We start from the raw sequence: 42,755 nt of genomic DNA, 5'->3' as shown, positions 1-42,755 counted from the left end.
CGCTCCGCCCACGTGGTGGAGCAGCCGCGGAGACTCCGGATTGCTCAGGTCCACCACCGCGACGCCCGCTTCGCCCACCGCCACGTACGCGAGGCTGCCCACCATCCGCACGTCGGACGCGAAGCCTCCCAGCACGGCCTTGCTGACCTTGCCCGGCAACACCTGGAGCGAGTCCAGCCCCACCATCCGCACCAGCACGAGCCCCTCGTCACCGGCCGCCACCACCGCCAGGTCACGGAACAGCCGCACCCGCTGGACGCTGACCGCCACGGAGGCCTTCGCCACCGGCGCCTGCTGCACGTCCACCAGATGCAGCTGGCCCTGCGTGAAGACATGCCCCGGCTGCCACACGCCGGTGCCCATCACCGCCCTGCCCTGCTCCACCGCCAACGCCATCGCCTGCGTGGACAGCGGATCCGAGGACGGGAAGTCCTTGAGCGTGTGCAGGAGGAACGGCGCGTGCGAGATGTCGTAGCCCCGCAGGCCGTCCGCGCCCATCGCGCCCAGCATCCGGTCGTCGCGCGCGTCCAGAGCGAAGGCCGCCGCCCCACCCGCGCGGGTGGAGTTCACCTCGAACGGGCGGGCCGGATTGGAGATGTCCAGCTCCACCACGGTGGCGCTGACGTACTTGCCCGACTTGTCACGCTGACCACCGCCGACGAAGAGCCGGTCCCCACCCTCCGGGGGATACGACACGGACAGCAGCTCCAGGCCCCCGGAGCTCCACTGACCGAGGATGCGGTCGTCCACGCGATCCTTGTCCTCGTCGATGAGCTCCGTGCGGCGCTCGGGCGGGATGGGCGTCCCCGCCAGCAACCCGCGCGTGTAGAGGTTGGACAGGTCCACCACGCTCAGGCCGCCAGCGCCCACCGTGTAGAGCGCGTCACCGATGACGACCAGGTCGCGGATCTCTCCCCCGAAGGCCACCGCGGAATCCGTGGGCTGGTCGTAGGTGAAGGCACCCGACTTCGTGGCGAAGGTGCCCGGCTGATCCGACCGCACCACCTTCACGTTCACCGGGCCGCGAGGTCCGTTGGGCGTATAGGCCTCCAGGCGGCCCATGCCGAGCGTGCGCACCCGCAGGGCGCGCTGGTCTCCGAAGTAGACCTCCATGGGGCGGTCCGTGGAGAAGCCCGTGCCCTGCAGCACCACGCGCGTACCGCCCGACGTGGGACCGCGATCCGGCGTGACGGAGGCCAGGGACAGCGCTTCCGTGTAGAGGAACGCGCCCACCCGCGTGAGCGTGCCGCCGGAGGGATTGCGCACTTCGAGCGTCGCCGCGCCCGCCGCGCCCTTCGGCGTCGTCAGGGTCACCTCCGTCCGGTCGAGGGACACGACGACGTCCGTCGCCGGCGTGCCCGAGAAGCGGACCTCCAGCCCGGTTTTGAAGCCGGTGCCCTTCAGCTTGACCACGGTGCCGCCATGGACGGAGCCCTCGCGCGGGCTGATGCAGTCGGTTCCCTCCGCGCCCGGCGCCAGGCAGGCGAGCGTCACCGGCACCTGGGCCTCGGGCGAGCCGGTCTCGAACTCGGCCACGAAGCGGCCTGGCATCACCGCGTCGTTCGCCGCGACGAGGCCCTGGGCCACCACGCGGTAGGACGTCCTCCCCTTCAGGAGGCCCGTCGGCTGGAGGGTGATGAGCTGGCCCGCCCTGTCCACGCACCACTTCGCCTGCACGAGCGACCCTTCGGCGGATCCGTCCAGCTCCATCAGCCGGACCGACGCGTTCGGGGACGCCTTCAAGGGCGTGCTCAACGACAGCTCGATGGACGTCGTGACGAGCACGCCGGTGTCACCTGCGCGCGGCTGGCTCTTCACCACGACAGGGAACGGCACCTCGATGAGTGCCAGGCCATCCAACGCCTTGGAATACGGCCGCACCGCGTCGATGGAGGCGGCGATGACGGAGCCTTCGACCGCCACGTCGGCGATGGAGGTGCCAGGGTGCAGGTCCACCGCGTCCACCGGGAACGGCGCGGTCAGGTCCGACACGAGGCCGAGCTGCACCAGCCCTCCGCCCGCGCTGACACCCAGGTGGGGCCCCAGGTCCGCGAGCGTCTGCGGCACCGGCACCAGCGAGGGCACCGTCGCCAGCACGCGCGGCTGGGTCGGCCGGGCGAGCGAAACCGTCCTCACCCCGCTCGCGCCAGCGGCCAGCGCGGACACACCGGAGATGCCCAGGTCGCCAAAGCCCGGGGACACCTCGCCCACCACCGGGAAGCCCGGCCGGGCCAGGTCCACCACGAGCGTCGCCACGCTGCTGTTGCGCAGCGCGGAGAGGACGGCATGGCGTCCCAGCACGCGCACCCGGGTGATGGAGGAAGGCGCCTGCACGCCGCCCTGGAGGAAGGAGCGCACGGAGTCGAGCAGCATCGGCTTGAGGGGGTCCCTCAGGGAGAAGACGGCCAGGCCGCCCTCGCCGGCCGCCACCAGCGCCAGGTCATCCACCACGTCCACGCCCAGCGCCGTGCCCTCGAAGGGCAGCGCGTACGCGAAGCGGGGCTCGGTGGGCACCGTCGCATCCACCACCAGGAGTGACGGTCCTCCCTCGCCCTGCAGCTCCACCCCGTCCAGCTCCTGCGCGTCGGCGACGACGTACGCCGTCGTCCCCCGCACCGCGAGCGCTCGCGGCAGATACGGCGGCGGGAACGACACGCCGCCCGTCACGCTCGCCTGCTTTGGAACGCGGACGTCCACCAGCGACAGCGCGCCCTGGACGCTCTTCTTCAACACCTCCACCGCCGTCGCGCCCGACGCCACGGTGGCCCGGGACAGCATCCACACCCGCTGGTCGGACATCACCAGCGCTCCGGGCATGCCCTGCGGCAGGCTGTTGTTCGGCCGTCCCGTGCCGTCCCCCAACTGCGGGTCGTAGCGGTTCAGCACCATCGCCGTGTCCAGGTCGCTGTACAGGAAGGCCCCGGGCGCCTCCGCGCGCTGGCCATCCGGGTTCTCCACCAGGAGATCCGCCGGGCCGAAGTCCCCGCGGGGCGTCTTCAGGCTGATGCGCCCGGGTGACAGCACCCGGACCTCCGTCGCGGCGCGCACCGTCGCCACGCCCCGGAACGACACGGTGGCCCCCACCTGGAAGCCCGCGCCGGACAGCTCCACGACGTCGCCACCCGCGAGCTTGCCGGTGGCCGGGCTCACGGTGGTGACCTGCAACGTGGGCAGGTACACGAAGCCACCCAGCAGGCTGGACTGGAGGCCCTCCGGGTTCACCACCTGGACGCGCACCGGGCCCCGGGACTGGGGCGGCGTCAGGGCGGTCAGGAAGCTTCCCGTGGGATCGAGCCCGACCTCGGTGGCCTCCTCGCTGGAGAAGAACACGCGCGCGCCAGCACGCAGCCCGGTGCCGTGGATGCGCACCCGCGTGCCGCCCTGCTCCGGGCCGCTCGGGGGTTCCACGCGCACGATCGCGGGCGGGACACCCGCGGAGGAGCGCGTGCGGAAGCGCGACGAGAAGCCGCTTTCGAGTACGGCGCCGTCCTCGGACTTCAGCGCATCCGCCGGGGCCGAGGAAATGACGACGTGGATGTCGGTGTTGAGCGGCAGGCTCGGGCTGCTGCCCGTCAACGTGAAGACGAGCTGGCGGGGGTTGCGCTGATTCACATCGGCGATGTCCGGATCCCCGACGGTGACCGTCGCGGGAATCACCGCGCCATCCATCTGTCGGCCCGCGCGCAGCACCGCCGTGGTGGGCAGGATGGACGTGGCATCGATGGGCGATGTGAACGTCACCACGACCTTCGGATCGCGTCCCGACGGCGCGACCTGATCCGCGCCGTCCGCGGGCAGCACGTCCGTGACGAGGAAGCGCGGCAGGTTGAAGTCCACCACGCCCTGGTCTCCGAAGAGCGCGAAGGGGCGGCTGTCGTGCAGGGCCACGTCCCGGGCCGCCGGCAGGTTGGCGCGCACGAACGTCTTCGCGAAGCCATCCGGCGGAATCACGGAGGCCGACAACATGCCCTTCTGCGGCTCGGAGGACGGGTTCACGAGCTGCACGGTGGACACGGCCAGTCCCCCGGTGACGGCCAGCGAGCGCTGCCCCGTGGCCAGCAGATCCTGCCGGGCGGGTGCGTGCGACAGGACCGACTGCAACCGGGGCGGGCTGACGCCCACGTCCACCACCGCCAGCGCGGCCATCGGGCCCTGGCAGCCCACCAGCGCCCGCGCTCCCACCACGGACACCTGCTCCGCGCCCCCGGGCACCGGGACGAAGCCCTGCTCCCCGAGCGACGGATCCAACAGATCATGCACGCGCAGGCCCCCGGCCCCCGCGGCCACCAGGAGGCGGTCCCCCGCGACGGACACGTCGCGCGCGTCGCCGGCCACCGGCACCACCGTCAGCCGCTGCGGCTGGGACGGCTCCTTCAGGTCCACCACCACGACACCGGACTCACCGTTGGCCACGAAGGCCAGGTGCCCCTCCGTCGTCACCGCGTGGGCCCGGGGGCCCGCCAGGTCGACGGAGCCCAGCACCTTCGGCATGGACAGGTTCGTCACGTCGAGGACCACCAGCTCGGGCAGGCGCCCGGACACGAGGTCCCCCGTCACCACCACCAGCGCCAGGTTCCCGTGGAAGACGGACGCCAGGGGCGCGGCCTGCAGGGGCACCTTGGCGGCGAGCACCACGCCCTCCGCGCCCAGGGTGAAGAAGTGGACGCCGTGGCGCGCATCATCCGGCAGCGCGCCCCGCGGCAGGTTGGTGCCGCCCACCATGCCGCGCGAGGTCCGCGAATCCAGCGCGAACGCCGACAACAGCGCGTTGCTCGCGGTCCCCACGCCGAAGAACGGGGCGGGTGCATGGCCCGGCCTCATGCCGACCTCCACCTCGACCGTCTGGGAGATGGCCTCCAGCGACGACAGATCGCGGGCCCGGGCGTCCAGGGTGCGCATCTGGCCCGCGGCGGAGTTGGGCACCAGCCACGTGAAGGGGTACAGCGGACGGCCCGCGCGCCCTTCCACGGGCACCACCGACGTGCCCACCTTCACACCGTCCACGTAGAACGAGACGCTGTCGACGACGCCGTTGTCCTCCGCGGCCGCTGCCAGCACGAGCGGCTCCGCCTCCGTGACGACGTCGAACGCGGGCGGATCCACCAGCTCCACCTGGGGCGCCACCGAGTCCGGGATGACGCTGACGGTGTGCTCCTCGGACACCACCTCCTGCCCCGCCGAGTCCACGCCCACCGCCATGAAGTGCAGCGAGGCGGGGCCGTTCACCGGCACGGTGTAGCTGGCCACGTAGGCATTGGGACGACCGGGGATGCCGGCCGCAGCGGTGCTCGTGGCCACCTTGCGGCCGTCCACGAAGAACGTCACCGACGCGAGCGCGCCCTCGGCGTCCTCGACGTTCGCCTCCATGCGGACCCGGCTGCCCTCCAGCAGGGTGGCGCCGTCCACGGGCTTGAGCATCTTCACGGACGGAGGCAGGTCCTCCACCACCGGGAAGGACACCTTGCGGGACGCGGTCTCCTGGCCCGCGCTGTCCACCACCTTCGCCTGCATCCACAGCGTCTGGCCCACCTGTTCGGGCAGCGCGACGTAGCGGAAGTCGTAGGGCAACAGGAAGCGCCGGCCCACCTCCACCAGCGCGTCCTCGCTCGGGCCCACCAGGAAGGTGACGTGGGCCACGGCCACGTCGTCGCTCGCCGTCGCGGAAAGCAGGGCGGGCTGTCCCACCACGGCCCGCGCGGGCGCCACCACGTCCACGGAAGGCTTCGCGTCCGCGATGGCCTCCACGCGCACCTGGGCGGTGCTCCGGTTGTCGCTGGAGTCGATGGCCTGCGCCGTGAACACCAGCGGCACCGGCCCCTGCGTCGCGAGCCCCTTCGGGATGGCGTACGAGAAGCGGAACGGCGGCGCGGGCAGCCGGGCCACCTCCACCTCGTCGGCGTTCCCCACCTTCACCCGGATGACGACGGCCGCGACGCTGACGTTGTCCTCGGCGCGGGCCTCCACGTCCAGGCGAAGGCCCTCCACCCGGCGGGAGTTGTTCACCGGCGACGCGAAGGAGACGGTGGGCGGCGTCTTGTCCTGCACGACCCGCACGCGGGCCTCCGGCGCGGAGACCTCATGGCGCGCCGAGTCCCAGGCCTTCGCGCGGATCACCAGCTCGCGGCCCGCGGAGCCGTAGGGCAGCGGAACGCGGAAGGAATACGGGCGCGCCGTGCCCACGAAGTGCAGCGTCCCATCCACCGTCCCCTCGACGGAGACCTCCACCGAGTCCACCCGCACGTCATCCTGCGCCGCCACCAGCACGGCGAAGTCCTGCCCCTCCACCACGTCCGCGCCGTTGCGCGGCTGGGCGAGCGCCACCGTCGGCACCGCGTCCCCCTTCACCACCACCTTCAACGTCTGCGACCACACCGCGTGGTCGAAGCCGAAGCTGTCGATGGCCTTGCCCCGCAGGGCGATTTCCGTGCCCGGCAGCGTTCCGGCCGGCGGCACGTAGGCGAAGACATACGGCGGCTGGTGGAGCACCGGCCCCACCGGCTCATTGTCCGCGAAGAGCTGCACGCTGGTGACGCCGACGTCATCCTCCGCCGCCATCACCACCGTCACGGGGTTGCCCACCACCACGGGTGTCGCGTCCGCGGGTGACACGATGGCGAGCGCGGGTTCGCGGTCGCGCACGATGTCGATCTGCTGGAACTCCAGGTCCCCCCAGTTGCCGGACACGTCGCGGGCCCGGACCGCCACGAAGTACGGCACCGTGTCCAGGCCGCCCAGCGCCGCGAGCTTCGGGACGATGTGCTGGAAGGTGATGAAGGGCGAGTAGACGGCGAAGTCGGAGCCCGGGACCGCGTTCTCCGGCGGGAAGTCGCCCGCGGTGTGGATGAGCTGCAGCGCACCCGCGCTGGGGCCCGCGTACAGCTCCACCCGGTCCACGAAGGCGTTGTCGGAGGCCTGCGCCTGGATGAGGACCGGCGTCCCTTCGACCAGGTCCTGGCCGAGCGTGGGACGCAGGAAGCTGGCCATGGGCAGCCCCGTGTCCTGCACGACGCGCACGCGCCGCTCCACGGACGCGCGGTGACCTTCCAGGTCCACCGCGTCCACCCGCACCTGGAGGAAGGCCTCCGTGCGGTTCGGATCCAGCTTCACGAACCCCGGGGGCAGCGACAGCTTCGTGCGGTACGTGCGGAAGCGGTCGTAGTCCTCCGGCGCCGTCCGCAGGGTCGCCAGCGCCAGGCGCACCGAGGCATCCGACGCGATGGGCACCCCGTCGTCGTCGCGGAAGGTCTCGATGGGGCGGCCCACGCTCTCCGCCTGGTCGATAGCGCGGTTGCCGTTGATCCACCACTCCACGTGGTGGATGCGCGTGTCGTCTCCCGCGAGCGCGCCCAACTGGAGCTGGATGCTGCCCTCCACCAGGGCAGCGTCCGTGGCGGGCGCCAGCATGGCCAGGTCCGGCGCACGGGGCGCGCGCGGTTCAATGATGAGCCGGCTCTGGGTCTCCACGTCCCGGTCATCCCGGACGGTGATGGTCAGCACCGAAGGGGCACCGTTGGGCCCCGCTGGGGGCCGGAAGGTGACGTTGACGGCGCGGCCGGACTGTCCAACGGGAGTCCAACCCGTGGGCAACCCCGAAACGGGATCCAGGCCGCCCGGGCCTTCGCAGGCGCTGGCGGCGAACCCGATGCAGTACTCCTTCACGAGCACGTCGTCGGAGAGTTCGAAGCGCAGCTCCGCGTTGGCGCCCTGGATGAGGCGGACGAAGCCGCTGCGCAGCTCCGTGCGCGTCAGCGACTCCCCGGCCGACGTCAGGCCCAGCAGCTCCACTGCCGGGGGAGCATCCGGCCGCACCTGCACGAACACGGGGTTGGACGTGGCGGACTGGCCCGCCCGATCCTCCACCGTCGCGGACAGCTCCACCGTGCCCGCGGTGACGAGCGCCGAGGGAACGGTGAAGTCCACCACCTGGCCCACGCCCGCCAGCAACTGCTCCCCCACCTCCACGCCCCGCGCGGACAGCCGCACCTTCGCGAGGCCCGCGTTGTCCGACACGGTCACCTGGGCCTGGAACCCGCGGCCCGCGACCGCGGTGTTGTTCCTGCCGGCGGAGGTGATGGCGACGCGCGGAAGCTGCACGTCCGTCTGGCGCGAGAAGCCGCGCTCCGCCCGGGTCACCACGCCGCGCGTGTCCACGGCGACCGCCGTGGCCGAAACGAGGCTCGCGCCCCAGTTCGCCGGCAGGCGGAGCTTCACCGGACGGGGGGTGACCTGACCCGCGACCAGCGTCGCATCGAGCCACTCCACCGCTGCCTTCACGCCCGAGGCCTCCACGCGCAACTGGGGCGGCGACGAGGGCTCGCCGACCTGGTAGCGCAGGCCCAGGCGCGACACGAGGGGCGAGCTGCCCGCCGCGTCCGCCTCCAGTTCAACGACGACCTCCTCCAGGTCCATCAGGGCCGAGGGGAAGTCGAGCTGGGCGATGCGCTGGCCGGCGGACTCGACGAGCGTCACCGGGGTCGCGACACCGCTCGGGTGCGCCAGGAAGAAGGGGTCGTCCGTGGTGTTCTTCCGGCGGTACACATACTTCACCTTCGCGAGCGCCCCCGGTCCCGAGTTCCAGGAGGGGACTTCGAGCCGCAGCGCACCGGGCTGTCGGTTGCCACGCGGCCGCACGGGCGGGGTGAGCATGAGCGCGTCCTGCGACACGGTGGCGGTGAAGCGCGACCCCGCGTGGGGTGCCTCGGTGTCCTCACCGAACACGAGCGTCGCGGCGGGCACGGGGCGGGTCCCCGGCACGAGCTCCGTCTCGAAGGGGATTTGGAGCGTGGTGGCGGTCGCGGCCGTCACCTTGCGGGAGGACAGCGCGAGCCACAGGGCCTTCAGCCCTACGTCCTCGCGCAGCTCCAGGGAGCCGGGGGTGAGCTGCTCCTCGACGAGCACCGACGAGGCGTCGGGCGTCACCCACGCCACGAAGGGCGCGGTGTCCGCCACCAGCTCGCAGGAGAGGGTCGCCAGCGTGACGCGGTGAGCGGAGTCCTCCGCCCTCGCCTCCAGGACCACGGTGCGCGGGCCCGACGCATCCAGCGCGGGCATGGGCAGGGGGCCGGCGATCTGGACGCTGGCACCGCCGCGCGTCAGGACGAGTCCGGCGCCAAGACGGGGATCGCCGGGAGTCACCTCCTCGCCATCGACGTAGAGTTTGAGCGGCTCGAGCGGGTCGAGCGGGTCGAACGGAATGTCGTCCGTCGCTTGCACCAACAGCACGGGCTCCGAGCCCGCGACGCACGTGCGCGCATCCGGGGTGCCCGCCAGCGAGATGCGCACCACCGGGGGCAGCTTGTCCTGCCGCGCGACAATCTCGAAGGGCACCGCGGGCTCGCTCAACCGGCGGTGCCCGGCGGCGTCATAGCCCACGACCTGGAGGGTGTGGGCACCGGGCCCCAGCCGCGAATCCGCCGAGGGGAACGCCACCGTGCCGGCCCAACTGCCGACGTAGCGACGGCTGAGCAGGATGTCGCCCGGGCCCTGCGGGTTGGGCGTACGCACCTCCTCGAAGTCCTCGCGTGAGACGCGCAGCCGCGCGTCACCGGCCACCTCCGCCAGCTCGTAGGTGCCATCCACCACCACGCCCATGCGCGTGACGCGAACGTCGTCGGACACCTCCGCGCGCAGGCCCAGGCTTCCCCCCACCGCGACCTCCAGCGTGCCTTCACGCGGAGGCAGCGGCGAGGCCAGCAGCACGGTGGGCGCTTCGAGATCCGGCGCCACGTCCAACACCACGTCGGTGAAGCTGCCCGCGTCGTGCGCATCCACGACGGCGATGCCCACCGTGGGCGGCAATCCAGCGTCGCCGCTGATGACCGGCGCGCGCACCACCACCCGCTGCAACTTCGACAGGTCCTGCGTCGCCGGAATCGGCGGGAAGGCGCCCGGCACGCCGCCGGAGCGGCCCGTCCACGACACCGGTCCGTCGTCATTGGCCACCGTGAAGGTGATGGCGATGTCCTCGCCCTCCTTCACCGGGGTGCGCGCGGCGGGCGTGTACAGCGTCACCTGGGGCGGGGCGTTGGCCACCACCGGCAACTCGATGGAGCGCTCGGCCTTGTTGTGGGCGGCGTCCTCCACCTTCGCGAGCAGCGTCATCGCGGTGCCGGTCGCGGCCGCCTGGGCGTGCGGCACGCGGAAGAGGAACACCCGGTACAGGCCCCCGTCCGTGCCACCGACGGGCTGCGCGGAGAGCGGATGGGCCGCGTCTCCGTTGACGATGAGCGTGGCCTGCGTGACGGCCACGTTGTCCGCGGCCACCACCTCCACGTCGACCGGGTCTCCCGTGAAGAGGCGGCTGCCCTCCAGGGGCTTGCGGAAGGCCACCATGGGCCGCTCCGTGTCCTCGACGACGTTCACGGAGAGCACCGGCTCCACCACGGCATGCGTCCCCGAGGAGTCCCGGACCGTCGCCCGCAGCGTCATCCGCCCGGGGGTGCCCGGCACCTCCACCAGGAAGCGGTAGGGCGGCGAGGTGAGCTCGGTCTGGGGCACACCATTGACGCTGAGCCCGACCCCCGCGACCGCGATGTCGTCCTGGGCCTTGAGCAGCACCTGGAGCGTGGACCCCACGGTGACGGTGTCCTCAGGCGACGGGGAGACGAACTCCACGGTCGGCGGCTGATCGGAGCCCAGAACCATCTTGTACTCGGCCGTGCCGGGCACGCCGGTGGCGTCGAAGGCCTCCACGAAGAGCTTCCAGCCGTCGATCACCTGGGCGGCCGGCACCACCACGTGGGTGATGAACGAGCCTCGGATGCCGTTGTTCTCCAGGGGGGACAGGTCCTCGTGGATCAGCTCCGGAGCGCCGTAGACGGTGGGGCCGTCCGGGCCATCGTTCTTCATGATGGAGAGCCGCACCCGCGTCGTGTCGACGTTGTCGGTGCCCACCACCGTGACGAGCAGTGGCTGGCCTGGAGCCACCTTCGCTCCCGGCCTCGGAGCAAGGAACGCGGCCGTGGGCTTCTGGGTGTCCGGCTCGACATGCACCGTGACGCCGCCGTCGGGCGAATGTCCGACCTGGCCGCGCGAGTCGCGCGCGAGGGCCGTCACCGACAGCGTCCCGCCCTCCCCCGGCGTCACGTAGCGCACGAGGAACGGAGGCGTGGCGGACTGGCCCACGCCCGCGTCGTTGACGTACCAGGAGACGCTGACCGGGTCCGCCTTGTCGTCAATCACCTTCGCCGTGAGCTGGAGGGTGGAGCCCGCCACCACGTTGGCGTTGTGGGTGGGGGTCTGGATGGCGATCTGCGGCGCCGCGTCCTTCAGCACCGCCAGGTCGAAGCCGGTGCGGCGCTCCAGCCCCGCGTTGTCGATGGCCTGCACCTCGATGCGGTGCCGCCGGTCCACGCTGGTCGCCGGAGGCGTCCAGGTGAAGGCGTAGTCCTTGGACGAGGTGGAGGAGCCCGCGAGTCCGTCCGCGGTGAGCGTGGTGGTGGCCACCGCGTTGCCATCCACCAGCAGCGCGGTCCTCACGCCGAACGACAGCGCGTCGTCAGCCACGATGCCACTGATGGTGAGCGGCAGCTCGGCGCGCGCCTCCACCAGCGTGCCCAGCGGCTGACGGATGGACACCAGCGGCGGAGCATTCTTCACGATGCTGACGAGCAGCGTGGGACCCTGCGCCAGCGCGCCTCCCGAATCCACGCCCACGGCACGCAGCGCCGCGCTGCTGCCCGCGCTGCCGGGAGGCGGCACGTAGGTCACCTCCCAGAGCGGGACGGCCACGTGCTTCACGGGCTTCGAGTCGGGAACGGCGCGGATCTCCACGCGCGGTGTCTGGGCGACGCCCAGGGGGGCGCCGTCCACGGTGAAGCGCACGGACTGGAAGTCCAGCACGGACAGCGCGCCGCCCGTCCAGTCGCCGCTCGTCACCCGGAGGACCTGGGGCTGTCCCTCGATGAGGTTCGCCCCCGTGGAGGGCGTTTCGTACACGAGCGTCCTGGTGCTGGGGCCCGCCACCGGAACGACCTTCACCTCCACGGGCGCGGCCTCGACCGTGATGCCGCTCAGGTCCGTCACCTCCGCGTGGATGATCAGCGTCGTCCCCGCCACGGGGGGCGCCTGGACCTGGAGCACGTAGGGCGCTTCCAGGTCCGTGGCCACGGGAACCCGGTCCCGTCCCAGCTTGAACTGGACCTTCAGGATGCCGTGGTCATCGCTGGCGAGCGCCTTCACCTCGAAGGAGGTGCCCGCCGTCACCGAACCCGGGGCCGCGAGGCGGATCTCCGGCTTGTAATTGACTGCACGGACGCTGCGGGAGGGGGCGGACAGGCTCCCGCCCGGGCAGTCGCCACACACATAGGTGGCTTCGATGCTGGCGCTGCCCGGCCGCAAGGAGGTCACGCGCCCATCGGTCACCTTGAGGACGCCCTCATCGGAGGAGCGCCAGGTGATGCGGTCCTTGAAGACCGTCAGGTCCACCTTCCGTGCGTCCGGCGTGTCCAGGACGCCCATCAGCCTGAGCTGGAGGGTGGCGCCCACCCGGGGGACGGCAGGATCCGTCAGCTCCGGGGAGATCACCACGCTGTCGATGTGCGCGGTGTCCGTGACGCTGACGGGCACCGTCTTTGTCTGGTTGCCGTACGTGACCCGCAGCGTGGTCTCGCCATGCGAAAGCGCCGTGGCCCGGCCCTCCCGGGTCACGAAGACGATGTCGGGGTTGTCGGAGGCATAGGAGACACCGTGGCGCGCGCCCGACAGGTCCACGTCGCCAGCGACGGCGAAACGGCCGGTGACCTGGAGGTTCGCGAAATCGCCTACGGACCGCAGCAGCAGGAAGTCCGGCGCGACCGGCAGGTCCAACAGCGGATCAAAGGTGGTGGTGCTGGTGAACTCGACCGCGGAGGTGTGGACGCTGCGGCCGAAGGCGTCCCGGAGCACCACGTCCGCGATGATCACCCCGTCCGGGGGAAGGGTTCCCCCCACCGTGGGGATGGAGAAGCTGACGCGGCCAGGAGCGCTGGCCCGGGGCCTGGCGGACACGCCGCGCGCGAGCGCGAAGGCCTTGGGCTCCACGTCGGACAGGTCGCCGTGGACGGTGCGCAGCGCGAGCGCGGACGCGCCCAGCACGGACACCTCCGCCGAGCTCACGCTCCCCTTGTAGTTCACCTCCAGCACGATGCGCCCGGAGTCCGGCGTCGCCTGCACGGTCATCGGCGTGGGCCCGAAGGCCGGCGCGCCCGCGAGGGCGTCGAACTTCGTGGCCAGCGGCGTGCCCGAGGCCCCCTCCAGGTTCACCGGCGTGGCGGTGACCGTGAGGAAGCCGTCCTCCGGGAAGGCGGCCTTCAGCGGCACGAGCAGGTGGAAGGGCACCGCCCCCGCGAAGTCGCGCTCCACCACCACATCGGTCAGCGCGGGGACCGGCGTCTGCCCCGGGGAGCCCACGGCGACGGACACCTTCAGGCGGGACACCTGCCCGGCGATGTCGAACCCCAGCTCCGCGCGCACCGCGCCCGGGCGCAGCGGCGAGAGCGGATAGGTCGCGGAGACCTCCGGCGAGGAGGCCCCTGACTGGGCACCCGCGGAGAGGGCGAAGCCCAGGCAGAGAGCCACGAGCACCATACGCCCGACGGATGACACGGACCTGTTCACAGCCCCCTCCAGACCACTGATGACGCCCAGCCCCGTCAGGGATGGGGTTGAACGTCGACCTCGACCGATGCCGCCTGCCGCAACCGCGTGAGCAGGTCCTCGAAATGCTTGCGCTTGCGTCCCGGAAGCATCCGCGTCTCCACCTCGCCGCGGATTTCTTCGTAGGGAGGCACGCGCGCGGGCCGGCGCTCCAGCAACTGGAGCACGCTGAAGCCACCCGGCTCCGCCACCACGGGACTGACCTCGCCCGGCTTCGACAGGGCGAAGGCCGCCCGCTCCACGGCCGGCTCACCCCGCCACTGCCCCCGTGCCAGCACCGGCAGCTCCCCGCCTTGCGCCCGCTCGGGACCGTCCCCCTGGGCCGCCACCTTCGCCAGCGGGGCTCCCGCCTGGAGCTGCTTCGCGAGCCGCTCCACCCGAGACCGGGCCTGGGTGCGCTGGGCCGGCGTGGCGCCCGGAGGCACCGCCGCGAACACCCGCCCCAGGCGCAGGCGCTCGGGCTGCGCGAAGTCCGCCTTGTGCCCTTCGTACCAGGCGCGCTGCTCGGTCTCCGTGGAAGCGGGAGCGCCACGCTCCTCGGCCGCCAGGAGCGCCTGGATGATCAACCGCTCCTCCAGCGCCTGGACCTGCCGCTGGATTTCCGGGGTCCCATCGAGTCCCCGGCGGCGTGCCTCCTGGGCGAGCAACCGCTTGTCGATCATCGAGCGGACGAACTCGCGCTGTCCGGCGGGGCTCTCGAACTGCTCGCGCAGGGGGGAGACCAGCTTGGAGGACTCATCCCGGAGTTCCTCCTCGGTGATGACGCCCCCGTCATAGCGACCCACCACCCGGCCCCCATCAACGGCGGCGTGGGAATCCTGCGCGGGCGTCCCGGAAGGGGACCGCGAGCAGGCAACCATCACGGACATGAGGAGGGCGGAGAAGAGGACTCTGAAGGGCGGCATGGCTCGCGGCGTACGGACGGGTCCTGCGATGGGCCGGCCACCCGATGTTGGGTTTTACACTTTCATCGATCTCTTGCGTATAGTGCAAGGGCTCCTTTCAATCCGTTGCGCCCCACTCCCACCTCAATCACTGACAGACAGGGTTGACCCAGACCCAAGGGCAGGAATTGCCCGAGGCGCCGGGTTCCCGCCGCACCGTTCACGCCATGAGCAAGCCTCTTCCGTCCCTGCGTCCCCTGCTGTTGACCGCCCTTCTCGCCGTGGGGTGTTCGGGAGGAAGCCGCGCTCCAGAAGGACAGGGCGTGAAGAAGGCGGGGCCGGTGGTGGCCCAGGTGAATGGCCAGCCGGTGACGGCGCCAGAGCTGGAGGCACGGCTCAATGAGCAACCTCCCTTCGTTCGCGCCCGGTACGCCTCCCCGGAAAAGAAGCGCGAGTTCCTGGACAACCTCATCCGCTTCGAGCTGCTGGCGCAGGAAGCGAAGAAGCGGGGCCTGGAGCAGGATCCGGAAATCCAGACAACCTTGCAGAAGGTGATGGTGCAGAAGCTGCTGCGCCAGCAACAGGATGCAACAGGCACGTTGTCTGAATCCGAGCTGCGCAAGTACTACGACGAGCACGTGACGGAGTTCGTCCGGCCCGAACGGGTGCGGCTGGGGCATCTGTTCCTGGCGGCCCCGAAGGAGAACGTGGGCAAACGCAATCAGGTCCGGGCCGCGGCCACGAAGCTGCTGGCGGAGGTGAAGGCGCAGTCGGCGGGGGCGAACAAGAGTGCCTTCGAGCTGAAGGCAGCGGAGCAGTCCGCGGACACGGCCACCCGGAGCGCCGGAGGCGATCTGGGCTTCCTCACCCGTGAGGAATTGACGAAGGCGTGGGGAGCGCCGCTGGCGGAGGCGGCCTTCGCGCTGGCGAACGCGTCCGACCTGGGGCCGGTGGTGGAGACGGACCAGGGCTTCCATCTGGTGAAGCTCCTGGGACGTCAGGTCGGGACGAACCAGGAGTTCGAGGCGGTCAAGTCGCGCATCGAGGGGCGGCTGATGGCGGAGCGCCGGGCCAAGGCGCTGGAGGACTTCATCACCAGCCTGAAGGCGCAGGCGAAGATTGAAGTCCACGCCGACGTCCTGGAGAAGGTCAAGGTGGACATCGAAGGGACCCCTGCCCTCCCTCCCACCACGGGCACGCCGACGCCCTGAGACGTCACCTGGGGCCTGGGCCTACAGTCTGAACGCGTGGCTCGCCAGCAGCACCGTCGGCCTCTTCGAGCCGGACACCGGAGAGATCATGCTCTGGAGGGGACTCCAAGCGGCCGTCAATCAATCCCTGTCGCAGGTGAGCGGCGGACAGGCCTCGCTCGACAACCTCGACGCCCTGCCCGCCGATTGGGAGTTCGCCCGTCCGTATTGCGAAGAGGCGGAGTTCTTCGAGGACTACCTCGTCAAGCTGGCCGGGCTGGAGGTGTACTTCCGCCAGAATGACCACCTGGGGACGCCGTTCCCGGCGGAGGTGTGGAGCACGTGGATTGAACTGTATGCGTCACCCAACGTGCTCCACTTCCCGGGGCTCCCGAACAACACCCTCACGGACATGCTGCTGGCGGGCCGCGACTACCGGTTGGAGATCCTGGAGGTCGTTCTTCCGGGAGATGACAACGCCGTGAAGGCGGCCTGCGCGGAGAACGCACGCATCCTCGGCGCGTCCCTCACGGGACCGTGACCGCTTCGCTACTCCGCCAGCCGCGACAGGTCATCGAACAACGGGTCGTCGATGCGGTGGATGTCCATGTTGGGAGGCTCGGCCCGCAGGCCGGGCCAGGCGCCCACCGACTGCTGGGGCATGAGCCAGACCGAGCGGGTCGTGGGGTCCAGGCGAAGCCCGCCCACCAGGCCGCCCTTGCTCAACTTCAGGTTCACGCGCGCCACCCGCAGCGTCCCCTGGGAGCGTGACCCCAGCAGCGCTCCCGCGGGGTCGCGCAGGGTCAATTCGTGCTCGAAGCGCTCGATGCGCACCACCGGCACCTTGCAGTAGGTGGAGCCGCGCGCATCCACCTTCAAGACCAGGGGAAGCAGTGCGGCCAGGGCCACGAAGAACCCGATCCCAAGAAACGCACCCTTGAAGACGGCGAAGCTGAAGCCGGGCCAGGCCGTCCACGCGGTCACCCCCGCCGAGGCCACGAGGGTCAGCGGCACGGTCATCTTCACCAGCGCCATCAGGAACTGCTCGTGACTCAGCTTCCACAGGGTGACGTCCGCCAGGAGCCGGCCCCTCTCGTCGTCCGCCGGTTCCGGGATGCGCGCGTGCGTTGAGTCCATGCCGCCACGATAGACGAACTGCCTCGTCACCCCGTCACTCCGCGAGTCGCAACAACGCATCGAACTGGGAGTTATCGAGGATGTGGAGCGTCTCGTGGAAGGACTCGGCCTGCAGGCCCGACCACGCGCCCACCTGCGGGAGCGGGCTGAGCCAGAACGAGCGCTTCGCATGATCCAGTCGAAGCGCGCCCACCAGCCCGCGCTTTCCCTGATTCACGTTCACGCGCAGCACCCGCAGGGTGCCCCGCGAGACCTCCCCCAACAGCGTTCCGGACGCATCCCGCGCGATCAAGTCGTGCGCGGAAAGCTCCAGGTGCACCGCGGGATCCTTGCAATAGGTCGACCCCCGAGCATCCACCTTGAAGACCAGGTAGAGCGTTCCAAACATCGAAAAGAAGAGGCCGAACACAAACAACAAGCCCGCGAGCCCCCCCATGCTGAAGCTCGGCCAGGAGCTCCACGCCTCGACGCCCACGGAGCACACGAGGGTCAGCGGAACGATGATCTTGAAGAGCGCCATGGCGAAGCGCGTGCCGTTCAACTCCCACAGGGTGAAGCTCTCCAGGGGGCGGCCCTTGCCCCGGCCCGTGCGGTCCGCGAGGCGCTCGTGCGTGGATTCCATACCGCTACGATGAATGAATTCCGGCCCTGGGCGAAGCATCAATGGGCCCGTGGCCGGTGCGGGGCCCTGGGGGTCTTCCTCGTGGAGGCGCTGCTCCCTGGGAAGGGGGCGTCGCTTCCGCTTCATTCCCCCTGGAGGATGCCCATGCGAAAGATCCCTGCTGCGTCACCCGTGGTGTGGCTGGCCCTGTGCACACTGCTGGCCGCCGGGTGTGGCGGCACCGAGAAGTCCGACCCCACGCTCAACACGGGAGGCGACAACCTGGGCGCGGACACGACGGACCCTTCCGAGCCGGACGCGGCTGCAGGCGGCACCGGGAAGATCACCCTCTGTCACATTCCCCCTGGCAACCCCGCCAATGCCCACACCGTGACCGTGGGGCTTCCCGCCATGTCGGCCCACCTGCGCCACGGCGACACGCTGGGCGCCTGCGGCAACGACGGTGGCACCCCCAGTGACGGTGGCACGTGTGAATCGGATGGCGGCAGCGCGGACGCGGGCACCGGAGGCGATGTGGATGCCGGTCCTGTCTGCAGCCCCGAAGGCGCGGATTGCTCCGTCGAGGGACCGGACTCCTGCTGCACCGGCCTGTCGTGTCTCGAAGGCCGGTGCTGGACCGACATCGGCTGAGTGTTCCGTCCTGGAGTCCGCGATGGGGGAGGGCCCGGGAGCAGGCCGTCCCTCCCCCACCGCGTTCAACCTCAGGGAGACGAGGGCACGCCGGCGCCGAGGTAGCCCCAGCACCGGGCAAGGCCCCGGCTCGTCAACGCGCAGGTGTGGTTCGCCCCGGCGGTGACCTGGGTGAACTCCTCCCCCCAGGGCGGGCGGGCCTGGTAGGAGTTGTCATCCCCCCAGCACTCGATGCCAGGGCCGCCGCTGACGATGGCGCAAACGTGGGCGGCGCCCGCGCTCACCTGGAGGAACTGGATGGGCAGTCCCACGGGAGGCGACGACTGCCCAGCGTAGTTGGAACCCCAGCAGGACACGTTGCCCGCCGCCGTCACGACACACGCATGGGAGTTGCCCATGGTGAGTTGGGTGAACACCCCCGTGGGGGGCGTGGACGAACCGGCGAAGTCACGGCCCCAGCAGGACACGCTGCCATCCGTCCGCAGGCCACACGTGGACCCGCTCCCCGCCCCCACCTGGGTGAAGGTACCCGTCGGAGGTGAGGACTCCCCATGCGTGTTGTCGCCCCAGCAGGCCACCGTGCCGTCGGCCCGGATGCCGCATGAATGCCACTCACCCAGGCCGAGCGCGGTGAAGGCGCCGGTGGGCGGCGTGGACTGTCCAAGGTGGTCGAGCCCCCAGCACGCCACGCTGCCGTCCAACTGGAGCCCACAGGAGTGCACGACGCCCAGCTCCAGCAGGGTGAAGGTGCCCGGGGGCGGCGAGGCCTGGTTGTACGAGTCGTCCCCGAAGCACGCGACGGTGCCGTCGAAGTGCAGGCCACACGTGTGTGAATAGCCTGCCGCGAGCGCCCGGAAGCGCCGGGGGGGCGAGGACTCCCCGGCGAAATCACTCCCCCAGCAGGAGAAGTCGCCGGCCATGGTCACCGCGCACGTGTTCGCCCCGCCCGCGCTGACCTGCCGGAAGGTGCCCGTGGGAGGCGAGCTTTGTCCGACGGAGTCGTCCCCCCAGCACGACAAGGTGCCCACGGCGGTGAGGGCGCAGGCGTGAGAGTAACCCACGCTCACCTGCGTGAAGGAGCCGGTGGGCGGCGAGTTCATCCCATAGGAGTCTTCCCCCCAGCACGTCAGGGTGCCCGTGTCGGTGATGGCGCAGGAGTGATCTCCCGCCGCGCTGACCTGGGTGAAGCTGCCCGTGGGGGGCGTGGATTGGCCGTAGGAGTCTTCGCCCCAGCACGCCAGCGCGCCCGAGGTGGTGACGGCGCAGGCATGGAAGTGCCCCGCGTCGAGCCGGGTGAAGCTGCCCGTGGGGGGCGTGGCCTGTCCCCGGTCGTTGTTGCCCCAGCACTCCAGGCTCGCGTCCGCCTTGAGGCCGCAACTGAAGCGCTCGCCCACGCTGACCTCGGTGAAGGTGCCCGTGGGAGGCGTGGACTGGCCATGGCTGTCGAGCCCCCAGCACGCCACGCCGCCGTCCGGACGGAGGCCGCAGACGTGGTGCAGGCCGACACTGAGCTGGGTGAAGGCGCCCTCGGGGGGCGTGGCCTTGCCATCGTCGTTGTTGCCCCAGCAGATGGCCAGGCCGCTGTCGGTCAGCCCGCAGCCATGGACAACACCGGCGCTGACGGACGGCGGTGATTGCAGGAGTGTCTGTGATGCGATTGAGAAGTCCTTGTCCTTGCTGGCGGAGGCCTCGGGCGGCTCCGCCCCGGTGCACCCGAACAAAGGCAGTGCGGCGAGGAGCGCCCAGGCCCATTGGACCCGGGAGGTGCTGGTGTGAGAGGAACGGCGCGGTGGATGGGAACGTCGACGTTGCGTCATGCGGTACCTGTTGTCGATGAGGAACCGGACCGGCCCAGACTCATCCGGATTCCTCTCCCAGACGTGATGGGGCATCGCCGGACCGACGCGGCTGCGTCGTTGCGCTGCAATGACTTGCAAGCGCGTGCCTGGAATGCCCTCACCGTCGGGTAGCGCTCCTGACGGCGGGGCCGAGGGGATATTCAGCACCTCTACAATCTTCTCCCGGGGCACTGACGGGCGGAGACCCGGGCGGTGGTAGCCTTCGGCCCGTGACTGGTCCGACCCTTCCGCTCGCTTCCGCGTTTCGCGAGCACACCTCGGAAGCCGTTCCCGAGCTGGAGCGACTCGAAGCGCTCCTCGCCAGGGCCCTTGAGCACGCGCGCGGCCGGTGGCCCGGCGTCACGGTGGATCCGGTGCCGTTCGTCCGGTTCATCGCGGAGCGGCTTCCAGCCGGTGCCTCCGGAGGGGCGGCACTGGAAAGCACCTCCGTCACCGATGAGCTGTATCTGGCCTTCGGGTGTCTGCGGCATCACCCCGTCGCGCTGCGACTGTTCGAGCACACCTACCTGCGGGAGGTCGGCGCGTTCGTGTCCGGCGTGGATCGCTCGCCCGCGTTCGTGGACGAGGTGCGGCAGCACCTGCGCGAGAAGCTGTTCACGGGCTCCGAGCCGAAGATCGCGGAGTTCACGGGCAGCGGCGCGCTGGGCGGATGGGTGCGGGTGGCGGCGCTGCGGATCGCCCTCAACCTCAAGCGCTCCGAGGCCCGCGCGGAGTCCACCGCCCGCGAGCCCATCGAGTCCGCGATGGGCGACGACCTGGGGCCGGAGCTGAACCACCTCCGCTCGCGCTACCGGGAGGCCTTCGCGGAGGCCGTGCGCGCGGCCCTGGGACAGCTCACGGACCGGGACCGCACCCTGCTGCGTCTGTACCACGTGGAGTCACTGTCGCTGGACGCCATCGCGGCGCTCTACCGCGTGCACCTGTCCACCGTCTCGCGCTGGCTCAGCCGCGCCCGCGAGCAGGTGGCGGAGTCCACCACCCGGCACCTGTGCGAACGCCTGGGCGTCGGCGCGTCGTCGGTGGACAGCATCGCCGCCCTGGTGGTGAGCCAGGTCGATCTCAGCCTGACGCGCCTGCTCGGAACCGGGGGCTGAACTTTCGCTGCAAAGGTTTTTCCGGCCGGTGTCAGTGCGTCGGGAGCCCCGTTCCGGGTCCCTCCCCCAACGCCGCACCGAGGAGAACCCCATGCGCCCCACCCGATGGCTGTCCCTGCTCACGCTCGCCACCACCGTCACCGCGTGCGAACCCCTTCCGCGGGACGCCGACCCCGGGCAGACGGAGGTCCAGTTGCCCGGCGAGGACTTCTATCCCGAGGGCCTCGCGGCCGCGTCCGACGGCACCCTCTACGCCGGAAGCCTGGGCACGGGGGCCATCGCCCGTGCACGGCCGGGGGAGCTGGGGGCCCACGTCTTCGTGCCGGGGCGTGCCGCGTTCGGCGTCTACGGCCTCGCGGTGGACGAAGCGCATGGCACGCTCTGGGCCTGCACCTACGATGACACCCTGCCCCCCGCGCAGCCGGCGCACCTCGCCGCGTATGCGCTGGCCACCGGGGAGCTGCTGGCGAGCCATCCCCTCCCCGGCCCCAGCGGCTTCTGCAACGACGTCACGCTCGATACCGCAGGCAACGTGTACGCGACCGACTCCTTCGCGAACGCCATTGTCCGACTGGCGTTGGGCGGCAAGGAGCTCACCACGTGGGCCACGGATGAGGCGTTCGACCCTGTCACCCCGGGCGACATCACCCTCAACGGCATCGCCTACGACGGGGCCGGCGGGCTCCATGTCGTGAAGAGCGACACGGGGACGCTGTTCTCCATCGCGATCCAGGCGGACGGCAGTGCCGGGGTCCCAGTGGCGATCCCCGTGACGCCGGCCATCGAATCACCGGATGGGTTGGAGTGGCTGGATGCGCAGCGGCTGCTGGTGGTGGAGAACGCGCCCGGCCGGGCGTCCATCGTGACGCTCAGCGGGGGCACCGCGACGAAGGCGGTCCTGGCCAACGGCTTCGTGGAGCCGACCGCCGCCGCGCTCACGGAGGGCGGCGCCTGGGTGCTGGAGGGACAGCTCGGGTTCCTCTTCGGCAGTCCGGGCGTCCCGTCCCTGCCGTTCCGCGTGCACCGGCTCGTGGTGCCTCCGGCGGCGCCCCTTCTGCCCTGAGCGGGCCCACCGCTAGAGTCCTGGCCCGACCATGACGGGATGCCCCACCGAGGAAACGATTCTCGCCTTCGTGGAGGGACGGCTCCAGCCCCCGCAGCGCGCCCTCATCGAGGCCCACGTCTCCCGGTGCGACGCCTGTGGCGAGCTGCTGGCCGCGGTCGCCAGGACCTGGCACGCGGAGGGCCGGCTTCAGCCCGTGGAGCCAGCGCCACCGCGTCCGTTCAGCGATGGCGAACAGGTGGGCCCGTACACGGTCGTCGGACACGCCGCCAGCGGCGCGATGGGCGACGTGTACCGGGCGCATGATGGACGGCTCGGGCGCGACGTGGCGCTCAAGGTGCTTCCGGCGCGGTTCGTCCAGGACCCCGAGCGACTGGCCCGCTTCCACCAGGAGGCACGCGCGGCGGGAGCCCTGTCCCACCCGCACCTGCTCACGCTGTTCGACGTGGGGACCCATGAGGGCCTGCCCTATCTGGTCACCGAGTGGCTGGAGGGCGTCACGCTGCGAGAGCGATTGCTACGGGGCCCACTGCAGCGGGAGCACGTCCTGCGGCTGGGCATCCAGTACTCGCGCGGGCTCGCGGCCGCGCACGCTCGCGGAATCATCCATCGCGACCTCAAGCCGGCGAACCTCTTCATCGGTCCGGATGGCAACGGCCGGATCCTCGACTTCGGGCTCGCGCGACTCACCGAAAACCTCCAGGACGCCGCGTTGACCCAGAGCGGCGCGGTGATGGGCACCGCCGGCTACATGGCGCCGGAACAGATTCGCGCACAGCCCGTGGACGCGCGCGCGGACATCTTCGCGCTGGGCGCGGTGCTCCATGAGGCCGTGAGCGGACAGCTCCCCTTCGGCGGTGACAGTCCGGTGGAGCGGATGAGCGCCGCGCTCCGCGATGATCCGCCGACGCTGCCGGGCGAGCTGGGGACGGTCATCGCACGGTGTCTGGCGAAGTCGCCGGGGGACCGGTTCCAGTCCGCGCAGGACCTGGCGTTCGCGTTGGAGTCCATCGCCGCGCGCGCACCCAAGCATCGGGCTCCGCTTGCGCGCCCTGCCCTGCTCCCGGTCGCGGGGGTCGCGCTGCTGCTGGGCGCGCTCGGGGGCGTGTTTGCTTTCAGCCGCGCGTGGGAGACACCCGCTCCGGTGCGGGAGGTGGTGGATTTGAACTACCGCCCGGTCACCTTCCGCCGGGGACATGTGCTCAACGCGCGGTTCTCCGCGGATGGGCACACGTTGTTCTACGGCGCGGCGTGGGAGGGCGGACGCGCGGAGCTCTACAGCGCACGCACCGAGCGGCCCCTGTCGCAGGCCCTGGGACACCCCGCCGACGTGCTCGCCGCCTCGCCCCAGGGCGAGCTGGCGGTGTTGCTCGAACCCCGGTTCTTCGACGCCGACCATGGCAGTGGGACGCTCGGGTTGATGCCGCTGTCGGGGGGCGCTCCTCGCGCCGTGCTCGATGGGGTGCTGGAGGCAGACTGGGGACGCAGGGACGGGCCGCTCATGGTGGTGCGGCGGGTCGGGGAGAAGTTCCGCCTGGAACAGCCTCCGGGGACGGTGCGGTTCGAATCCCAGGGGTGGATCAGCAACGCCCGGGTGTCTCCCGACGGTGCGCGGATCGCCTTCCTGTTCCATGAACATCCCAAGGATGACCGTGGCGGGGTGTGGGTGCTGGAGAAGGAGGGAGCCCCCCGGCAGCTCTCCGGTGAGTGGGGAAGCATCCGGGGGCTGGCGTGGGCACCGGACGGTTCCGAGGTGTGGTTCACCGCCTCGCGCACGGATGCCGACTCCGCGCTGTTCGCCGTGGACCTGGGTGGGAAGACGCGGCTCGTGGATCGGATCGCCGGGCGGATGGTGCTTCACGACATCGCGAGCAATGGCTTGGTGCTCGTCGACCATCCGGTCATCCGGACCGGCCTCGCCTTCGGTCGTGCGGGGGAAGAGCGGGACCTGACGTGGTCGGACTCCTCGTTCATGACGGACCTGTCGCGCGACGGTCGGACGGTGCTCTTCGCGGAAGGTGGGCAGGTCGAGGGACCGACCTATGGCGCCTACCTGCGGACCACCGACGGCGCGCCTCCCATCCGGCTGGGAGACGGCCTGCCCATGGCGCTCTCTCCAGATGGGAAGTGGGTGCTGACGGCGAAGTATGGGGAGCGGACCGGGTTCGTCCTCTTGCCCACGGGCGCGGGAGAGTCCCGCACGCTCGACCTCGCTCCCGTCGCCGTGGTGCTGGGCGCGCGCTGGTTCCCGGATGGAAAGCGATTGCTCCTTCGCGGCAGCGAGGCTGGCAGGCCTGCCCGGCTGTGGGTATTTGAACCAGGTGCGGGTGCGCCCCGGGCCATGACCGGGGAAGGCATGGGCTTCGAAGCGACCATCGCTTCCGATGGCAAGCGCCTCGCGGCGGTCGATGCGACCACCGGAAGCCTCCGCGTGTTCTCCGACACGGGTGAAACTGTCAGCACCGTGCCCGGCACGTTCGCCGGACAGTCGGTGGTCGGCTGGCACGTCAACGGTGACGCCCTCTATCTGCGGAGCGTCTCGCTGCCCGTCCAGGTTTCACGGGTCGACGTGCGCACGGGCGCAAGCGTGCCGCACCTGACCGTGCCGGCCCGGGGAACGCCTCCGGGACTCGTCTCCATCATGACGCTGGCCCTCTCCGAGGACGGCAGCGCCCACACGTACAGCTACAGCGAGGCGCTCTCCCGGCTGTTCCTCCTGGAGCGGGAGCGGTGACAGCCCCTGGTCAGAACCAGCTGTAGTCCAGCGGGTAGGGCGGCAGCTTCTCCTTATCCACCTTGAGGTCCCCCGGACTCCGGGGAATCAGCCGCACCTGGTTGTACTGGCCATGGGCGTCGTCACGAAGCGCCGCGGGCACTTCCTTCTGGGAGTGCACGTTGTAGTGCGGAAAGAGCTTCCGTTTCACCTCGATCGCGAAGGCATCGCTCTGGACGTGAAGGCTCATCTCCCCGTCATACTCCATGCTGCGATGGCCAAAGTTCGCGCTGCCCACGATGACGTGGCGCGAGTCGATGAGCATCAGCTTGGAATGGACATAGATCTTGATGCTGTCACCATATTGGTCGCTGTCCGCCGGGAACCGCACGGGGCAGTAGAACTGGACACGGGGCGTCTCGCCGTCCACCAGGTCCACACCTTCAATCAACTCCAGGGCCACCTCCAGCGGCTTGCTCGCGGTCTTCTGGCCCTCCACCGGGGCGGGACGCTTCTGGAGTTTCGCGCCTTCCATCCAGCTCTTCGGCGTCTTCGCGCCGAGGACCTTGTAATACACGCCGTTCTCGTGGTTCACCGGCTCGAGGACATCGTTGATCCGCAGGCCGCGCAGGGCGTCATCAAGCTTCCCCTTGGTCCCCTGTTTGTCCTTGAAGCTCGCCACCAACATCCGCGTGTACGCGATGCGTGACAACTGGGTGTTCGCCTGTGCCGGGTCGCAGGCCTGATCCGGAATCACCACACAGACGTGGAACTGCTTCTGCGTCTTCAGCTTCCGGCAGATCTCCGAGACGATTTCCGGTTCGAAGAACTGGTAGTTCTCCGCATAGACATACGAGGTAGCGCCCTTGAGCAGCGCCTTGATTTCATCCCGGATGCTGTGTTCGGTGCTGAAGGCGGAAACACCCGTTGTCAGCACGGAGATCGCCAGATCGCCGGTCTGGGGCTGGTCCTTCAGGAGCCCCTTGATGGCACCCCGGACCTTGTAGCGCGGTGGCCCGTTCCAGATCATGAACGAGTCGGACGAGACCTGTCGGTCCCAGCGGCGCAGCCACTCCGCCTCGACATCCAACGTCACGGGCCCCTTCACCAGCAGCGCGGTGTCGTGGAGGGTGTGGACTTTGTCGGAAGGCGTGATGGGATGCTTCCCGGTGTGAAAGGGCGTGTCCCAGTACTCCGCCTCCATGTTGAAGCCACCCACCAGCGCCTTGAGCCGCCCCCGCACGGAGAAGAGGGACATCTTCTGGTGCAACCCCAGGCCCACGCCCTTCAGCCGGGCCGGATGGCTCTCCAGATAGACAAGGATCTTGTCCTTGTAGCCGTGCAGGACCTTCGCCACCAACTGGTTCCCGTGGGCCACCTTCGCCGCGAAGTTCCCTTCGCCAGTGTAGTTCCCCGACACGACGTCCGGATCCCACAGGATGATCTCCACGTGGACGCCCAGGTCCGCCAGCGCCTTCAGCTCCACCTCGAGTGTTTGCGAGGGCTTGTCCTTGCGCAGGGGGACGCCCAGCTCCATCGCCCAGTAGGCCAGCCGGACGTAGGTGTTCGCGGGCACGGACTCGGGGACGTTCGACGTGTCCTCCGGCTTCGACAGGACATCCGCCCCGTCGGTGACGCTGCGCTTCACCTCGTCCAGACACTTGACGAAGGTGGCGAAGAATTCTTCGCCATCCATCAGGAACTTCGCGCTGTTGTTGACGCTCTCCCGCTTGCTCATTAACGGACACTACAGGAGCCCTCCAGGATTTCGACCACCCGACAGGTTGCTCCTTCCGCGGAGAACCGCGCCACACCGGACCGTGCCGACCGGGCCGCGCGGTTCTCTTCAACGGTTGAGCTAGCGGTCGCCCTTGAAGATTTCCGTGCCCTTGAGGTTCTGGGTCACGAAGTCCCAGTTCACCAGGCTCGTGAGGAACGTCTCGATGTACTTGGGGCGCAGGTTCCGGTAGTCGATGTAGTAGGCGTGCTCCCAGACGTCGATGGTGAGCAGCGCCTTCTGGCCGTGCTTCATCGGCAGGTCCGCGTTGCCCGTCTTCGCGATGCCCAGCTTGCCGTCCTTCTCCTGCACCAGCCACGCCCAGCCGGAGCCGAACTGCGTCGTGGCGGCGTTGGCGAACTCCTCCTTGAACTTCGCGAAGGTGCCGAAGGCGCCGTTGATCGCGTCCGCCAGCTCGCCCCGGGGCTCGCCGCCACCGTTGGGCGCCATGCAGTGCCAGTAGAAGGTGTGGTTCCACACCTGGGCGGAGTTGTTGAACACGCCCCCGTCGCTGCTCAGGATGATGTCGATGAGCGACTTGCTCGCCTCCGGCTTGCCGTCGATGAGCTTGTTCAGGTTCGTCACATACGCGTTGTGATGCTTGCCGTGGTGGTACTCCAGCGTCTCCGCGCTGATGTGAGGGGCCAGCGCGTCCTTCTTGTACGGAAGCTCGGGCAACGTGAACGGCATCGGGTACGTCCTTTCGGTATGTGGTGAATGTGCTGCTGTTCGTCTGCTACTTCCGCGTCGGCTCCGGATCCGGATGCGCCGTCACCGCGCGATAACCCCGGTTCCAGTAGACCAGCGGATCCCCTTCCACACCCCGCTGGATGCCCACCACGCGTCCCACCAGCAACAGGTGATCGCCGTAACGGTGCACATCCAACACATCGCAGCCCAGGCCTGCCAGGCTGTCCTGCACGAAGGCCCGCTCGTCGAACGCCAGCCCCTCCGCGTCTCCCTTCGCGCAGCGGACCGAAATCTCCCGTTGGGCGGTGGACAGGACGCTCACGCTGAAGCGGCCGGCGGCCTCCACGCGCTTCAGGGTCCGGGACGTCTGTTGGAGGGCCAGCACCACCAGCGGCGGGCTCAGCGACAGCGAGCTGAAGGAGCTGACTGTCGTGGCCGCGACACCCTCCGCGTCACGGACCGACACCACCGCCACCCCGCTCGCCCACCGGGACATCGCCTCCCGGAAGTCCAGGGCCGACACCCCTTCAGGACCGCTCTGACTCATGTGCTGGTCTCTACCACCTGCACCGCCACCGGGTCAGCAGTTCCTCCAATCCATTGGAGGAATACCAATGGGGTGGCAGGGCGGCCCGCCGTATGCTCGCGGGTTGGAGGCGCCCGATGGGATCATCGTGGGGGGAGACGCTCACGCGTCTGGATGCGCTGCTGGTCCAGGTCTGTGACCTGGAGGAAGCACGTGCCTCGAAGCTCCGGGGTGAGGCGGAAGGGGGCTGGGACGCGGTTCGCGCCACCGTGCGGACGCCCTCCGCCGAGCTTGCCTTCAGCACGGCGCTCCCAGAGACGCCGCTGTTGGCGGCCTCACCTCCCCTGCCCTTCGCTCGGCTGCGGGCGTCGCTGCGGCTGGAGGCCGTGGAGGAGGAGGCGCTGCTCGTCCTGCTCGCGGCGCACCTGGAGCCGCGCTACCCGCGCCTGTTCGCCGTGCTCCAGGACGACACCGCCCAGGGATGGAACGTGGAGCGGTTGCTCTTCACCGTCCTGGGTCGCACGCCCGCCCGCGCGCAGCGGCTGCACACGTCGCTGACCGAGAGCGGCCTGCTCGTCGGCGGGGGGCTGTTGCAGACGGGCCTGGGCGCCTTTCCTCCCCTGCTCCGCCCCGTGGACCTGGCGCCGGAGGTGCTCGAAGCGCTGCTGGAATTGCCCCGGCCCTCCGTCCTGGGCGACATGCCCCTGGAGTGGCACGACACGGAGCCCGTTCAACCACCGGATCCGCGTGGCGCCGGTTCCTTCGCCGTGGTGCATGGCGAAGGGGAACGCCTGGGCGTGGCGCTGGACTTCGCGTCCCACGCGGGCACCTCCCTGGTCGTCGCCCGCTGGGCCGGTGCCCTGGAGTCCACCGGGGCAGCTCGGGCCCTGTGGCGCATGGCCTGCGTGCGTGGGGTCGTGCTGGCCGTGGACCTGGCCGGGTGTGAGCGGAGTCTCGCGCTGTCCGTCACGGAAACCCTCTCAGGGCTGTGTTCACGCTTCGGGGGCCGGGCGCTGGTGATGTGTGATTCCGCCCAGCCCGTCGCCGTTCCCCACCATGAAGCGCCCGCCCTGGGCTTCACCCAGCGGCGGGCCCTGTGGCGCGAGGAGGCCCTGGCGCGGGGTCTGTCATTGGACGAGGCCGACGCCGGACGTCTGGCTTCCAGCTTCCGGGGGGGACGGCAGGAGGTTCGTGCCGCTTTCGACGCGGCCCCCGGGGGGGATGCGGAGGCGCTTCGTGCCGCCGCGTCCCGGCGGGTCCAGGTGCCGCTGCGCCATGGCTACCGGCTGGAGACGTCCCGGACGTTCGCGGACCTCGTGGTCCGGGACACCACCCGCGAGGCCCTGGAGCGGCTGCTGTTCTACGTGGCCCAGCGCGACCGCGTCGCCGAGGAGCGCGGGCTCCTGCGCCGCTTCCGGCTCCACACCGGGCCCGTGGCGCTGTTCTCCGGCCGCTCCGGCACGGGCAAGACGTTGGCCGCGGAGGTCATCGCGCACGCCGTGGGCCGGCCGCTCTACGTCGTGGACCTGTCCCGGCTCGTCAGCAAGTACGTGGGCGAGACGGAGAAGAACATCGACGAGGTCCTCACCCACGGAGAGCGCTCGGGCGCCGTGCTGTTCTTCGACGAGGCGGATTCACTCTTCTCCGCCCGCACCGAGGTCAGCAACGCCAATGACCGGTTCGCCAACCTGGAGGTGGGCTTCCTGCTCCAGCGCATCGAGCGACACGACGGCCTCATCATCCTGGCCACCAACCTGCAAACGGCCATCGACGAAGCCTTCCTGCGCCGCTTCCACGCGCGCATCGAGTTCCCCTTCCCCGAGGTCGACGAGCGCCGCCGCATCTGGGAGTTGATGCTTCCCCAAGGGGTGCCGCGCGAGGGAGCGCTCGACCTCGCGGGGCTCGCCCAGCGGCACCGGCTGGCGGGCGGGGACATCCGCAACGCCGCCCTCAAGGGCATCTTCCTCGCGGAGCAGGCCGGGGCCCCGCTGTGCCAGGACCACCTGGAGCGCGCCGTCGCGCTGGAGCTGTATGAGCTGGGCCGGCTGTCACGGCGCCCGGAGGCGGAGAGCCCCGGCGACGCGGGCACGCGCCTGCGCCGCGTGGCGGAGGTGTTCCAGGAGGCACTGGACACGCAGCTTCGCCAACACTTCCTCAAGGAGATCCACATCCTGCACGGCTCTCCCACCCGGGAGGCCCTGGCGGGAAAGCGGCCCGCGGTCTCGCTCGCGCTCTACCGGCTGGCCGTCACGCAGAACGGGGCCCTGCGCCTGGGCCTCATCGTCTCCGCCTGGTCCAACCGCGCCGAGGAGGAACACGAGCTGCTGGGCGTCCTGCATGGACTGCTCACGCGCGGACTTCCCCATGAGCTGGATGGTCGCAAGCTCACCCCCCGCGTGCAGGAGAGCTACGACTTCGACCTCCTCCATCGCTTTTGGAGCAGTCACGGACATCCCATCCGGGCCTCCCTGGTGCTGGACGTGGAGATGACCTAGCGTTTTCTTCACTGATGGTGCGGGGGGACCGTGCGCATCCGTGAACAGGGTACGAGGGCGTCCATCAAGGCCGCGACCCGGAAGACTTCCGGACGCACCCCTTCGTCCCCGCTCCCCCGCAAGCCGGGCGTCGTTCCCCGGGGGCCCGCGTCCTCCAACCCCGCCCGGGAGCTGGCGTCCCGCCTCGCCTCGCTGAAGGGCACGGGCCCCGGTGTCTCCGGTCAGGTGCTGCGCGACACGGCGCGCGACCTGGGGCGCCGGGTGAATGATCCGGCGTGGCGGACGCTGAGCGGGCCCCGCTCCCACCTCTTCGACCCGTGCCCCGCGCATCCTCCCGAAGTGGGCCTGCTGTCCGAGCCGGGCGCCCTGGATGCCGAGGCGGGCATCGCCGGACTCGCGCCCCAGCCGCACACCGGGCTCGCGGAGGCGGACGGTGCGGCCCAGGCCCCCACCGTCGCTGCGCAGGAGGAAGAGGCGCGACGGCGCGCGGCGGCCCGCACCGCCGTGCTACCTCCTGGCTCCGCGGAAGAACTCGCGGACACCGCCGCGTGGCTCGCCGAAGCCCGGGCCCGTGCCGACGTCTCCGCGAGCGGTGCGACGCTCGATGGCGCGACCGCCGTGACGGGGGCCGGTGCCGACGTCTCCGCGAGGGGTGCGACGCCCGGTGGCACGGACGCCGCGGGCCTGGGCGGCAGCACGTCACCGGCTGCCGCTTCGGACACGGACACCACCGTCGATACGCCGGGCGTGGGCGGAGAGGAGACCACTCCCGAGCCGCCCCCCACGCCCCTCGAAGCAGGGCCCGAGCCCGGGAGCATGGGCGAGGTCGCCAGGCTCGACACCGTCTTGAGTGTGCTGTCGGGACGGGGCGACGTGCGCATCACGATCCGCCCGGCCGCACCGGGCACGAAGGGACCCACGCCCGCCACGAAGCCGCCCCTCCCCCAACCCGACGCCACCGCCGACACTGGCCGCACCGCCGAGACGCCTCCCGCCGTCTCCGCGGAAGTCCCCGCGGCGGTGGCGGCGACGAAGCAGCTGGCCGAGGCCCACGCCCAGGGCGTCCAGGGCGTCCAGAAGGGCCTCCAGACCGCGCCGGATACCAGCGGCGTCCTCCCCGCCGAAGCCACGACGCCCGCCGTGCTCCCGGCGCCTCCTCCCGAGCCCATCGCGGAGGCGCCCGCGACGGTCAGTCCCGCGCCGGGGCCGGGCCCCAGCGCGGACGAGGGCGCCCTGGCGGCATGGAAGGGCCGCATCGCCAGCACCACCGAGAAGGTCCCCCAACCCCAACTGCCTCCGGCGCCCCGCTATACCTTCAAGGTCCAACAGGCCGCGGTGGACCCGAACGCGGTCCGCGCCGCGCGGCTCAAGCAGCTTGAGGACGAAGGCAAGAAGGCCATCACCCCGGCGAAGCAGCCGAAGGACCTGCCGGCCATCCCGGATGATCCCACCGGCAAGGCCTCCTCCCTCGTCGACGCGAAATGCGACCGCAAGCTGGAGGTCCGCGAAGCCACGCTCCCCGACCTTCAGAAGAGTCCGCTGGGCCACGTGCCGGAGATTGGCGCGCAGCTCATCCGCGACGACGGAGGGCACCTGCTCATCAAGGGCCCGCTGGGGGACCTCGTCTACAAGCCCGGCGGCCCCAAGCCCACCGACCCGGAGAAGCTCAAGGACTGGACGCTCCTCGAGAAGAAGATCACCGACGCGGCCGAAAAGCAGAAGAAGGCGAAGGTCGCCCCCAAGGAACCCGCGAAGGGCGTCACCGTCATCGAAGAGGCGGCGCCCGCGCCCATCAACGTCCCCGACTTCGCCCGCGTGGACATTGGCGACGTGCTGGCGCGTCTGCTCGCCGCCCCGGACCGGTACGCCGACGCCTCCGTCCAGAAGGCCCGCGAGGCGTATGTCCCCGGTGGGCTGGACACGTCCTGGGGTGTGGGCCTCATCGCCGCGGAGCGTCCCCTCTTCGCCGCCGAACTCCAGCGCATCGCCGACGCCGCGCAGATCAAGAAGGAGGACCTGGACGCCAAGGTCGAGGCCCGCCGCAAGACGCTCGTCGATTCCCACGAGGCCACCACCGCCACGCTCAGCAAGGCCCACGAGGAGGCGAAGCAGAGCCTGGAGGAGAGCGGAAAGACATTCAACGATTCGCTCGCCCGCGTGCGCGCCTCGCTGGATGCCCAGGCGGAGGCCAAGGCCGCCGCCATCAAGGGCGGCGTCGACCTGACCGAGGCCCGCCGCAAGCGCGACGCGCTGCTCGCCGCCGTCGACACCAAGGTGGACAGCTGGGTCGTCCGGTACGACCAGAACGGCAAGCGCTTCAAGGAAGCCTTCGTCAAGGCCGCGAGCGACCAGATGCGCGCGTACGAGCTCGCCGCCCTCCAGGACGAATGGCAGCTCAAGAAGGACGCCGGTGAGGATCCGGCGAAGCTCAAGGCCGCCACGGAGCTGTACCGCCCGACGAAGAAGTGGCTCGACGACCGTCGCAAGGAGATTGGCGCCGTCGTCAGCAAGGCCAAACGCGACATCGACCAGAGCGTGGAGCGCTACCAGGACGAGCTGCGCCGGGCCGGCAAGGAGGCCAAGGAGGTCATCCGCGACTGGCACGCGAAGCAGATCGGCTACGAGCGCGGGTTCTGGGACCGGCTGCTCGGCTGGATCATCGACTGGCTCGACTCCGCCCACGACGAGAGCAAGGCGTGGGAGGCCGCGGTCTCCGCCGAGAACAAGACGTCGCTCGACAAGAACATGCTGTTCCTCGCGGAGGTGCGCCTGCGCCAGGGCGAGGAGCTGGACGCCGAAGCCCTCAAGAAGCGCCAGGACCTGAGCGAGGAGCAGAAGGCCATCCTCGTCACCTACTACGGCAAGGGCGGCAAGGACGCCGTCCAGGCGCTCGCGGAGGGGCTGGCGGTGCGCATCGCCGGCCAGCGGCGCAAGCCACTCATGGAGGCGCTGGAGAAGGAGATCCTCGCCGCCACCGACCTGGACCGCGTCCGCACGGTGGTGGAGGCGCAGAAGCCGCAGTTCAGCAGCGACGCCCTCAACATCGTCGGGAAGGTGGAACAGGGCGTCAACCACACGTGGGGCACCGAAGAGAAGAAGATCTTCGATGCGCTCGCCAACCTCACCCCCATCCAGGGCCACTACGTCGAGCTGCTCTACGCGTCCCGCAACGGCGGGGAGAACCTGCGCGAGCGCCTGAAGAGCGAGCTGGACGACTTCTTCAGCACCAGCACGCACGACTGGGACAAGGCGGAGGCCCTGCTCTCCGGCAACGCCGCCAAGGCCGCCGCCGTCGAGCTGGACGACGCGATGCACGGCACGTTCCTGGGCACCGGCCTGGGCACGGACGAAGCCGCGATCCTCACCCTGCTGCGCGGCAAGACGCCCGAGCAGGTCGACGCCATCAAGAAGGCCTACAAGGAGAAGTACGGCCTCGACCTCATCACCCAGTTGGACGACGAGCTGCGCAGCGGCTCGCTCAAGACCCACGACGCCGACGAGATGCACGCCCTGGTGGAGGGCCGCACCGAGGACGCGCGCGCCATCGAGCTGGACCGCGCCATGCGCGGCTCGTGGTTCTTCGGCCTGGGCACGGACCGCGCGGGCATCGAGGCGGTCTACGACCGCGTCCGCAAGGAGACGGAGGCCGACGCGCAGCAGTACGGCTGGGACTCCAAGACGCTGAAGGCGGAGCTGCTCAAGCGCAACAAGGACATCGACGCGGCCTACGAGCGCCAGTACGGCAAGGACTGGACCGGGCGCGCCTCGGGCGAGAGCGCGCTCAGCGCCGCGTACCGCGACGAGATGGGCGGCGACGAGCTCAAGCTCATCGAGGGCCTGCGGGACGACAAGGGCCTGCAGGTCGATGCCGCGCGCATCCACATCGAGCACACCAGCTTCTTCTACGCGGACGACACGATCATCCGCACCGCGATGTCCGCGGAGGGCCGCCGGCAGATCGCCGATGAGCGCCGCGACGGCTACCTGGACATCCAGGAGCGGATCGACATCGAGCGCGGGCTGGACGAGGCGAAGGTCAAACCCGCGAGCGAGGGCCCGCTCACGGACGCGGACCGCAAGAAGGGACTCATCAGCGAGCTGGAGTTCCTGGAGAAGTGGAGCCCGGAGAAGCTGCAGGCGCGCCTCGCGAAGGAGCGCAAGAACGTCGACCTCGCGGCGAGGGCCCATGCTCAGGAGCACGCCCAGGCGAACATGAAGGCGCTGGCGGCGGAATACGACGCCAGCTACGTGACCGCCGGCTCCGGCCAGATGACGTTCGAGCAGGCCGTCCGCTTCGACACGTCCGGCGCGGACCGGGACGCGGTCGACGCGCTGCTCGCCAAGGGCTACCTCACGGACGCGGAGGTCGTGCAGTTCGCGGTCCAGGGCGTCGGCACCGACGAGGACGCCCTCAAGGAGGTGCTCGCGGGCAAGAGCCGCGAGGAGATCAACGCCATCGCGGAGCAATGGGCGAAGAACAACCCGCCCGACGCCGGCGACACGCGCACCCCGTTCGAGCGCTTCCGCGCACGCATCGAGTCGGAGCTGAGCGGGCGCGAGGCCTTCGACATCCTCGACGTGGTGGACTACGGCGAGGCCGTCACGCCCCGGGAGAAGCTGGCCCGGGCGAAGCGCCGGGAAGGCTTCGAGTTGGATTCGTCCAACATCTTCTCGCGCTCGGCGCTCAAGATTTTGCGCGACCAGACGGCCACGCTCGACGCCGAGGTGGCGGCGCTGGAGCTGCACGAGTCGCGGCGGCCGAAGCCGGGGGACAAGGACTACAACGCGGACACGCTGCGCAAGTGGCAGGACGACTGGGAGAAGAAGGCCGTCCGCATCGACCACCAGGCGGAGCTCTCCGACGAAGCGGTGACGATGCACCGCGAGCACGTGGACACCGTCACCGACTTCGTCGTGACCATCGCCACGGCGGCGGTGATGGCGATCGCGGTCGTCATCGGCGTGCTCTTGAGCATCTTCGCCCCACCGGCGGGCGTGGGGTTCTGGGCGGCGTTCGGCTCGTTCATGGCCAGCTCCACGGTGCTGGTGGGCACGGCGCTGGCCACCGTCGCCGTGACGATGCTCGCGAAGGCGGCGCTGAAGGGCTCCGCCTACGGCTGGGAGGAGGCGGCCACCGACGCGGGCGTGGGCGCCGTGGACGTCCTCACCTCCGTGGCGACGGCGGGCATGGGCTCCAGGCTGCTCAAGATGGGGTTCCTGGCGCGCATGGCCGGCGAAGGCGGAGTGATGGCGCGCATGACGGCGCACGGCCTGGCGCAGGGCGCCGAGGGGCTGGTGCAGTCGGTGCCCTCCGCGTTCCTGGGCAACGTCCTCAACGATGAGAACTACAAGGGCGGCAACGCGCTGCTCAACGTGCTCGCGGGCACCGCGATGCAGGCGGCGCCGGGCGCCCTCATCTCCGGAGGGCTGGGCGCGCTGGGGGGCATCTCCAAGCCCCGGGCGCCCCCGCCGCGCACCCACGATCTGCTCGCCTTCCGGGGCACGCCGAAGGAGCGCCTGACGCTGTTCAAGAAGTGGAAGGTGGAGAACCCAGCGGGGGGGATGAAGGAGTTCCTGCGCGAGTTCGACGACGGCCTGCTCAAGCAGATGTCCGGCGACTTCGACAAGAAGCAGCTCCAGCGCACGATGCGCAAGGAGCTGCTGGAGCACGTGCCGCCCGCGCAGCGCAAGGCGTTCGCGAACACGCCCATCGAGATGCTCTCCAAGGAGGACTTCGAGGCGCTCACCGGCAGCAAGTCCGCCGAGGCCGTCACGATGTTCCGCCGGGGCAAGCCGACCATCGTCTTCAAGGCGGGCGCGGACCTGGCGGCGTTGGGCGAAGAGGGCCTGCACCTGCTCCAGCGCCACGACAAGGCGACGCGCGAACTGGTCCAAGCGCTGGACGAAACGGCGCTGCGGCACTGGGACCGGCTGCCCGTCGAAAAGCAGTTCGAGCTGTACCGCAAGAAGCTGCTGCTGGAGATCGACGCGCAGGAGTCGCTGCTCGCCTCGCTGGAGGCGAAGCGCGGCGTGTCCATGGAGCCGGGCGAGGCGGCGCGCCGCATCGAGCGGGGGGAACGGTCGCTCGGAAACCTGCGCAAGCGGCTGGGAGAGGTGGACGCCTTCACCCCGTCGGAGCTCGCGGAGTTCGGACAGGGTACGCGCACGAAGCCCCAGTACCTGAACGAACCGCCGCGGCTGTTCAGCAAGAAGGAGCCCCCCGTCCCGCCCCAGGCTCCCGAGCTGCCCGAGGCCAAGGCGCCGGAGGTGAAGCCAGAAACATGGCCCCAGACCTCCCAGGTGCACCCGAACCAGGACGTGGGCGCGTACTCCCTCAAGCGCCCGGAGGTGGACGACCCGAACATCCAGACGCTGGAGCGCACGCCGCTTTCGAAGGAGCAACTCAAACGCACCACCACGCCGGTGGGAGCCGGGGAGTCCCTGGAACAAGTCGGCCCCGCGTGGGAGGAGCTGAAGTTCGACCGCAAGCGGCGGGTTTCAGAAAAGCGCTACTACCGACTGGTCGAGAAGACCAACGCGCAGGGGCAGAAGGAGCTGTTCGAGGAGATCCTCTCCGCGCGCAAGAGCCCACGCTGGGAGAAGCGCGGCGGGTTCGTCAACAAGGAAGGAGGCGAGCTGGAGAAGGGCGCTTCGCGCCGGATGACGGAGGAGATCCTGGGAGACCGGCTGGGGCCGGGCAAGGAGTTCCAGCGCGTCACCTTCAAACCCAAGGGAGAGCAAGGCAGCGGCTTCGACGAGCTGTTGTTCCAATTCGATGACGGCGTCAACCCGACCCGCGCCGACATCCACATCGTGGAGGTCAAGGGAGGCAAGCAGGACCCCAAGTTCCGCAAGTTCACCTCGGTCGGAGAGAACCTGCTGAGCAACATGGAGCTGTTGCGCGAGGCGCTCGACAACGAGAACTGGACCCGTCTCCACCAGTTGGGCCCGACGCACGTCGCGAAGCTCAAGGATGCCATTGACCAGTGGCGGGTGCAGATTGAGCTGCGCATCGGTCCCAGGACGAAGATGCCTGGCAAGTCCCTGGCCGCCCGCATCGACCGCGTCGCGAACGCGTGGCGCAAGCTGGATCTCCTCGCCCAGAAACTTCCACCGGGGATCGAGGACCGGACGCTCGTCAAACAGCTCAAGCGCGACCTGAAGGCGTCCTTCAAGTCAGGACGTGTCCCGGAGGTGGAGAAGGCGCTCCAGGCCGTGGAGGACGCCCTGGACGGAACCACCCCGGGGACGGGGATGTTCTCGAAGCATGGCATCGACCCGGGGCCCCGGCCCCGCCTGGTGCGGGGCTTGGATCCCACTGCGACCGCGGGCGCCATCACGCGCATCGACGCGCGCTTCGAGCGCCCACCGCCCGTCGTCATGCCGCCGACGGGGAGCGACGTGGCGAACGCCGCGACGGGCCTGGGGGACGTGCACCGGGTGCGGACCGTCGTCCCGGGAGTCGGGGTGCTGGGCTGGGGCGGCTTCGACATCAGCCTGTCCCAGCAGTGGTCGGCGCGAAAGTTCATGGAGTTCGAGCGCGTGCAGCTGCGTGAGATCCGCGACCGGCTCAAGCAGATTCCCGAACTCGATCCGAGGAAGTTCAGCTCGCTGCGCCCGTTGGAAAGGGAACAGGCGCTGCGGGAAGCGGCGGAGATCACCCTGGACGCGTTGGGCATCCCCAAGTCGAGGCGGCCGGACATCCTCTTCAAGAACCTGCGCGGGGACTATGGCTACATGAGCTGGAACTTCCGGCGCCTCAGGAGTGGGCGGCTGAGGCCCTACCGGAAGCGGGGCCGGCTGGTCATCGCGACCGGGCTGTCGGTGGGCGACGCCGTTGGCACCATCGTCCACGAGAGCCGGCACTACTATCAGGCGTATCAGGCGTACCAGTTGTCGCTCGGGCGCTCCTCGCACCCGCTCGCGGGGGCGTGGGCCGGAAACCTCCCGGGCTCCGGAGGCGCGTACTTCCAGGCGGGCGCGCGCTATTATTCGCAGCCGATTGAAGCGGACGCGGAGACCTTTGGTCGGCGCCTCATCGACCTGCTCCCGGGGCGCTGGCCCCCATGAGGACGACTCGCCATGCGTGGTCAACCATCGAGAACAGTCACCTGCTACGTGTGCGGCTCGAAGTTCACCGTGCACCAGAAGCTGGTGGTGACCCGGCGTGAGACGCTCACGCTTCCGGACCCGGACAAGTGCCCGTTCTGCGACACGCCCCTGAAGACCATTGCCCCGCTGGACGAGGGCGTGGCCAAGGGGCTGGTGCTCACCGCGGCGGAGTTTCCGGAGGAGAAGAAGGCCTACGGAACGGCGGAGGACTACCTGGAGGAGTTCACGCTGACCGAGCAGGACATCGACGCGCTGGTGGAGCTGGCGCAAGGGTTGGACTGCGCGGAGTGGGCCCGGGACAACGAGGAGCGGCTCAAGCGGCGCAAGAACCCGAGCGTCCAGGCCGTGTCGCGCTTCCTGCCCAAACTCCAGGCCCAGGTGGAGAGCGGCGCGCTGCCGGAGCGGTTGCGACAGGCCTCGGAGCACGTCAAAGAGGAGTACCGCGCGCGACGGAAGCGGCACCTCGCGATCTTCGAGCGACGCAAGCAACAGGGATGACGGGCGAAGGAGGACGCATGGCGGGCCAGCCGAACGACAACCCCAGCACCTGGAGCGCACTCTTCGGCTCCGGGGGCCGCGAAGGCGCGGACGCGAAGGAGACGATCAAGCTGCTGACGCCCTCCGTGTTGGCGAACGCGAATGCCCCCGTGCGGGAAGCAGGCCCCCTGAGCAACACGCTCAGCCGGATGCTCGTGCTGTGCGGCCCCACCGAAGGCCGGGCGCTGGCGGAGCCGCTGGCGCGACTGGCCGGCCCCGCGCTCCAGCAGGTCGCGGAGGACTTCGACGACCTGCGGCCCGAGCAGGTCGTCAACGTGCTGTCGTTCGTGAACGCGATGGAGTGTGCAGGGCAGGTGGACGGGCTCCTCGCCCGCGCGCCCGTGGAGTCCTGGCTGGAGGCGCTGATGAAGGCGCGCCGGACGCTGCACGAGGTGCTGGCGTACCGCTGTGGCCTGGTGTCGCTCGCCCAGGGGCTGCCGGAGCTCGCGGCCCGGTTCGTCGGTGGGGGAAAGCTGCCCGAGAGCTTCACGCCGGGACAGACCTTCGGGTTCAACGTTCAGGGCTTCGTCCGCTACCTCGCGACGGCACAGCGGCGACAGGCACGGGCCGAGGAGGTCCGCCCGGCGTGGGAGACGTTCGCGGAGGTCTTCCCCATGAAGCGGGCCGCGGACACGCTCGACTGGAAGGACCTGCTCTGGGCGGCTCGCTCCTTCCACGTCGGGTTCGAGCACCGGCCGGTCGCGGAGGTCCTGGAGGCCGTGCACTCACGCGTGAAGCCCGCGTGATGCCCTCCCCTACCCTGGTCGCCCGGCCGGACTTCACCTTCGAGGCGCTGGACCGCGTGCTGGAGGGGCTGGGCTGGTTCCTCCAGTCCGAAAGCCAGACACCGCCGCTCATCCCCGGAGAACCGGAGCTGGCGGTGTATGTGCATCGCGCGAAGGGCACGGAGCTTCAGTACTCGTTCAACCCGGTGGTGAGGCTGCGGGTGCTCCAGCTCCACGGGCGGGACGCGGTGGAAGGCTGGAACGCGGTGCGGCGGCAGGTGCCGGTGCTGGACGCCCCGGCGCTCGCGGCGTTGCTGGCGTCGCGGGAGACGAAGGACGTGTTGCTGGGATTGCTCGCCACCGGGGAGCTGCGCGAGCGTTCGTCGCTGGAGCGGGTGGCGGCGCTGCGCTTCCATCCGGAGGAGAGCGTTTCGCGCACCGCCGAGCGCGTGCATGCGCAGCTTGTTCCAGCGGGGGTGCCAGAAGCGTTCCAGGTGCTGGAGGCGGAGAAGCGGGCGCATCCGGAGCGCTCCGTCCTGTTCGCGCACCTGCCGGGGGAGGAGCAGCGGCGGCAGGTGCTGCGCTGGCTCATCCAGGACCATCCGCGATCCAATCCGCACATCGACGCGGTGTTGAACTCCGCGCTGGTGGATGCGGACGCGGAGGTGCGGGTGACGGCGGTGATGACCGCGGCGCGGCTCCAGGCCCGTGCGGTGATTCCGGCGCTGCTCGCGGCGAAGATGCCCACGTCCACGCGGGAGGGCGCGGATCCCCGGGACCGGCTGTTCTACTCGGGCCTGCGGGACCTGGTGGCGGGGGTGCTGGCAGGACGGCCGCTGCCACCGGAGGGTTCACCGAAGCGGGAACGGATGGCGCCGCTGCTGCGCGCGCTGTCAGGGCCGGCGGAGGTGCTGGATGATCCCACGCTGCTGCTGCATGCGCTCACGACGCCCGTGGACCTGGGCAGTGCGCCGCATGTCCTGCCCGAAGCATTGGTGGCGCATGAGGGCACGTATCGGCTGCGGCGCTCCGGGCTGGAGGCACGATGGGTGCCGGCGGTGGAGCACTGGCTGGGGACGGGCGCGACGTTGCGGCGGGCCCGGTCGCCGGGGTTCTTCGTGGCGCGGGTTCCGGTGAGTCGCGCGGCCGCGGCGTGGACACTGGCGGCGGCACAGGGACCCATGGGGACGGCGAGCGCGGATGCGGAGGAAGCCGCACCTTGCACGTGGGCTCAAGCGGAACAGGTCTGCGCGGCGCTGTCCCGGATTGAGGGCGTGGAGCTGCGATTGCCTTCCGGTGAGGCGTGGGAGATGGCGGCGCGCGGTCCGGATGGCCGGCTGTTCCCCTGGGGGAACTCGATGCGGGACGACGGGGCTTCGCGCGCTTCGCCGTGGGGCGTGGCGGGGCTGGTGGGTTCGCTTCCGCAATGGGCCGTGGAGGAGAAGACGAACGGACACCTGCTGTGCGGCGGGCGGGAACAACCGCTGTGCGCATCCAGGCGCGACGTGGCGGAGGCGGACTCGGCGGTGCTCGGCGCGGTGCGGTGGGTATTGGCGCTATAGCCTTGAGCCAACACCAGCACAGGGCGGCTGGAAGTCGCGCCCTGCGTGACTGAAGCCCCCAGGGGCGCCGCGACCCCGCCGGCGCCCCCCGGGCGGAGGCTCAGGCGACGCGGGGGAAGTCGACCTCGGTGCCGGCCACCACGTTGAGGTAGTTGGTGAGCACGTTCTGCGCGACCGCCGCCACCACCTCCACCAGCTCCGCGTCACTCAGCCCCGCCTTGCGTGCCTGTGCGAGCTGCGGGCCCACGTCCGCCGCCCGCGTGCGGGCGATGGCGACGGCGAGGTCCAGGATGGCCTGCTCGCGGGGGTCCGCCGAACGGCCGGTGCGAAAGCCACTCAGCTCATCCGCTTTCACCCCGTGCCCCTTCGCCAGCGCCGTGTGCGCGGAGAGGCAGTAGGTGCAGCGGTTCAGCTCCGCCACCGCGATGGCGATGGCCTCCTGCGTGCGCGGCGACAGCTTCGCGCCGCCCATGGCGTTGAAGTAGCCCGCCACGGCGTCGAGCGCCGCGGGGGAGTGGGCGAAGGTGGAGAACATCTTCGGAACGGTTCCGAACTTCGCCTTCAGGGCGGCGAGCGTGGGCTCGGAGGCGGCAGGCGTATTCGCGGGGCCAACGGGGGCGATGGTGGGCGTCGTCATGGGGTGCTCCTGGGGACAGCGGGGTGCGCGGCCGATCGACTGGTATCGACTCGATACTAAATGCGCCCGCCGACTCCGCTTGTCAACTCAGTATCGACACGATACCTTCATGCCCATGGCCGGCGACCGCCTCTATGCGTTGCTCGAGCGACTCGGGAACCTGCTCCGCACGGAGGAGCGGGCGGCGGGGCTGCCACATGGGCTGCAGCCGGTGCACCTGCAGGCGCTGCGCTACCTGCAGTCGTGCAACCGCTACAGCAACACGCCCGCGGCGCTGACGGAGTACCTGGGTCTCACCAAGGGCACCGTGTCGCAGACGCTCCTGCTGCTGGAGGAAAAGGGACTGTTGCGCAAGCAGGCCGATACGGAGGATCGGCGCGTCATCCACCTGCTGTTGACGGAGGCGGGCCGCGCGGTGCTGACCCAGGCCCTGCCACCCGAGCTCTTCAAGCGGGCCCTCACGGAGCTGCCCGGCGAGGGCGCGGCGCTCGAAGAGGCGCTCACCGGGCTGTTGCGCTCCCTGCAGGCCGCGAATGCCCAGCGCAGCTTCGGCGCATGCGGCACCTGCAAGCTTTTCCAGCGAGAAGGCCCGGGGCGCTTCCGCTGCGGCCTGACGCAGGAGCCGCTGTCACGCGAGGACAGCCAGCTGCTGTGCCGGGAGCACGAGGTCATCCCCCCAGGCCACTGACGCCCGGCCCGAACCGCGTGCGCTGCTCAGCCGGCCTTCGCGGTGAGCTGCTGTGCGGTGGGTGGGAACAGCCGCTGTGCTCATCCAAGCGCGACGTGGCGGAACATGAAAGGGGTCGAGGCAGTCCTTGCAATCGAGCGGGGCCCCACCCGTAGGGCAAAGACTTCCCTGCCCTGCCC

Annotated in this window: 21 protein-coding genes; 12 read left to right on the top strand and 9 right to left on the bottom strand. The window is 70.3% G+C overall.

The annotated features are described in order from the left end of the window. Both D7Y13_RS48615 and D7Y13_RS06840 read right to left on the bottom strand, forming a co-directional pair. On the bottom strand, positions 1-13,557 hold a 13,557-nt coding region (locus D7Y13_RS48615; protein ID WP_158626148.1), incomplete at its 3' end, for an Ig-like domain-containing protein. Between the two features lie 74 nt (positions 13,558-13,631). After that, the gene (locus tag D7Y13_RS06840) at positions 13,632-14,423 is read right to left on the bottom strand and encodes a peptidylprolyl isomerase (protein WP_158620252.1); all 792 of its coding nucleotides are present in this window, start codon (positions 14,421-14,423) and stop codon (positions 13,632-13,634) included. Positions 14,424-14,746: 323 nt separating this feature from the next. Between D7Y13_RS06840 and D7Y13_RS06835 the strand changes: the two genes are divergently transcribed. Both D7Y13_RS06835 and D7Y13_RS06830 read left to right on the top strand, forming a co-directional pair. Further along, positions 14,747-15,730: a peptidylprolyl isomerase gene (locus D7Y13_RS06835; RefSeq protein WP_120582129.1), complete on the top strand. Its 984-nt coding sequence runs from the start codon at positions 14,747-14,749 to the stop codon at positions 15,728-15,730. An 88-nt stretch (positions 15,731-15,818) separates the two neighbouring features. Then, positions 15,819-16,250: a hypothetical protein gene (locus tag D7Y13_RS06830; RefSeq protein WP_120531771.1), complete on the top strand. Its 432-nt coding sequence runs from the start codon at positions 15,819-15,821 to the stop codon at positions 16,248-16,250. Between the two features lie 8 nt (positions 16,251-16,258). Here the strand turns inward: D7Y13_RS06830 and D7Y13_RS06825 are convergent, their stop codons facing one another. Both D7Y13_RS06825 and D7Y13_RS06820 read right to left on the bottom strand, forming a co-directional pair. Beyond that, positions 16,259-16,876 carry a hypothetical protein gene (locus tag D7Y13_RS06825; RefSeq protein ID WP_120582128.1) on the bottom strand — a complete coding sequence of 206 codons (618 nt, stop codon included), beginning with the start codon at positions 16,874-16,876 and terminating at the stop codon, positions 16,259-16,261. Positions 16,877-16,880: 4 nt separating this feature from the next. After that, positions 16,881-17,468 (bottom strand): hypothetical protein, encoded by a 588-nt coding sequence (locus tag D7Y13_RS06820; protein ID WP_120582127.1) that lies wholly within the window; start codon positions 17,466-17,468, stop codon positions 16,881-16,883. 144 nt (positions 17,469-17,612) lie between these two features. On the opposite strand from D7Y13_RS06820, the gene D7Y13_RS06815 reads away from it, so the two are divergent. Beyond that, complete coding sequence (locus D7Y13_RS06815; protein WP_147444151.1) at positions 17,613-18,098, top strand: hypothetical protein; 486 nt, start codon at positions 17,613-17,615, stop codon at positions 18,096-18,098. Between the two features lie 71 nt (positions 18,099-18,169). On the opposite strand, the gene D7Y13_RS06810 is transcribed toward D7Y13_RS06815, so the two are convergent. After that, on the bottom strand, positions 18,170-19,915 hold the full coding sequence (locus D7Y13_RS06810; RefSeq protein WP_158620250.1) for a hypothetical protein: 1,746 nt from the start codon (positions 19,913-19,915) through the stop codon (positions 18,170-18,172). Between the two features lie 251 nt (positions 19,916-20,166). Here D7Y13_RS06810 and D7Y13_RS06805 point away from each other — a divergent pair, with 251 nt between their 5' ends. The 3 genes from D7Y13_RS06805 to D7Y13_RS06795 all read left to right on the top strand — a co-directional run bounded on the left by D7Y13_RS06805 (position 20,167) and on the right by D7Y13_RS06795 (position 24,848). Then, a complete protein-coding gene (locus D7Y13_RS06805) occupies positions 20,167-21,051 on the top strand; it encodes a sigma-70 family RNA polymerase sigma factor (RefSeq protein WP_158620249.1) in 885 nt (294 codons plus the stop codon). A 91-nt stretch (positions 21,052-21,142) separates the two neighbouring features. Further along, a complete protein-coding gene (locus D7Y13_RS06800; RefSeq protein WP_120582123.1) occupies positions 21,143-22,114 on the top strand; it encodes a hypothetical protein in 972 nt (323 codons plus the stop codon). Positions 22,115-22,145: 31 nt separating this feature from the next. Next, complete coding sequence (locus D7Y13_RS06795; RefSeq protein ID WP_120582122.1) at positions 22,146-24,848, top strand: protein kinase domain-containing protein; 2,703 nt, start codon at positions 22,146-22,148, stop codon at positions 24,846-24,848. Positions 24,849-24,858: 10 nt separating this feature from the next. On the opposite strand, the gene D7Y13_RS06790 is transcribed toward D7Y13_RS06795, so the two are convergent. The 3 genes from D7Y13_RS06790 to D7Y13_RS06780 form a co-directional block, all read right to left on the bottom strand. Further along, a complete protein-coding gene (locus D7Y13_RS06790; RefSeq protein WP_120582121.1) occupies positions 24,859-26,565 on the bottom strand; it encodes a phospholipase D-like domain-containing protein in 1,707 nt (568 codons plus the stop codon). 120 nt (positions 26,566-26,685) lie between these two features. Beyond that, positions 26,686-27,294: a superoxide dismutase gene (locus tag D7Y13_RS06785; protein WP_120582120.1), complete on the bottom strand. Its 609-nt coding sequence runs from the start codon at positions 27,292-27,294 to the stop codon at positions 26,686-26,688. Between the two features lie 46 nt (positions 27,295-27,340). After that, positions 27,341-27,841: a flavin reductase family protein gene (locus D7Y13_RS06780; protein ID WP_120582119.1), complete on the bottom strand. Its 501-nt coding sequence runs from the start codon at positions 27,839-27,841 to the stop codon at positions 27,341-27,343. 116 nt (positions 27,842-27,957) lie between these two features. Here D7Y13_RS06780 and D7Y13_RS06775 point away from each other — a divergent pair, with 116 nt between their 5' ends. From D7Y13_RS06775 to D7Y13_RS06755, 5 genes are read left to right on the top strand one after another with little or no spacing between them, the layout of a single operon-like run. Then, entirely contained in the window at positions 27,958-30,315 is a 2,358-nt protein-coding gene (locus tag D7Y13_RS06775) for an AAA family ATPase (RefSeq protein WP_120582118.1), read from the top strand. A gap of 30 nt (positions 30,316-30,345) precedes the next feature. Further along, positions 30,346-38,385, top strand: coding sequence for a hypothetical protein (locus D7Y13_RS06770; RefSeq protein WP_120582117.1), 8,040 nt, complete (start codon positions 30,346-30,348; stop codon positions 38,383-38,385). Positions 38,386-38,397: 12 nt separating this feature from the next. Further along, positions 38,398-38,925, top strand: coding sequence for a hypothetical protein (locus D7Y13_RS06765; protein ID WP_147444150.1), 528 nt, complete (start codon positions 38,398-38,400; stop codon positions 38,923-38,925). A gap of 17 nt (positions 38,926-38,942) precedes the next feature. Further along, positions 38,943-39,710, top strand: coding sequence for a hypothetical protein (locus D7Y13_RS06760; RefSeq protein WP_120531785.1), 768 nt, complete (start codon positions 38,943-38,945; stop codon positions 39,708-39,710). Further along, the gene (locus tag D7Y13_RS06755) at positions 39,710-41,251 is read left to right on the top strand and encodes a formylglycine-generating enzyme family protein (protein ID WP_120582116.1); all 1,542 of its coding nucleotides are present in this window, start codon (positions 39,710-39,712) and stop codon (positions 41,249-41,251) included. Before D7Y13_RS06760 ends, D7Y13_RS06755 begins: the two co-directional genes overlap by 1 nt. Before the next feature lie 100 nt (positions 41,252-41,351). Here the strand turns inward: D7Y13_RS06755 and D7Y13_RS06750 are convergent, their stop codons facing one another. Then, positions 41,352-41,888 (bottom strand): carboxymuconolactone decarboxylase family protein, encoded by a 537-nt coding sequence (locus D7Y13_RS06750; RefSeq protein ID WP_120582115.1) that lies wholly within the window; start codon positions 41,886-41,888, stop codon positions 41,352-41,354. Between the two features lie 109 nt (positions 41,889-41,997). Between D7Y13_RS06750 and D7Y13_RS06745 the strand changes: the two genes are divergently transcribed. Further along, on the top strand, positions 41,998-42,576 hold the full coding sequence (locus tag D7Y13_RS06745) for a MarR family winged helix-turn-helix transcriptional regulator (protein WP_208734453.1): 579 nt from the start codon (positions 41,998-42,000) through the stop codon (positions 42,574-42,576). Positions 42,577-42,755: the final 179 nt, after the last annotated feature.

Origin of the sequence: Corallococcus praedator (assembly GCF_003612125.1) — a bacterium.
Taxonomy (GTDB): Bacteria; Myxococcota; Myxococcia; order Myxococcales; family Myxococcaceae; genus Corallococcus; species Corallococcus praedator.
The sequence above is the reverse complement of the archived record's forward strand: the minus strand, read 5'-3'. Positions and strand labels throughout refer to the sequence as shown.

What these genes read in the sequence shown, in the direction of transcription:
- D7Y13_RS06835 (WP_120582129.1), top strand. Translation starts at nt 14,747, where the DNA reads ATGAGCAAGCCTCTTCCGTCCCTGCGTCCCCTGCTGTTGACCGCCCTT.
- D7Y13_RS06830 (WP_120531771.1), top strand. Translation starts at nt 15,819, where the DNA reads ATGCTCTGGAGGGGACTCCAAGCGGCCGTCAATCAATCCCTGTCGCAG.
- D7Y13_RS06820 (WP_120582127.1), bottom strand. Translation starts at nt 17,468, where the DNA reads ATGGAATCCACGCACGAGCGCCTCGCGGACCGCACGGGCCGGGGCAAG.
- D7Y13_RS06815 (WP_147444151.1), top strand. Translation starts at nt 17,613, where the DNA reads ATGCGAAAGATCCCTGCTGCGTCACCCGTGGTGTGGCTGGCCCTGTGC.
- D7Y13_RS06810 (WP_158620250.1), bottom strand. Translation starts at nt 19,915, where the DNA reads ATGACGCAACGTCGACGTTCCCATCCACCGCGCCGTTCCTCTCACACC.
- D7Y13_RS06800 (WP_120582123.1), top strand. Translation starts at nt 21,143, where the DNA reads ATGCGCCCCACCCGATGGCTGTCCCTGCTCACGCTCGCCACCACCGTC.
- D7Y13_RS06795 (WP_120582122.1), top strand. Translation starts at nt 22,146, where the DNA reads ATGACGGGATGCCCCACCGAGGAAACGATTCTCGCCTTCGTGGAGGGA.
- D7Y13_RS06790 (WP_120582121.1), bottom strand. Translation starts at nt 26,565, where the DNA reads ATGAGCAAGCGGGAGAGCGTCAACAACAGCGCGAAGTTCCTGATGGAT.
- D7Y13_RS06785 (WP_120582120.1), bottom strand. Translation starts at nt 27,294, where the DNA reads ATGCCGTTCACGTTGCCCGAGCTTCCGTACAAGAAGGACGCGCTGGCC.
- D7Y13_RS06780 (WP_120582119.1), bottom strand. Translation starts at nt 27,841, where the DNA reads ATGAGTCAGAGCGGTCCTGAAGGGGTGTCGGCCCTGGACTTCCGGGAG.
- D7Y13_RS06775 (WP_120582118.1), top strand. Translation starts at nt 27,958, where the DNA reads ATGGGATCATCGTGGGGGGAGACGCTCACGCGTCTGGATGCGCTGCTG.
- D7Y13_RS06765 (WP_147444150.1), top strand. Translation starts at nt 38,398, where the DNA reads ATGCGTGGTCAACCATCGAGAACAGTCACCTGCTACGTGTGCGGCTCG.
- D7Y13_RS06760 (WP_120531785.1), top strand. Translation starts at nt 38,943, where the DNA reads ATGGCGGGCCAGCCGAACGACAACCCCAGCACCTGGAGCGCACTCTTC.
- D7Y13_RS06755 (WP_120582116.1), top strand. Translation starts at nt 39,710, where the DNA reads ATGCCCTCCCCTACCCTGGTCGCCCGGCCGGACTTCACCTTCGAGGCG.
- D7Y13_RS06750 (WP_120582115.1), bottom strand. Translation starts at nt 41,888, where the DNA reads ATGACGACGCCCACCATCGCCCCCGTTGGCCCCGCGAATACGCCTGCC.
- D7Y13_RS06745 (WP_208734453.1), top strand. Translation starts at nt 41,998, where the DNA reads ATGCCCATGGCCGGCGACCGCCTCTATGCGTTGCTCGAGCGACTCGGG.